The sequence below is a fragment of the Ancylobacter sp. 3268 genome, from assembly GCF_031456575.1.
In the GTDB taxonomy this organism is placed as follows: Bacteria; Pseudomonadota; Alphaproteobacteria; order Rhizobiales; family Xanthobacteraceae; genus Ancylobacter.
Window position 1 is genome coordinate 228,260 of sequence record NZ_JAVDUX010000002.1, and the last position, 57,671, is coordinate 285,930.

41 protein-coding genes (1 of these 41 cut by a window edge) are annotated in these 57,671 nt (G+C 68.5%); 20 read left to right on the top strand and 21 right to left on the bottom strand.

Annotated elements, in window-relative coordinates; genetic code table 11:
* Together J2X65_RS03295 and J2X65_RS03300 are read left to right on the top strand one after the other, a co-directional pair.
* Positions 1 to 720, top strand: partial view of an MFS transporter gene (locus J2X65_RS03295; protein ID WP_310197951.1) — the 3' portion only. The gene continues 450 nt to the left of window position 1, outside the view; only the last 720 of its 1,170 coding nucleotides appear in the window; its start codon lies off the left edge, out of view; the stop codon is at positions 718 to 720.
* A gap of 45 nt (positions 721 to 765) precedes the next feature.
* Positions 766 to 2,226, top strand: a complete 1,461-nt coding sequence (locus J2X65_RS03300; RefSeq protein WP_310197954.1) for an amidase — start codon at positions 766 to 768, stop codon at positions 2,224 to 2,226.
* Here J2X65_RS03300 and J2X65_RS03305 read toward each other — a convergent pair.
* The gene (locus J2X65_RS03305; RefSeq protein WP_310197957.1) at positions 2,205 to 3,872 is read right to left on the bottom strand and encodes an amidohydrolase; all 1,668 of its coding nucleotides are present in this window, start codon (positions 3,870 to 3,872) and stop codon (positions 2,205 to 2,207) included. The genes J2X65_RS03300 and J2X65_RS03305 overlap by 22 nt on opposite strands.
* Positions 3,873 to 4,027: 155 nt before the next feature.
* Here J2X65_RS03305 and J2X65_RS03310 point away from each other — a divergent pair, with 155 nt between their 5' ends.
* Genes J2X65_RS03310 through J2X65_RS03325 form a run of 4 tightly spaced genes read left to right on the top strand, consistent with a single transcriptional unit; the run spans position 4,028 to position 7,946 of the window.
* Positions 4,028 to 5,134, top strand: coding sequence for an ABC transporter ATP-binding protein (locus tag J2X65_RS03310; RefSeq protein ID WP_310197960.1), 1,107 nt, complete (start codon positions 4,028 to 4,030; stop codon positions 5,132 to 5,134).
* A 2-nt stretch (positions 5,135 to 5,136) separates the two neighbouring features.
* The gene (locus tag J2X65_RS03315) at positions 5,137 to 6,060 is read left to right on the top strand and encodes an ABC transporter permease (protein ID WP_310197962.1); all 924 of its coding nucleotides are present in this window, start codon (positions 5,137 to 5,139) and stop codon (positions 6,058 to 6,060) included.
* Positions 6,053 to 6,871 (top strand): ABC transporter permease, encoded by an 819-nt coding sequence (locus tag J2X65_RS03320; RefSeq protein WP_310197965.1) that lies wholly within the window; start codon positions 6,053 to 6,055, stop codon positions 6,869 to 6,871. The genes J2X65_RS03315 and J2X65_RS03320 overlap by 8 nt, the downstream gene beginning before the upstream one ends.
* A 40-nt stretch (positions 6,872 to 6,911) precedes the next feature.
* Positions 6,912 to 7,946 (top strand): extracellular solute-binding protein, encoded by a 1,035-nt coding sequence (locus tag J2X65_RS03325; RefSeq protein ID WP_310197969.1) that lies wholly within the window; start codon positions 6,912 to 6,914, stop codon positions 7,944 to 7,946.
* Positions 7,947 to 7,997: 51 nt separating this feature from the next.
* Here the strand turns inward: J2X65_RS03325 and J2X65_RS03330 are convergent, their stop codons facing one another.
* The 13 genes from J2X65_RS03330 to J2X65_RS03390 form a co-directional block, all read right to left on the bottom strand.
* Positions 7,998 to 8,582 (bottom strand): tetratricopeptide repeat protein, encoded by a 585-nt coding sequence (locus J2X65_RS03330; RefSeq protein WP_310197972.1) that lies wholly within the window; start codon positions 8,580 to 8,582, stop codon positions 7,998 to 8,000.
* On the bottom strand, positions 8,579 to 9,355 hold the full coding sequence (locus J2X65_RS03335; RefSeq protein WP_310197975.1) for an ABC transporter ATP-binding protein: 777 nt from the start codon (positions 9,353 to 9,355) through the stop codon (positions 8,579 to 8,581). The genes J2X65_RS03330 and J2X65_RS03335 overlap by 4 nt, the downstream gene beginning before the upstream one ends.
* Positions 9,352 to 10,431: an ABC transporter substrate-binding protein gene (locus J2X65_RS03340; RefSeq protein ID WP_310197979.1), complete on the bottom strand. Its 1,080-nt coding sequence runs from the start codon at positions 10,429 to 10,431 to the stop codon at positions 9,352 to 9,354. Before J2X65_RS03340 ends, J2X65_RS03335 begins: the two co-directional genes overlap by 4 nt.
* 17 nt (positions 10,432 to 10,448) lie before the next feature.
* Positions 10,449 to 11,534, bottom strand: coding sequence for an ABC transporter substrate-binding protein (locus J2X65_RS03345; RefSeq protein WP_310197982.1), 1,086 nt, complete (start codon positions 11,532 to 11,534; stop codon positions 10,449 to 10,451).
* 169 nt (positions 11,535 to 11,703) lie between these two features.
* Entirely contained in the window at positions 11,704 to 12,549 is an 846-nt protein-coding gene (locus tag J2X65_RS03350) for an ABC transporter permease (protein ID WP_310197985.1), read from the bottom strand.
* A 78-nt stretch (positions 12,550 to 12,627) separates the two neighbouring features.
* Positions 12,628 to 13,770, bottom strand: a complete 1,143-nt coding sequence (locus tag J2X65_RS03355; protein ID WP_310197988.1) for an ABC transporter substrate-binding protein — start codon at positions 13,768 to 13,770, stop codon at positions 12,628 to 12,630.
* Positions 13,771 to 13,953: 183 nt separating this feature from the next.
* Positions 13,954 to 14,403 carry an Lrp/AsnC family transcriptional regulator gene (locus J2X65_RS03360; protein ID WP_213364098.1) on the bottom strand — a complete coding sequence of 150 codons (450 nt, stop codon included), beginning with the start codon at positions 14,401 to 14,403 and terminating at the stop codon, positions 13,954 to 13,956.
* A 46-nt stretch (positions 14,404 to 14,449) separates the two neighbouring features.
* Positions 14,450 to 15,307 carry a nitroreductase family protein gene (locus J2X65_RS03365; RefSeq protein ID WP_310197998.1) on the bottom strand — a complete coding sequence of 286 codons (858 nt, stop codon included), beginning with the start codon at positions 15,305 to 15,307 and terminating at the stop codon, positions 14,450 to 14,452.
* 23 nt (positions 15,308 to 15,330) lie between these two features.
* Positions 15,331 to 16,758, bottom strand: coding sequence for an FAD/NAD(P)-binding protein (locus tag J2X65_RS03370; protein WP_310198001.1), 1,428 nt, complete (start codon positions 16,756 to 16,758; stop codon positions 15,331 to 15,333).
* An 8-nt stretch (positions 16,759 to 16,766) separates the two neighbouring features.
* Entirely contained in the window at positions 16,767 to 18,113 is a 1,347-nt protein-coding gene (locus J2X65_RS03375) for an LLM class flavin-dependent oxidoreductase (RefSeq protein WP_310198003.1), read from the bottom strand.
* Positions 18,114 to 18,216: 103 nt separating this feature from the next.
* On the bottom strand, positions 18,217 to 19,308 hold the full coding sequence (locus J2X65_RS03380) for a cytochrome c peroxidase (RefSeq protein ID WP_310198006.1): 1,092 nt from the start codon (positions 19,306 to 19,308) through the stop codon (positions 18,217 to 18,219).
* Positions 19,305 to 19,880, bottom strand: a complete 576-nt coding sequence (locus tag J2X65_RS03385; RefSeq protein ID WP_310198008.1) for an SCO family protein — start codon at positions 19,878 to 19,880, stop codon at positions 19,305 to 19,307. The genes J2X65_RS03380 and J2X65_RS03385 overlap by 4 nt, the downstream gene beginning before the upstream one ends.
* Complete coding sequence (locus J2X65_RS03390; RefSeq protein WP_310198011.1) at positions 19,871 to 20,758, bottom strand: transporter substrate-binding domain-containing protein; 888 nt, start codon at positions 20,756 to 20,758, stop codon at positions 19,871 to 19,873. Before J2X65_RS03390 ends, J2X65_RS03385 begins: the two co-directional genes overlap by 10 nt.
* A gap of 149 nt (positions 20,759 to 20,907) precedes the next feature.
* Here J2X65_RS03390 and J2X65_RS03395 point away from each other — a divergent pair, with 149 nt between their 5' ends.
* From J2X65_RS03395 to ligD, 3 genes are all read left to right on the top strand, one after another.
* The gene (locus J2X65_RS03395) at positions 20,908 to 22,545 is read left to right on the top strand and encodes a rhodanese-like domain-containing protein (RefSeq protein ID WP_310198014.1); all 1,638 of its coding nucleotides are present in this window, start codon (positions 20,908 to 20,910) and stop codon (positions 22,543 to 22,545) included.
* A 94-nt stretch (positions 22,546 to 22,639) separates the two neighbouring features.
* Positions 22,640 to 23,524, top strand: coding sequence for a Ku protein (locus J2X65_RS03400; protein ID WP_310198016.1), 885 nt, complete (start codon positions 22,640 to 22,642; stop codon positions 23,522 to 23,524).
* Positions 23,525 to 23,531: 7 nt separating this feature from the next.
* On the top strand, positions 23,532 to 26,159 hold the full coding sequence (ligD, locus tag J2X65_RS03405; RefSeq protein ID WP_310198018.1) for a DNA ligase D: 2,628 nt from the start codon (positions 23,532 to 23,534) through the stop codon (positions 26,157 to 26,159).
* Between the two features lie 72 nt (positions 26,160 to 26,231).
* Here the strand turns inward: ligD and J2X65_RS03410 are convergent, their stop codons facing one another.
* Together J2X65_RS03410 and J2X65_RS03415 are read right to left on the bottom strand one after the other, a co-directional pair.
* The gene (locus tag J2X65_RS03410) at positions 26,232 to 27,044 is read right to left on the bottom strand and encodes a Ku protein (RefSeq protein ID WP_310198021.1); all 813 of its coding nucleotides are present in this window, start codon (positions 27,042 to 27,044) and stop codon (positions 26,232 to 26,234) included.
* A 10-nt stretch (positions 27,045 to 27,054) separates the two neighbouring features.
* Positions 27,055 to 27,297 (bottom strand): hypothetical protein, encoded by a 243-nt coding sequence (locus tag J2X65_RS03415; protein WP_310198023.1) that lies wholly within the window; start codon positions 27,295 to 27,297, stop codon positions 27,055 to 27,057.
* A gap of 372 nt (positions 27,298 to 27,669) precedes the next feature.
* On the opposite strand from J2X65_RS03415, the gene J2X65_RS03420 reads away from it, so the two are divergent.
* Positions 27,670 to 28,005: a hypothetical protein gene (locus J2X65_RS03420; protein WP_310198025.1), complete on the top strand. Its 336-nt coding sequence runs from the start codon at positions 27,670 to 27,672 to the stop codon at positions 28,003 to 28,005.
* A 110-nt stretch (positions 28,006 to 28,115) separates the two neighbouring features.
* On the opposite strand, the gene J2X65_RS03425 is transcribed toward J2X65_RS03420, so the two are convergent.
* Complete coding sequence (locus J2X65_RS03425; RefSeq protein ID WP_310198028.1) at positions 28,116 to 28,886, bottom strand: glycosyltransferase family A protein; 771 nt, start codon at positions 28,884 to 28,886, stop codon at positions 28,116 to 28,118.
* 56 nt (positions 28,887 to 28,942) lie between these two features.
* Positions 28,943 to 34,180 (bottom strand): glycosyltransferase family A protein, encoded by a 5,238-nt coding sequence (locus J2X65_RS03430; RefSeq protein ID WP_310198030.1) that lies wholly within the window; start codon positions 34,178 to 34,180, stop codon positions 28,943 to 28,945.
* A 353-nt stretch (positions 34,181 to 34,533) separates the two neighbouring features.
* Between J2X65_RS03430 and J2X65_RS03435 the strand changes: the two genes are divergently transcribed.
* The 4 genes from J2X65_RS03435 to J2X65_RS03450 all read left to right on the top strand — a co-directional run bounded on the left by J2X65_RS03435 (position 34,534) and on the right by J2X65_RS03450 (position 46,042).
* Entirely contained in the window at positions 34,534 to 35,550 is a 1,017-nt protein-coding gene (locus J2X65_RS03435) for a hypothetical protein (RefSeq protein ID WP_310198032.1), read from the top strand.
* A gap of 324 nt (positions 35,551 to 35,874) precedes the next feature.
* The gene (locus J2X65_RS03440; RefSeq protein WP_310198033.1) at positions 35,875 to 43,251 is read left to right on the top strand and encodes an SDR family NAD(P)-dependent oxidoreductase; all 7,377 of its coding nucleotides are present in this window, start codon (positions 35,875 to 35,877) and stop codon (positions 43,249 to 43,251) included.
* Entirely contained in the window at positions 43,248 to 44,633 is a 1,386-nt protein-coding gene (locus tag J2X65_RS03445; protein WP_310198035.1) for an aminotransferase class I/II-fold pyridoxal phosphate-dependent enzyme, read from the top strand. Before J2X65_RS03440 ends, J2X65_RS03445 begins: the two co-directional genes overlap by 4 nt.
* 11 nt (positions 44,634 to 44,644) lie before the next feature.
* On the top strand, positions 44,645 to 46,042 hold the full coding sequence (locus tag J2X65_RS03450) for a capsular biosynthesis protein (RefSeq protein WP_310198037.1): 1,398 nt from the start codon (positions 44,645 to 44,647) through the stop codon (positions 46,040 to 46,042).
* Here the strand turns inward: J2X65_RS03450 and J2X65_RS03455 are convergent.
* Together J2X65_RS03455 and J2X65_RS03460 are read right to left on the bottom strand one after the other, a co-directional pair.
* Positions 46,002 to 46,655 (bottom strand): ABC transporter ATP-binding protein, encoded by a 654-nt coding sequence (locus tag J2X65_RS03455; protein ID WP_310198039.1) that lies wholly within the window; start codon positions 46,653 to 46,655, stop codon positions 46,002 to 46,004. The genes J2X65_RS03450 and J2X65_RS03455 overlap by 41 nt on opposite strands.
* Positions 46,656 to 46,667: 12 nt before the next feature.
* Complete coding sequence (locus tag J2X65_RS03460) at positions 46,668 to 47,927, bottom strand: hypothetical protein (protein WP_310198041.1); 1,260 nt, start codon at positions 47,925 to 47,927, stop codon at positions 46,668 to 46,670.
* A 282-nt stretch (positions 47,928 to 48,209) separates the two neighbouring features.
* On the opposite strand from J2X65_RS03460, the gene J2X65_RS03465 reads away from it, so the two are divergent.
* Both J2X65_RS03465 and J2X65_RS03470 read left to right on the top strand, forming a co-directional pair.
* Complete coding sequence (locus tag J2X65_RS03465) at positions 48,210 to 49,181, top strand: hypothetical protein (protein WP_310198043.1); 972 nt, start codon at positions 48,210 to 48,212, stop codon at positions 49,179 to 49,181.
* Positions 49,181 to 51,274, top strand: a complete 2,094-nt coding sequence (locus J2X65_RS03470) for a glycosyltransferase (protein WP_310198044.1) — start codon at positions 49,181 to 49,183, stop codon at positions 51,272 to 51,274. Before J2X65_RS03465 ends, J2X65_RS03470 begins: the two co-directional genes overlap by 1 nt.
* A gap of 12 nt (positions 51,275 to 51,286) precedes the next feature.
* Here the strand turns inward: J2X65_RS03470 and J2X65_RS03475 are convergent, their stop codons facing one another.
* On the bottom strand, positions 51,287 to 52,219 hold the full coding sequence (locus tag J2X65_RS03475) for an SDR family NAD(P)-dependent oxidoreductase (RefSeq protein ID WP_310198046.1): 933 nt from the start codon (positions 52,217 to 52,219) through the stop codon (positions 51,287 to 51,289).
* Between the two features lie 111 nt (positions 52,220 to 52,330).
* Here J2X65_RS03475 and J2X65_RS03480 point away from each other — a divergent pair, with 111 nt between their 5' ends.
* The 4 genes from J2X65_RS03480 (at position 52,331) to J2X65_RS03495 (ending at position 57,535) form a co-directional block, all read left to right on the top strand.
* Positions 52,331 to 53,302, top strand: coding sequence for a hypothetical protein (locus tag J2X65_RS03480; RefSeq protein WP_310198047.1), 972 nt, complete (start codon positions 52,331 to 52,333; stop codon positions 53,300 to 53,302).
* 11 nt (positions 53,303 to 53,313) lie between these two features.
* Entirely contained in the window at positions 53,314 to 54,678 is a 1,365-nt protein-coding gene (locus J2X65_RS03485) for a glycosyltransferase (protein WP_310198049.1), read from the top strand.
* Positions 54,679 to 54,889: 211 nt separating this feature from the next.
* A complete protein-coding gene (locus J2X65_RS03490) occupies positions 54,890 to 55,993 on the top strand; it encodes a polysaccharide biosynthesis/export family protein (RefSeq protein ID WP_310198051.1) in 1,104 nt (367 codons plus the stop codon).
* A gap of 177 nt (positions 55,994 to 56,170) precedes the next feature.
* Positions 56,171 to 57,535: a hypothetical protein gene (locus tag J2X65_RS03495; RefSeq protein WP_310198052.1), complete on the top strand. Its 1,365-nt coding sequence runs from the start codon at positions 56,171 to 56,173 to the stop codon at positions 57,533 to 57,535.
* Positions 57,536 to 57,671 lie beyond the last annotated feature (136 nt).

The window sequence follows — 57,671 nt, forward strand, 5'->3', positions numbered from 1 at the left end:
CCGCTGATCCTGTCGATTGCCGGCTCCGAAGGATTCCTGCCTTACGGAATCGGCGCCGGCCTCGCCGCATGCGCGGCGGCGTTTGTGATATCGCCCAGCATTGTGGCTCCCGTGATCGAGCAGCCGCATCACAGCAATCCGTTCCGCTACATCCGTCTCGCGCCGGTCGCCATGGCCGCGACGGCGCTGAACGCGGCGGTCGAAACCGCCGGCCTGACCTTCCTGACGCTCTATGCGATGTCGGTGGGCTGGCAGGAGGCGCAGGCGACTCAGCTCATGACCTGCATGATGTTCGGCGCCATCGTGCTGCAGCTGCCGATCGGCTGGCTGGGCGACAAGATGGACCGCCAGTCGCTCATCATCGGGCTCGCCGTGCTCTCCGCCATCGGCGCGGCGGCGTGGCCGTGGGCGCTTGAGGCCCAATGGGCGATCTATCCGCTACTGTTCGTCTGGGGCGGCCTGTTCGTCGGCATCTACACGATGATGCTGACCATCGTCGGCAGCCGCTTCTCCGGCAGCGATATCGTCGGCATCTATGCCGGCATGGGACTGTTCTGGGGCGTGGGCGCCCTGCTCGGACCGACCATGGCCGGCGTCGCCATGCAGGCGACGACGCATGGATTGGTGGCCTTCGTGGCGCTGGCCTGCGCCCTGTTCGCCATCGCCGCGCTGATGTTCCGCTCGCCGCCGGAAGCGACGACGCTGCGCACCGAGCCGTGAAGTTTCGCCGTCCCAAGACGGAACGCCGGATACTGGAGTTCGATCGTGAGTTTGAGTGATCTGTTCGAGAGCTGCGACGCCGTCGCGCTGGCCGATCTGGTACATCGGCGGGAGGTGACCCCCACCGAACTTCTCGACGAGGCGCTGCGACGGGTCGACGCTCTCAATCCGCGGCTCAACGCCGTCGTGATGCAGCGGGAAGACGTCGCGCGCCGCCTCATCGCCGAGGGGTTGCCCGATGGCCCGCTCAAGGGCGTGCCCTTCCTGCTGAAGGATCTGGGTGCCGAGGCGATCGACTTTCCGTCCAACAACGGTTCGCGACTGTTCGCCAATACGCATTATGGCCAGGATTCGGCGATCTATGTGCGGTTGAAGATGGCCGGCCTAGTCACCTTCGGACGGACCACCTCGCCGGAAGGCGGCGTCGGGCCGACCACCGAGGCGGCGGTCTATGGCGGGCCGACGCGCAACCCTTGGAATCCGGACCACACGCCGGGCGGCTCCTCCGGCGGGGCGGCGGCGGCCGTCGCCTCCGGCATGGTGCCCGTGGCGCACGGCTCGGACGGCGGCGGCTCGGTCCGCATTCCGGCTTCAAGCTGCGGCCTGTTCGGCTTCAAGGCCACCCGCGCCCGCCTGCCGGACGGCCCCTATGTCGGCGAAGGCTGGGCCGGTATGGCGATCGACGGCTTCCTGACCCGCTCGGTGCGCGACACCGCCGTACTGCTCGATGCCACCCACGGCTCCGATCTCGGCGCGCCCTATGCGGCGCCACCGCTGGAAGCTTCGTTCGGCGCCGCGCTGGGCCGGCAGGACAAGCCACTGCGCATCGCCTTCATCCCGACCAATCTCACCGGCGAGGCGATCCATCCCGACTGCCGTGCCGCCGTCGAGAAGGCGGCGCGGCTGCTGGAAGACTTCGGCCACCAAGTTGAGGAAGCTCGCCTCGATGCCGATACGTCCGGCATGATGGTCGCCTGGACAAAGGTGATCGCCTGCGGCACGGCACTTTCGGTCGAGAGCGCGGTGCGCCGGCGCGGCCGCCCGCTTGCCGAGGACGAGATCGAGAACGTCGCCCGCACCGCCATCGCCTATGCCCGCACGGTGAGCGGCGCCGACTACCTCGAGGCGGTCAACAAGGTGCATGCCTATGGTCGCGAATTGGCCGGCTTCTTCCAGCGTTACGATCTGCTGCTGACGGCAACCCTGGCCGAACCGCCGGCAAGGCTTGGGCGCTTCAACCACCTCGGCAAGAACTATGTCGACTACCGGATGGCCCCGGGAATGGTGTTCGCCTATTCGCCGTTCACCGCCGCCTTCAATGCCTCTGGCCAGCCGGCGGCCTCGCTGCCGCTGCATTGGACCGAGGACGGGCTGCCGGTCGGGGTTCATCTCGCCGCCGGCTTCGGCCGTGACGAATTGCTGCTCGGTGTCTGCGCCCGCATCGAGGAGGCGGCGCCGTGGTTCCAGCGCCGCCCGCCGATCAGCTACGCCGCGCTGCGCTCATAGGTGATCTGGCCGCCACAAAGCGTGGCGGCCACCTTCATCGCGTCGATCTCGTCGGGCGCGGTCGCCTCGATATCGCCGTCGAGTATGACGATGTCGGCCACCGCACCCGGCCGGAGCACGCCCTTGCTCGCTTCGGCAAACTCGGCAAACGCGCCGTCGCGGGTAAAGCCGGCAATCGAATCGACGAGGCTCTGCCGCTCGTCCGGCGCGCCTTCAAATACCGGGCCGCGCGTTACGGCGGTGCGGATGCCCAGCAGCGGATCGAGCGGCGCCACAGGCCAGTCGCTGGCGAACACCAGGCGGGCGCCAGTGGTGCGGATGGTCTGCCAGGGATAGGCCAGCATCATCCGCTCGCGCCCGATCATGGAGAGGATCGGCTCCGGCGGATAATACCCCCCCGGCGCGTGGGTCGGCTGCATCGAGGCGATGACACCGAGCTCGGCGAAACGGCCAAGGTCACGCGGGGCCAGCACCTCGATATGTTCGATGCGATGGCGGCTGTCGCGCGCGCCATTGGCGCGCCGTGCCGCCTCATAGCCGTTGAGCGTGCGGTTTACCGCCAGATCGCCGATGGCATGGACGGTGATCTGGAAGCCAAGACGGTCGATTTCGGCACAGATGGCGTCGAACTCGTCCTGCTCGAAATAAGAGGCGCCGCGCACGCCCGGCGAGCCGATATAGTCCTCGAACATGTGAGCGGTGGTGGATTCGACCACGCCATCCATGAAGATCTTCACGAAATCGGCCTTCAGCCGGTCGGAGCGCCAGCGCGACCGCATCTCCACCGCCTTTTCAAGCTCGGAAAGCGCCATGCCCGGCGTAAAACGAAACGGCACCCGCCCGCGCACGATCAATTCGCCTGCCGCCTCGATCTCTCCCAACAATTCCAGCTGGTAGAAATTACCGTCCATGTTGTGGAAGCTGGTAATGCCGAGCGAGGCGCAATAAGCGAGCCCCTGCTTGATGATCCCCTTGTCGACAGCGCGGTCGGCGGCGGTTGGCGGGGTCTTCGGCTCGTGACCGGCAAGGCCGAGCATTTCGCGACCGCCGGTCGGCGTCAGCGCCGAGATCGGCGCCATGGCCTCGAATTCCCGCAACTCGCCGGCGGCAAGCCCGTCGGCACCCATGACGATCTCGTTGCCTGGCGGCAAATCCCTCCCGTGGAGAATGCCGGCAGCCTCGAGCGCCTTGGTGTTCGCCCACATGGTGTGATGGTCGCTGGCGAACAAGGCGAGCGGCCGGTCCGGCAATACGCGGTCGAGCAGTTGGCGGGTGATCGGCTGATCGTCGCCGAACATGAAATAGGCCGCCTGCTCGGCGATCAGCACATTGGACGCATCGGAACGGGCCCGTTCGCGAATCGCCGTCGCAATCTGCTCGAAGCCGGCGAAGCCGGCGAGCGACAGGCTGGCGAGCTGGGCTCCGCCGGTGAAAAGATGAATATGGCTGTCGATGAATCCGGGCAGCACGCTGGCGCCACCGGCATCGATCCGCCGGACCGGGGAGCCGGCAATCTCCGTCACCTCGGCGCGCGAGCCGACGGCGAGAATGCAGCCGCCTCTCAGGGCGATCGCCTCGGCGAAAGGCCGTGTAGGGTCCATGGTGAGGATGCGGGCGTTCTCGATGATAATGTCGGCGCTCGGCAAGGGTTGCTCCTCAAATCGACTGGCCAAAAATATGATCACATTCTTAGCCGGCCTGCTTGCCCGCCGCCAAGCCGTCCCATAGGCTGGTTTCAACAACAACGGCCCAGGGCATCGCCCGAGGCCTCCAGAGAACGGCAATAACCAACGGGTGAATGATGCCGGAGCCTGCCACGGCACAGGACAAGCGCGTCGCAATCGAAGCCAAGGGAATCGTCAAGCAATTTGGGGAAGGCCCCGGCGCGTTGCGCGCGCTCGACAATGTGTCGCTCGCCATACGCGAGAACGAGTTCTTCACCCTGCTCGGCCCTTCCGGCTGCGGCAAGACCACTCTCCTCCGGCTGATCGCCGGCTTCGAGTACCCCTCCGAAGGCGCCATCCTGCTCGATGGACAGGATATTGCCGGCCTGCCCCCCTTCAAGCGGCCGATCAACACCGTCTTCCAGAGCTACGCCCTGTTCCCTCACCTCACCGTGTGGGAGAACGTGGCCTTTGGCCTGCAGATGCTCGGCCGGCCGAAGGGCGAGATCGCAGCCCGCGTGGCCGAGATGCTGAAGCTCGTGCACATGGAAGAACTTGCCCGGCGCCGCACCGACCAGATATCCGGCGGCCAGGCCCAGCGCGTCGCACTTGCCCGGGCGCTGGCGCCGGCGCCCAAGGTTTTGCTGCTCGACGAACCGCTCTCGGCGCTCGACTACAAGCTGCGCAAAGAGATGCAGATCGAATTGAAGCGGCTGCAGCACGAGACCGGCATCACCTTTGTCTTCGTCACCCACGACCAGGAAGAAGCGCTCACCATGTCCGACCGCATCGCGGTCATGTCGAAGGGCAAGGTGAGGCAGATCGGCTCGCCCTGGGACATCTACGACAAACCGGCCGAACGCTTCGTCGCCGACTTCATCGGCGAAACCAATTTCCTCACTGCAGCCGTCACCGGCATCTCCAACGGTGTCGCCAATGTGCGGCTGAAGTCGGGTACCGACATCCTTGCCACCATCGCCGAAGGCTTCCAGCCGAAGGGTGATGCCACCATCGTGGTGCGGCCGGAGCATGCGCGGGCCGTGGCGCAGGGCGGCCAGCTCTCCGGCATGGTGGAGAACATCGTCTATTTCGGCACCGACACGCATATCCATGTGCGTCTCGGCGAGGACGACCTGTTTACCGTGCGACAACAGAACAGCCGCGCCCAGTCCTGTGGCTTTGCGATCGGCGACCGGGTCGGCATCGAGATCGCGGCGGATGCCGCGCAAGTGCTGCGGGATTGACGATGGCAACCGCGGCAGAGATCGCCCAGCGCGCCGAGCACGAAAGCATCCGCCGCCGCTGGCTGTTGTCGGCGCCGGCGCTGATCATCGTCTTCCTCGCCGCCATCGGCCCGCTTTTCGTCATGCTTGCCTATTCATTCATGGCGAAGGGCGATTATGGCGATGTGAAGTTCGGGCAATACTCGCTCGACGGCTGGTTCTCCGTGCTGTTCCAGCGCGACATGTTCGACGACACCGTCACCTTGGCCGACGCGCACCTGTCGATCCTGTGGCGCTCGGTGAAACTGTCGATCATCACCACGCTTGCGACCTTGGCGCTGGGCTTCCCCACCGCCTATTTCATCGCCACGCGGCCGCGCCGTTCCCGGGAAATCTGGGTATTCCTCATCACCATCCCGTTCTGGACCAACCTGCTCATCCGCACCTTCGCCATGCAGCAGGTGATCCGCAACGAGGGTATCCTCAACACCATATTGCGGGGGCTCGGCGTCATCGATCAGCCGCTGCAGATCATGTACACCGACTGGGCGATCCTGTTCGGCATGGTCTATGTCTATCTGCCGCTCATGGTGTTGCCGCTCTATGCCAGCATGGAGAAGCTCGATTTCCGGCTGATCGAGGCCGGCTACGACCTCTACGCCAGCCGCTGGGCGGTACTGCGACGGATCATCATTCCGCTGGTCAAGCCCGGCATCGTCGCCGGTTCGATCCTCGTCTTCGTGCCCTCGCTCGGCGCCTATGTGATTCCACGGGTGCTGGGTGGCGGCAAGAACCTGATGCTCGGCAACCTCATCGAGTTGCAGTTCGGCGCCGGCCGCAACTGGCCGCTCGGCGCCGCCATTTCCATCACCCTGATGGTGCTGGTGATGGTCGCCATGCTTTTTTATGTGCGCAACGCGTCGCGCACGGGGGCGGGACATGGCTGAATTCCGCTTGACCAAAGCCCGCTTTGACATCCGCGCCCAGCCCGGCTTCGCCTTCCTCGCCCTGTTCACCTTCGCACTGCTCTATCTGCCGATCATCACTCTGGTGGCCTATGCCTTCAACGATTCGGAGTCGCTGACCGCCTGGGGCGGCCTCTCCTTGCGCTGGTTCGCCGATGCCGCCGCCAATACGGCGGTGCAGGATGCGGCCTGGCGTTCGCTCGTCATTGCGCTGAGCGCGGCCATCTTCGCCACGACCGCCGCGACCATGGCGGCGATCGCCACCACGCGCACCGCCGCCTATCGCGGGCTCGGGGTCAAATATGCTTTCATCAACCTGCCCTTGATGGTGCCAGAGATCGTCACCGCGGTCGCGCTCCTCATCGTGTTCGCGCGCGTCAAGGTATGGACCGGCTATTCCGGGCTCGGCTATCTGATCCTCGCCCACACCGCGTTCTGCATCCCCTTCGCCTACCTGCCGATCCGCGCCCGGCTCGAAGGCATGGACAGCGCTCTCGAACGGGCCGCCGCCGACCTCTACGCGACGCCATGGAACGTGTTCCGCCGGGTGACGCTGCCGCTGCTGCGCCCCGGCATCATCGCCGGCTTCATGCTGGCCTTCGTCATTTCGCTCGACGACGTCGTCATCACCGAATTCGTCAAGTCGGGCGGCCAGGACACCCTGCCGACCTATATGCTCGGGCAGCTCCGCCGCGCCGTGACGCCCGAGGTCAACGCCATCGCCACCGCCTTCCTCGCCTTGTCGGTGCTGCTGGTGACAGCCTTCTTCTTCATCAACCGCAAGAAGACCTGACAAAACCAGGTCTCACGACAACCTGACGGAGACGGGAACCATGAACTGGAAGATGACGGCGGCAGGCGCGATGGTCGCGATCCTTGGCTTTGCCGGCAGTGCCGCAGCCGAAGGTGCACTCAACATCTACAACTGGGGCGATTACACCAGCCCCGAGATGATCAAGAAGTTCGAAGACAAGTACAAGGTCAAGGTTACCGTCACGGACTACGATTCCAACGACACCGCGCTCGCCAAGATCCGCGCCGGCGGTCATGGCTTCGACATCGTCGTGCCCTCGGCCAATTACGTGCCGATCTGGATCAAGGAAGGCCTGCTGCTCGAGGCGCGGCCGGACCAGATGTCGAACTTCAAGAATGTCGACGAGCGCTGGGTGAATGTGCCGTGGGATCCGGGCCGGCACTACACGGTTCCGTGGCAGTGGGGCCTCAGCGGCATCGGCGTCAACAAGAAGGTCTATGGCGGGGACGTCAATACCTCGGCGATCTTCCTCGATCCGCCGAAGGAACTGATCGGCAAGATCAATGTCGAGCCGGAGATGAGCGACGTCCTGTTCGCCACCATCAAGTATCTCGGCGGCGACTGGTGCACGACCGACAAGGAAATCCTGAAGAAGGCCCGCGACACCCTGGTGGCCGCCAAGCCGAAATGGCTTGCCATGGACTACAGCGTAACCGAAAAGCTGCCCTCGGGCGATTATGCCGGCGTGTACTACTGGAACGGCGCCATCCTGCGCTCGCGCCTGAAGAACCCGGATATCGTTTTCGGCTATCCGAAGGAAGGCTATCCGCTGTTTATGGACAGCGTCGCGATCCTGAAGGACGCCAAGAATGTCGAGAACGCCAAGCTGTTCATGAACTTCATCATGGAGCCGGAGAACGCCGCGCTGATTTCGTCCTTCGCCAAATATGCGAATGGAATCAAGGGGTCCGATCAGTTCCTGCCGGCCGACATGAAGGACGCGCCCGAACTCGTCATCCCCGAGCAGTTCAAGAAGGCCGGCGAGTTCCTTGCCACCTGCGCGCCGGAGGTCAACGAGCTCTATACCCGCATCTGGACCGACGTGAACAAGTAATGTGATGCCAGGAGGCCGGGCGATGCCCGGCCTCTTCTTTCCGGCGCGGCGCTATTCCTTGCCGCCAGCCTCCGCATAGGCCTTTTGCAACTTGTCGAGCTCCGGGCAGCCGGTCCGGCAGAAGATCTTCAAGGTGACGAGATTCTCCTTCGCCTTGTCGAGCCTGCCAGTGGCGATGAATAATTCGCCTTGATATTCAATGGCCTGGCGATGTGTGGGGTCGAAATAGATCGCCTCGCGGTACCAGCGGTCGGCTTCGTCATAGCGCTTCAGCTGCCGCAGGCTGTAGCCGAGCAGGTTGAACACGTCGGCATGGCGCACCCGCGTCGCGAGGTCGCCCAGCTCGGCGGCCGCTTTTTCGTAGTCGCCGGAATAGATTAGCGCGCGGATCGGGGCGAGGTCCGGCAGGGCGTCGGAGGGCGGGGTATCGACCGCGCCCGCCGCCGTGGCGGCACCCATCATCAACGCCAAGACGCCCGCACGGGCAAACCCCACCCAGCCCCGCCAGCGGGTATGGTGAGGTGTACGATGAGGCCGGATGCCGGGCCAAGGCGTCCGGTCCGTGCGGAACGCTCTCCGCGCGGCATCGGCAGGCATGACCGCGCCGCCCATACTGCCGCCCATGCCGCCGCTCATGCCGCCGCCACATGCACGGCGACCTCGCCCATCTCCCGCAGGATGTCCCGCTTGATCGCAGCGAAGACGGCGCTGCCGCGGTCGCGCCGATGCGGCAGGTCGACGGTGATCTCCTTGACGATGCGGCCGGGATTGGCGGTCATCACCAGCACCCGGTCGCTGAGATAGATCGCCTCGTCGACATCGTGGGTCACCAGGATCATGGTGGTCTTCTCGATGCGCCAGATGCTGAGCAGTTCCTCCTGCAACCGCAGCCGGGTGAGCGCGTCCAGCGCCCCGAGCGGCTCGTCGAGCAGAAGGATTTCCGGCCGGCCGACAAGGCCGCGGGCGATGGCGGCGCGCTGCGCCATGCCGCCGGACAGCTGGTAGGGGTAGACCTTCTCGAAACCGCGCAGCCCCACCAGCGCGATGTGCTCGGCGATGGTGCGCTTCTTCTCCTCGGCGCCGAGACCGGCATTCTCCAGGCTGAGGCCGATATTCTGCTCCAGCGTCAGCCAGGGCAGCAGGCGATGGTCCTGGAAGACGATGCCGCGATCGAGGCTGGTGCCACGGATCGGTTCGCCATGCAGGCGGATGGTGCCGGCATAGTCGTCGTCGAGCCCGACCACCAGGCGCAGTATGGTGGACTTGCCGCAGCCGCTCGGGCCGACGATGGACACGAACTCGCCATTGGCGACGTCGATATTGATGCGATCGAGAATCTTCAACGGGCGGCCGTCGACGTCGTAATGCTTCTCGACGTCGCGGATTTCGAGGTTGCCGCGTGCGGTCATGAGGTGAGAGACTCCAGCGCTTCGTCGAGATAGGAGGCGTCGGCCCAGTCGCGGCTGTCGAAATCACGGCTGATGTAGCCGTGCTCGACCAGGAAGCGCTTCTGAAGGTCGATGCCGGCGAGCTTGCGCGGCGTCAGCGCCGGCAGGAAATCGGTGCCGGCGATGGCGGCGGCGGTGTCGGCGACACGCGGGTGATAGGTGACGCGGTGCAGGATCGCCGCCCCGGCCTCGCGATTGCCGTCGAGCCAGCGGGCCGCCCGCGCGGTGGCACGCAGGAAGGCGACGACGATGTCACGGTTCGCCCTGGCGAAATCGGTGTTCACGGTGAGCGCATAGGGACTGTTGGAGACCTGCAACGCCCAGTCGGGATGGCGGGAGAAATCCTCCACCTGCTTGAACCCGCCGGTCCGCTCCAGCCCGAGCGCGCGGCCGTGGCTTGCGAAGATGGCATCGACCTCGCCGGCCTGCAGCGCCCGCGCTTCGGGCGTGAAGACGAGATCGCCGCGCCGCTTCGCCCATAATTCGGACGGACGCGAGGCCTCGCCGAAGCCGCGGTCGTCATTGGCGATATCGACGATCTCCACATCGGCGCGTGACAGGCCGGCGAGCGCCAGCGCTTTCAGGATCCCCTGCTCGGAGGTCGCCCGCCACCAGTCGATCTTGGCGGGGTTGGCGCTGCGCGACAGCCCGAAGCGCCGGCCCTTCAGCGCCGCGACCCTGCGGGCGGCATCGTCCGCCCGCACCACGATGGTGCCGCCGTGCTGCGTTTCGGTGAGGCCGATCAGCGTGGTGTCGACATTGTCGGCCTTGGCCCAGATCGAGGGGATATTGCCGCCGTCGCGGAACAGATGCGCGAAGCGATGGCTGAAATGCGGGAGATAGCCCTGTTCCACCGGGAGCGAGCGCAGATAGGACAAGGACGCGCCGATCCGGCGCAGCTCTTCCTCGATCCATCCGAACTCCTGCGCCACATTGGACGCCACGAAGGTCGGACAGATGGTGTACCAGGCTTCGCGGGCGCCGACCTTGACGGGGGCGGGTGCGGAAGCCGAAGGGCGTTCGAGAATGTCGACCATGATTTCCGTCCCCCGCATCAGCCGCGCCGCAGCGACGTGACGGCCTCTTCCAGATAGGAAGAATCCGCCCATTCGTTCACGTCGACATCCCCCGCGATGTAGCCATGCGCCCGCAGGAAATCCGTCTCCAGCCGCAGGCCGGCAAGGTTCTGCGCCGACAGGTTCGGCACCAGATCGAAGTCGCGCAGCGCGCGGGCGATGGCGTCGCGGTCGGCATAGATGGTGGTGCGGTAGAAGATGTCGGCCGCCGCCTCCGGATGGGCGTTGATCCAGCGGCCGGCCCGGATGGAGGCGCGCAGCCAGGCCACCACGATATCGCGATTGGCCTTCGCGAACTCAGTGCTTACCGTGAGGGTACGCGGGGCGTTGGCGATGCGCAGCGTCCAGTCCGGGTAGCGATCGAGATCCTCGATGACCCGGAAGCGACCGGTCTGGGTGAGACGGATATCGACGCCGATGGAATAATCGTAGATGGCGTCGATGGTGCCGGCGTCCAGCGCCCTCGCCTCCAGGGTCAGTTCGTCCTGCCTGGTGGCGCGGCGCTGCGCCCAGATGCCGGCCGGGGTATCGGCGGGCGCCTCGGTGTGGGCGTCGGCATCCTCGATGTCGACGATCTCGACGTCCCTGCGGTCAAGCCCGTGGAGCGCAAGGACGGCGAGGATGCCATGCTCGCCGGTGGCGCGGCGATGGTCGATCTTCTCGTTGCGCTGGCTCTTGTAGAGGCCGAAGCGGCGGCCCTTGAGGTCGGCGACGCGGTGGATGTCGGAATCGGTGCGCACCAGCACCTTGCCGGCCGGCTGCGCCTGGGTGAGGCCGAGCAGCACGGTGGGGCGAAGATCGGCCTTCGACCAGATCGCCGGGCTGTTGCCGCCATCGCGCAGCAGTCGGCCGGAATCGTGGTTGTAGTGCGCCGGCCAGGCGACGTCCGAGAGCGCCGAGCGCAGATAGGTCGGCTTCGCGCCGACCCGGCCGAGTTCGTCATGGATCCAGCCGAGCTCCAGCGCCACGTTGGACGCCACCAGCACCGGGCAGATGGTGTAGATGAGCTCGCGCAGCACCGGGGTGGCGTTGGCCTCTATCGAACGGTCGACGGCGATGGTCATGGCGTTGTGTCCTGTGAAAGTTGGGGTGCCTCCCTCTCCCCGTCGGGGAGAGGGGTGGGGTGAGGGGTCTTCGAGGCTTCCCCATCGCGCGTCCCCCCTCACCGACCCGCTTCGCGGGCCACCTCTCCCCAATGGGGAGAGGGCAAGTCAAAGAGACCGTGGGGATTTCTCAGCCGTCGAAGCCCTGCTTCCAGCGCAGCACGAAGCGTTGCAGCAGCAGCATGAGGCGGTCGATCACGAAACCGACGAGACCGATGATCACCATGCAGACGATGAGCTGATCGGTCATCAAGAGGTTCTGGGCGCGGAAGATCAGGTAGCCGAGGCCCTCCTGCCCGCTGAGGCCTTCTGCGGTGACCACCAGCGCCCAGGCGACGCCGGCGGCATAGCGCAGACTGACCATGATGCTGGGCACCGCGCTCGGGATCACCACCCGGCGGATCAGCTGGCTGCGCGTCAGCGTGAGCACCTTGGCGAGCTCGATATGGCTCTTCTCGACATTGCGGATGCCCTGCAGCGTGTTGAGGAACACCGGGAAGAACACCGACTTGGCGATGACGAGGATCTGCGCCGGGGCACCGAGGCCGAGCCACAGCACGATGAGCGGCAGCCAGGCGACGCCGGGGATGTGGCGGATGCTGTCGAAGGTGGGGCCGAAGAAGCGCTCGACATTGGCGGACAGCCCCGCCGCCACGCCGAGCACCACCGCGGCGATGGAGCCGTAGACGAAGGCCTGGCTGACAATGTTGATCGAGCGCAGGAAGTCCTGATGCAGCGACTGGCGCGTCACCATGGCGACGAAGGCTTCCACCGTCGCCAGTGGCGAGGGCAGGAACACCGCCGGCACCCAGGACAGCCAGGAGGCCAGCGACCAGGCGATCAAAAGCCCGATCGGCAGGATGACGCCGATGGAGCGGCGGCCGGCGGGACGGCGCGCCGTGCGGGCCGGAGACGGGGCCTGCGCACCCGCATAGGGGTGGCGGACGCCGAAAGTGGAGGTGGTTGCGTCGGTCATGATGATGCCGGCTCGCCTTTGGCGGCCGCCACGCCGCGGACGGAGGAACCGCCCCGGCGTGGCGTGGTCCGCGCCGCGTCAGTAGATGGAATATTCGCCGCCCTTGAAGAACTTGCCGTCGACGAAGGTGGCGATGTCCTGCTGGCTCAGCTTGCGGTCGGTGAAGACGTCGTCGCCATGGGCGATGTACCAGTCCTGGAACTCGCCGATCGCCTTGCGGACATTGTCGGCCGAGGTGTCGCCCTTGATGAACTCGTAGCCCGAGGGATCGACGATCTGGAACTTGGCGATATCGAGCGGCACGCGGGTGCCCTTGGAGATGATCGCCGCCGCCTCGTCGACATTGTCCTGGATCCACGCCGTGGCGCGGCGATAGGAAATCAGGAACGCCTTCACCGCCTCGGGATACTGCTCGGCGAAATCGCGCATGGCGAAGAACGAGACGCGGCCGGCGCCGTTCTCATAGACGCCCCTCTCCACCGTGCGGCCGACGATCTTGACCTTGCCGGAGAGATAGAGCGCGGCGCCGGAATTGTTGCCGATATGGGTGGCGAGGCCATCCACGGCGCCGGAGAGCAGCGCGGCGTTGCGGGCGCCGTTGTTCTCGACGCCCTCGTAGCGGATCTTGCCGGCCTTCAGGCGGGTGTCGAGCGGCAGGCCGGCGGCCTCGAAGGATTCGAACACCGAGGTGTAGGAGCAGCCGATGCGGTTGGAGCCGTAAACCTTGCCCTCCATGTCGGCGATGGAGTTCACCTCGTTATTGTCGGCACGGGCGAGCAGCGGCGTGCGGTACTTGTTCGACGCCTCCGACACCCAGACCACCACGGCATCGAGGCCGTTGGCCCGGTGCGCGGTGGCCGGGTACAGCATGCGCTGGGCGATGGCGATCGAGCCGCGGTTGAGGCCGGCGGATTCGGCACCCGACAGCTCGGCGGCGCCGGAGGCGATGAGATTGACCTCCTTGACGCCGATCTTGTCGAACTCCTCCTTGAAGATGCCCTTCTCCTGCGCCACCACCGACCAGGGATTGAGCTGGAGGTTGATGAAGGTCAGCGGCTCGGCGGCGTTCGCCAGCGGCGCGGAGACCGCGAGCGCGACCGCGACCAGCGCCGCCTTGCCGAGGCAGGCCCGGAGGAATTTGCCGCGCGAATTTTGGGGCGCAACCTTGCTCGAAACCTTGCCGAAGCCGCGACCGGCGGCCGAACCCAACCCGTTTTCCACGTCCGTCTCCGTATTTGAACGTCGTCTGAAAGAAGATCACGTGACGTTAAGCAGAACGGTCAGGAACGGGAACAGATCTTCATCCAATGATTCCGGCAGATAGAGAAATTTATACTCAATAATCGGCCCGATAGGGATTCACCATCCGCCCGCATGACGTAGAGTTGCGGCATTGGCGGGACATCAGAACGGCAGGACGGTTCGCGACGACAGCACCTCCATCGAGAAGCGCGACGTGACGTTCTTGGGCGAGGCGCCCTCGATCAGGCGATTGTAGAAATCGTCATAGGCCTGCATGTCGGGCACGACGACGCGCAGCAGGTAGTCGATGTCCCCCGCCATGCGATAGGAGTCCATCACCTCCGGCATCGATTGCACGAGGCGACGGAAATTGGCCGCCCATTCGCGGGTGTGGTTGATCGCCTCCACCGCCACGAAGGCGGTGAGGCCGAGCCCGACCTTGCGCGAATCCACCAGCGCCACCCGGCCCTTGATGATGCCTTCCGCCTCCATCTTGCGGATGCGGTTCCAGCACGGCGTCTGCGACAGGTTCACCAGCCGGGCGATCTCGGCGATGGGCTTCGAGGCATCGGCCTGCAGGATGCGCAATATATTGTGGTCGATCTTATCCATTTCCCCCTCCTTCCCGCCGCCCCCGGCGAGCAGGGGCGGCTTGCGATCACTTGAACGGGAAACCCAGCGCCTCGAGTTGGCGGCGCAGCACGTGCCGCCCCTTCAGCGAGGCGACGGAATGCAGCCGCTGCAGCGCCAGCCGAGTCCAGGGCGTGGCGTCGAGCCCCTGCGCGGCGCGGAACGCCAGGGCGTGCCGGTCGGCGCGGGCCAGCACCTCCTCCTCGCCGACGGTCGAATAGACGTCGCGGTGCAGGACGCCCGGCTGCGGGATGCGCGGCTTGACGTCGGTCACCACCGCGGGGTCCGGCCGGCCGATGGCGAGACCGACCACGGCATAGGCGCGCGGCGGCAGCTTGAGCGCATGCGCCACGGCGGCGGCATCGTTGCGCAGCGCGCCGATATAGACCGCGCCGAGCCCGAGCGACTGCGCCGCCACCAGCGTGTTCTGCGCCGCGAAGGCGGCGTCGAGCGAGGCGATGAGGAAGCTCTCGGTGTAGTCGAGCCCGTCGCTGGCGAGGCCTTCGCGCTCGGCGAGGCGCTGCACGCGGGAGAGATCGGCGACGAAGACGAAGAACAGCCCGGCGGTCTCGATATGCTTCTGGTTGCCGGCGATGGCGGCGAGCCGTGCCCGCAGCGCCGGATCCTCGACGGAAATGAGGCTAAAGGCCTGCACATTGGAGGAACTCGGCGCCGACTGCGCCGCCGCCACCAGCACCTCCCGCGTGCCCTCGGCGAGCGGCTCGGGCGAGAAGGCGCGCACCGAACGGTGGTTCAGCAGCACGGAAAGCGTCTCGCTCCACGGCAGCACGTCGGCGGCGGCCGGCTCGCGATAGCGCTTGTGCAGCGCCTTGGGCGCCACGGCCTCGGCATCGCGGAAATGCTCGGCAGGGGTGATCTCGTTCATGGTCTTGTCTCCGAATGGAATTGTCAGGCCACCCGCCGGGCCGACTCCGCCTCGGCCCGGCGGGCGAGAACGGCGGCCAGCCGCGTGGCCTGGTTGATCTGCTCCTTGAGCGAGCTTGCCTCGAACAGCTCGCCGCGCAAGGGATGCCCGACCGCGAACAGCGTGTCGGAGATGCGTCCCTCGCTGTCGACGAGCGCCAGCGTCGCCGGATCGGCCCGCACGCCGACACCCACGGGGTGCGGCACGGCGGCGCCCCGGCGCAGCAGGTTGCGCACCAGCGGGTCGTCGATGCGGGTCCAGTCGAATTCGAAGCCGAGGCTGCTCACCACCCGATCGGCGTCGAGGTGGAGCGGCGCGCCGCCGCCCTTGGGACACAAGACGACGCGTAGGCCGGCACGCAGGCCGGCGTCGCCCGGCACGATCCCGGTGACGGTGCCGGCCAGATGGCGCAGCCGGCCCTCGGCCTGGGCCCGGGCGAAGAAGGCGTAGGAGGATGGCGCCCCCCGGTGCATGGCGAGGTTCCAATAGGGCAGCAGGCGATGCGCCAGCCGGACCCGCTCGCGATCGGCGAGCCCGGCCCAGATCGCCGCCGCATGCTGGCGGAACAGCGGCGGGAGGCTCTGCCAATCCCGCTCCGCCGCCGCCACCGCCCGACGCTCGCGCCGGATCCAGCGCAGCACCGAGCGCGCATTGCGCGGCAGCTCGGCTGCCTGCGGCGTGCCGGGCCATGGCGCGACCTCCCGGCGTGGCGCCACCAGCAGCCCCCGGCGGGAGACAATGGTGTAGCGGCCGCGAAAGCCGCGCTTCTCCAGGCTCACCACGGCATCGAGCATCGACAGGCCGGAGCCGAGCAGCAGGACATGCGACGCCTGCTCCGCGCCGGCGAAGGCGCCGGGGGCGAAGATGTCGCCGACATAGGCGGGATGGCCGAGAAGCCCGGCGGCGAGCGCCGGCTCGCGGCGATGAAGCCCCGTAGCCAGCACCACCCGCCTGGCGGTAAGCGTGGCGCCGGAAGCTAGGGTCAGCGTGGGACCGTCGACATCGACCACGCGGTCGCGGCGATGGGTGAAGCGCACCCGTCCGCCGGCCCGTCGCACCGCTTCCGCCAGTTCGCGCTCGAGATAGGCGCCGTAGAGCGCACGCGGCGGCGAGCTCTGGGCGATGTCGCCGGCCGGCGGCGACCAGCGCCCGGCCTCCGCCTCGGCGCTCAGCCAGTCGAGGAAATGCCGTTCCGGCTGGTTCTCCAGCAGGGCGAAGCCGCCGGCAAGACCGTTGACGACGTGATCGGGCTCGCTTGTGGCATAGGCGATGCCGCGGCCGAGCCGCGCCGCCGGCTCGACCACCGTCAGGTCGAGCGGCCCGGCGCTGGAGGCGATGAGGTGCAGCGCGGTGACCGCGCCGGCGAAGCCGCCGCCGACGATGGCGATGCTGTGGGGAGCCGGAAGCGTCATGGCGGCGTTCAGGCGCTGGCGCGCAGAGCGTCGCCGGCGAAGCGGCTGTCGGGGCGCGGCAGGCCGTAATGGTCTCGCAGGGTGCGGCCGCTATATTCGGTGCGGAACAGCCCGCGCCGGCGCAGCAGCGGCACCACTTCGTCGGCGAACACGTCGAACCCGCCGGTCAGCCAGGGCGGCATGATGTTGAAACCGTCCGCCGCGCCATTTTCGAACCACAGCTGGATCTCGTCGGCGATGCGCTCCGGCGTGCCGGCGAGGACGAAGTGGCCGCGCCCGCCGGCAAGGCGGTTGATCAGCTGGCGGATGGTCGGGTTCTCGCGGTCGAGAATGCCGACGATCAGCTGGAAGCGGCTCGCGGCCCCTAGGGTGCCGTCGATATCGAGCAGGTGGCGGGGGAACGGGCCGTCGAGATCATAGCCCGACAGGTCGATGCCGGTCATGCGCCGAAGCTGGTGCAGCGAATATTCCGGCTGGATCAGCGCGTTGAACTCGTCCTCCAGCGCCTTCGCCTCCGCCTCGGTCGAGCCGATGAACGGGCTGAGACCGGGCAGCACCTTGATGTGCTCCGGCCGGCGGCCGAGCGCGGAGGCCCGCGCCTTGATGTCGGCATAGAAGGCCTGCGCGCTGCCCAGCGTCTGGTGCGCGGTGAAGATCGCCTCGGCATAGTGGGCGGCGAAGGAGCGGCCATCCTCTGAGGAGCCGGCCTGCACATAGACCGGCCGCCCCTGCGGCGGGCGTGGCGCGTTGAGCGCGCCCTTCACCCGGAAATGCTTCCCGGCATGCTCGATGGGGTGGATGCGGGCGGTGTCGGCGAACAATCCGCTCGCCTGATCGGCGATCACGGCCTCATCTTCCCAGCTGTCCCACAGCTTGGTGACAACCTCGACGAATTCCCGGCTCCGCTCATAGCGCTCGGCATGCACCGGATGCTCCACGAGGCCGAAATTCTGCGAGGCGGCGGCCTGCGAGGTGGTGACGATGTTCCAGCCGGCACGTCCGCCGCTCAGATGATCCAGCGAGGCGAACAGGCGGGCGAGGTTATAGGGCTCGTTATAGGTGGTGGAGGCGGTGGCGATCAGCCCGATATGGCTGGTCACCGCGCCGATGGCGGCGAGCCAGGTGATCGGCTCGACCCGGTAGCGGGCGGCGTAGCGGATATTGTCGGCGAGCACCGGGCCATCGGCGAAGAACAGCGAATCGATGGTGGCGGCTTCAGCCCGCTTGGCGAGGTCCTGATAGTAGGTGATGTCGTTGAGCCGGCTGATATCCGTGCCCCCGTAGCGCCAGGCGGCCTCGTGATGGCCGCCGGGATAGACGAAGAGGTTGAGCGACAATTGGCGGCGCTGGCTCATGGCACTTCACCCTGTGGAACGGTTTGCAGCCCCAGAGGGCGCGTGTCGGCATAGCTCTCCATCGAACGCGGCCATTGTCAATATATTCTATCATTTTTATCTACTATAGCGTCTGCAGAAAGGCGACGAGGGCGGCGCGCTCGGCCGCATCGAGGTCGCGCGGACGCAGCAGCGCGTCACGGCGGGCCGCCCCGGCATGGAGCGGGCTTCGGGCTTCCGCCTCGTTGCGCACCCAAACATCGCCGCCGCCACGGGCATAGAGGTTCACCACGGCTTCGAGGCTGGGGAACAGGCCGTTATGCATATAGGGCGCGGTGCGGCCAACATGGCGCAGGCTCGGGGTGCGGAAGCGGCCGGCATCCTGCATCTCGCCGGTGAGACGGAAGCGGCCAAGATCCTCGCGCGGCTCGCCGAAGGCCGACAGGCCGAGATTATGGGCGCCGCCATCGGCGAGCATGGGGCCGGAATGGCAATTGGCGCATCCGGCCTTGGTGCGGAACAGATGCAGGCCGCGGATTTCCTGGTCGTCCAGGCTGGCATAGTCGCCGCCGAGGAAAGCCTCGAAGCGGGTCGGCGCATCGAGGCCGCCGAGATAGGCGGCGAGCGCGGCGCCGAGACGGCCGGCGTCGATCCCATCCTCGCCGAAGGCGGCGGCGACGAGCGGGCGGTACTCCGTCAGCCCGGCCACCCGGACCGCGACGGCGGCGGCATCGGCATTGGCCATCTCGTCGCGATGCGCCAGCGGGCGCAGCGACTGGGCGGCGAGCGAGCGCTCCATCCCTTCCCAGCCGAAGCCCGCATGACGGGCGACGCCGAGCAGCGAGGGGGCATCGCGCGGCGCGGCGGTGGCGGCCGCCGGCCGCAACGGGCGCGGATCGGCGAAGCCATGGGCAGGATCGTGGCAGCTCGCGCAGCTCATCGCCCCGGAGGCGGAGAGCCGCGGATCGCCGAACAGCGCCGCGCCGAGCCGGGCAAGTGCCGGATCGGGCGGCGGCAGCGGCGCGGGTACGCCGAAAGCGACGAAATCGGCGCCCGGCTCCAGCTCCGGGGCCGGCCAGTGCGCCGGGGGGCGGGCATAGAGTGCGCGCAGCGACGCGGCATCGGGTGCATCCGCGCTGCGGCTGCCCGCTGCGGCGGCGCCGGAGAGGCCGAGCAGCAGCGCCGCCGCCAGTGCCCGGCAGACCCGCCGCCTCACGAGGTGCCGAGCAACCGCCGCAGCCGCGCCAGCTGCGCCTCGAGCGGGGCGCGATAGTCGATGGCGTCGGCGATCCGGCCCTGCGCATCGACCAGGAACAGCACGGCGGTGTGTTCCATGGAGTAGTTGCCGTCCGGCTGCGGCACCCGGCGATAGGTCGCCTTGAAGGATGCCGCGGCCGCCGTCGTCTCCGCCTCGCTGCCATAAAGGCCGGTGATGCGCGGATCGAAGGCGCCGAGATAGGCGGCGAGCTGGTCCGGCGTGTCGCGGGCCGGATCGACGGTGACGAACAGCACCTTCAGCCGGTCCGCCTCCGGCCCGAGCTCCGCCAGCACCTGCGACAGCTCGTAGAGCGCCGTGGGGCAAACCTCCGGACAGGAGGTGAAGCCGAAGAACAGCACATAGGGCCGGCCGCGCAACGCGCTCTCGTCGAGGTACTTGCCGTCATGGGTGGCCAGGGTGAAGCGCGAGGGCGTCTCCTGCGCCGCGCCGGGAGAGGCGAACGCCGACAGGGCCAGGCACAGGGCCAGGAACCCGGCCACGAGCGGGGGCAGGCCCTTGATCAGTGACAATCCGGCGCGTCCTGCTCCAGATAGACCTCCAGCGCGACATTCGTCGCCCATTCGCCGATCTTCCGGTCCCAGAACGGGGAATCGGCCAGCGCGGCCAGCGTCGAGCGCAGCGCCTCGGCCTGCGGCGTGCCGCTGGCCGGCAGCGCCACGACCAACGGTGTAGAATCGCGCGCTGGCAGGGTGGCAGAAAATTTCTTCCATTCGGCTTCTCCAAACAGCCGACGCAGCACCACCTCGTCATGGATGGCGGCGTCGCATGCGCCGGTGCGCACTTGCATCAGGGCGAGTGCCGGCACCGGCTGGACGATCTCCCGCCCGCCCGCGGCGCGCACCAGGCGGCGGGCGCGTTCATTGGAGGCGACCACGCACACCTTGCGGCCGGCGAGCCCCTCCCAGGAATGAATGTCGGTATCGGTACGCATCGCCACCGACAGGCCGGACCGGTAGCCGCTCGGCAGCAGCTCGATGCCCGAGGGCGGCGCCCCGTCCTGCGGCGCCACTGCGAGGTCGACACGGCCGGCGGCGAGCGCTTCCGCCGCCCGGTCGCCGATGTCGACCAGCTCGACCTTGCGGCCGAGGCGACGGCCGATCTCGGCGGCGAGCTCCAGATCGAAGCCGTCCTGGGTATAGAGCCGCGCCGCCGGCACGTCGGCCGTGGGCGGCACATGGGCGACGCCGATCCGCAGCGGCGGCGCCGCGGCCGACGCGCTCGCCGCCAGCAGCATGAGCGCCGCAGCCCAGCCCGCCAGAGCCAAACCCGCCAGAGCCAAACCCGCGAGGCGCACGCGCTGCAGACATTTTCCGACGCTCGCCTTCACCCGCTCCTCCGCTGCGTTGGTGTCGCCGCCAGCCTGCCCCGGCGCCGGGAGAAAAATCATCTCTCTGCCCGCATCCATTCGGCGGGCTGATCCAAATCCGTGCGCAAGGACCGAAAACGCCTCCGCTTTTCCGCTCCTAGGCTGATCACTGCCTTTCCCGCCCTGCGCGAGGGAGGCGACCGCCACCTCCATCAGCCCGGAGATCCGCCATGACCGTCCATGCCACCACCGCCGCCTTCGCCGCTGCGGGCGACGCCCCCGTGCCGACGATTTCCGCCGAGGAGCTGCGCGCCGCGGTGCTCGGCCCGGAGGAGGTCGCGGTAGTGGACGTGCGCGAAGGCGGGCGCTTCGAGGCCGGGCATGTCTCGGTGGCGGTGCCGCTGCCGCTGAGCGAGATCGAGCTGAAGATTGAAGCGCTGCTGCCGCGCCGGTCGATCCGACTGGTCGTCACCGACGACGACGGCGGCGAGATCGGCGCACGCGCCGCCCGCCGGCTGGCGCAGATCGGCTATTCCGATGTCCGTCTGCTGGCCGGCGGGCTCGCCGGCTGGCAGGCCGCCGGATTCGAGCTGATCACCGGGCAGTATTCGCTCAGCAAGGCGCTCGGCGAGTTCGTCGAACGCCGCTACCACACGCCGCGGATCTCCGCGACCGAGCTGGCTCGGCGGATCGAGGATGGCGGTGTGGTAGTGCTCGACACGCGGCCGATCGAGGAGTTTCACCACATCAGCATTCCCGGCGGCGTGGCGGCCCCCGGCGTCGAACTGCTCTACCGCATCTTCGACGCCGTTCCCTCGCCCGATACCCCGGTGGTGATCAATTGCGCCGGCCGCACGCGGGCGATCATCGGGGCGCAGGCGCTGCTGAATGCCGGCTTCCCCAATCCGGTGGTCTCGCTGGAGAACGGCACCGCCGCCTGGCTCCTCGCCGGGCTGGAACCGGCAAGCGGCGCCGACGCCAGGCTGCCGCCGCCCGGCCCCGAGGGGCTCGAACGGGCGAAGGCGGCGGCCGCGCGGGTGGCGGAGCGCTTCGGCGTGCGGCGCATCGATGCAGACGGACTGGCGGCGCTACGCGCCGAGGCCGGCAGCCATACGCTGTATCTGTTCGACATCCGCACGCCGGAGGAACACGCCGCCGGCCATCTCCCCGGCACGATTTCCGCCCCCGGCGGGCAGCTGGTGCAGACCACCGACAGCTTCGTCGGCACCCGCGACGGCCGGATCGTGCTCGTCGACGACGCGGACGGGGTGCGGGCGACGCTGACCGCCTCCTGGCTGATCCAGCTCGGTTTCGAGCACGTCTTCGTCCACGCCGCACCGGCGGCGGCACTGACGGAGGCCGGCGTCGCGGCGCCCCGCATCGCCGGCGGCGAGCCGGTGGTGGCCGGGGTGTCGCCGCAGCAGGCCGACGCGCTGATCCAGGACGGCGCGGTGGTGCTCGACGTCGAGCCGGCCCCGCCCTATTTCCGTCCCCGCCGCTATGTGCCGGGTTCCTTCGTCGCCCGTCGCTCGACGCTGGCCAGCGGCCTCGCCCAGCTGCCCGGCGCCGGGGCGATCATCCTCACCTCGGCCGATGGGCGGCTCGCCGCTCTTGCCGCCTCCGAACTGGAGAAGCGGACGGCGCGCCGCGTGGTGGCGCTCGAAGGCGGCACCGATGCCTGGGTCGCCGCCGGCCTGCGGCACGAGACCGGCCTCGACCAGCCGGCGCTGCGGGCGGAGGAGGCGCTGGCTCCGGCGCCGACGCTGGAGGAACGGCGTGTCTCGCTCGACGCCTATGTGCGCTGGGGCGACGTCATCACCGAGCAGTTGGAGCGCGACGGGCTTGTGCGCTTCCGCGCCTTCGGCTGAATCCTCCCGCCGGGCGGCGAATCCGCACACTCTCCCGGAACACCGGCGCGATCCTCACGTTGAGGATCGCGAGGACCGTGCAGGAGAGCCGCCTATGGCGCCCCGTGCTGTGTGGAAAGGCTATCTGCGGATCGGCGAACTGAGCTTTCCGGTCGCGCTCTACACCGCGGTGTCGACCGCCGAGCGGGTGAGCTTCCACGGCTTCAACCGCAAGACCGGCAACCGCCTACGCCGCATCTTCGTCGACCGCGACACCGGCAAGGAGGTCGCGCGCGACGACCAGGTGAAGGGCTACGAAGTCGCGCCCGACAGCTATGTGGTGTTCGAGCCGGAGGAGATCGCCGCCACGGTGCCCGAGGGCGACAAGGCGCTGGCGGTGAACGCCTTCATCGCCTGCGCCGAGATCGACGATCTCTATTTCGAGCGCCCCTATTATCTCGCCCCCGCCGGGCCGGAGGCGGCCGAGGGCTATGGCCTGCTGCGTGAGACGCTGAAGCGCCGCAACGTCGCGGCGCTGGCCAGTGCGGTGCTGTTCCGGCGGGTCCGCACCGTGCTGATCCGCGCCCATGAGGACGGGCTGACCGCGACGCTGCTGAATTTCGACTACGAGGTGCGCGCCGCCGCCGAGGCCTTCGCCGACATCGCGCCGATCCGCATCGACAAGGAGATGCTGGACCTCGCCCGGCACATCATCGCCACCAAGCAGGGGCGGTTCGACCCCGCAAGCTTCGACGACCGCTACGAGGCGGCGGTGGTGGAGTTGGTGCAGGCCAAGGCGGCCGGACGCACGGTGAAGCCGCCCAAGGCGAAGAAGCCGGAGAAGGTGGTGAGCCTCATGGAGGCGCTGCGCCGCAGCGCCGGCATGGAGGCCTCCGAGCCGGCGGGCAAACCGGCCAAGTCGGGCAAACGTGCGGCGCCGCGCGCATCCGCGGCCCGCGCCAAGGCGGGCGGCGCGGCACCGCGCAAGAAGGCGAGCTAGGCGCGCCATGGCCCTCGACACCTATCGCCGCAAACGCAATTTCGACGCCACCCCCGAACCGCGCGGCCGCGCCGCCCGCCGGATCGGCCACAGCTATCTCATCCAGAAGCACGCCGCCCGCCGGCTGCATTACGACCTCCGGCTCGAGCTCGACGGCGTGCTGAAGAGCTGGGCGGTGACGCGCGGACCGAGCCTCGTTCCAGGCGAAAAGCGCCTCGCGGTGGAGGTGGAGGACCACCCGCTCGACTATGGCAGCTTCGAGGGCACGATTCCCAAGGGCGAATATGGCGGTGGCACCGTGCTGCTATGGGACACCGGCAGCTGGGAGCCGATCGGCGACCCGCATAAGGGGCTGAAGAAGGGCCATCTCGAATTCCGCATCGACGGCGAGAAGCTGCACGGCCGCTGGCATCTGGTGCGCATGCCGCGCAAGGCCGGCGAGAGCCGGGACAATTGGCTGCTGATCAAAAGCGAGGACGAAGCCGCCCGCGACGCCGGGGCACCGGACATTCTCGAGGAACGCCCGGAATCGGTGAAGACCGGACGCGACCTCGACGCCATCGCCCGCGAGGCGCCGGGCTGGTCGTCGAGGACGGGACGGCTGAAGCCCGATCCGCCCGCCGACCCCGCCCTCGCCTCGGCAAAGGCCCAGGCCAGGAAGACGGGCGGCAAGATGGCGGGGGGCAAAACGGCGGGGGCCAAAACGGCGGCGAGCGGGGCGGGGCGGAAAAGCGCCGCCGCCGTGCCCTTGCCGGACTTCGTGGCGCCGGCGCTGGCGACGCTGGCGGCCAAGGCGCCGGTCGGCGCCGGCTGGGTGCACGAGATCAAGTTCGACGGCTACCGGCTCGAGGCGCGGCTCGATCATGGCGAGGTCCGGCTGCTGACCCGCAGCGGGCTCGACTGGACCGGTCGTTTCGGGGCTGAGCTGGTGGCGGCACTGGCGCGATTGCCGGCCGAGACGGCGCTGATCGACGGCGAGGTGGTGGTGGAGACCGGCTCGGGCGCCTCCAGCTTTTCGGCGCTGCAGCAGGACCTCTCGGAGGGGCGCAGCGACCGGATGCGCTTCTACGCCTTCGATCTCCTGCATCTCGACGGGCGCGACCTCACCGCCGACCCGCTGATCGCGCGCAAAGCCGCCTTGCAGGAGCTCCTCGCCAGGGCCGGCGGCGACGGATCGCTGCCGCTGCGCTTCAGCGAGCATTTCGAGGAAGACGGCGCCACCATGCTGCGCCATGCCTGCCGGCTGAGCCTCGAAGGGCTGGTCTCCAAGCGCCGCGACGGCCGCTACCGTTCCGGCCGCAGCAAGGACTGGCTGAAATCGAAATGCGCCGCGCGGCAGGAATTCGTCATCGGCGGCTATGTGCGCTCCTCCGTCTCCGCCCGTGCCATCGGCTCGCTGGTGCTCGGCGTGTTCGAGAACGGCCGGCTGCGCCATGTCGGGCGGGTCGGCACCGGCTATTCCGCCCGCATGGCGGAAGAGCTGTTCCGCCTCCTGCAGCCGCTGATCCGCGATGGCAGCCCCTTCGCCGATCGGCTGACGGCCGAGGAGAAGCGGGGCGCGGTGTTCGTCGAGCCATCGCTGGTGGCGGAGGTGGAATTCCGCGGCTGGACCGGCGAGCAGCATCTGCGCCATGCTTCCTATCGCGGGCTGCGCGACGACAAGCCGGCCGCCGAGGTGGTGCGGGAAGAGGCCGACCCGGGAAGCAAAGCTGGGGGAGGCAAGCCTGACGGAGGCAAGCCGATGGCCGACAGGTCGATGCCGGCGTCCAAGGTGACGCTCACCCACCCCGACCGGCTGTACTGGCCGGAAGACGGCGTCACCAAGCAGGGGCTGGCGGATTACTACGCGCAGATCTGGCGCTTCATCGCCCCCTTCGTGGTGGCGCGGCCGCTGGCATTGCTGCGCTGCCCGGACGGCATTGCCAAGGCCTGCTTCTTCCAGAAGCACGCCTGGCGCGGCATCAACAAGGCGATCCGGCAGGTCTCCGACCCCAAGGACAAAGGCGGCGATTCATTGCTCAGCATCCGCGACCTCGACGGTCTGATCGCGCTGGTGCAGGCCGGCACGCTGGAGATCCATCCCTGGGGCGCGCCGCTCGGCGGGCTGGAGAAGCCGGACATGCTGATCTTCGACCTCGATCCCGGCGACGGGGTGGGGTGGCCGCAGATGGTGGCCGCGGCGCGGGCGGTGCGGGACAGGCTGCAAGCCGACGGGCTGACGGCGCTGGTGAAGACCTCGGGCGGCAAGGGGCTGCATGTGGTGGTGCCGCTGGCGCCCAAGGCGGGCTGGCCGGCCGCCAAGGCCTATGCCAAGGCGCTCGCCGATGCGATGGCGGCGGAGCAGCCGGACGATTTCATTTCGGTGGCGACCAAGGCCAGGCGCAACGGGCGCATCTTCATCGACTATCTGCGCAATGCGCGCGGGGCCACCGCCGTGGCGCCCTACTCCTCCCGCGCCCGGCCGGGAGCGGCGGTCTCCCTGCCGGTCGGGTGGGAGGAACTCGACCAGCTGACCGGCGCCGCACAGTTCACCATCGCGAACGCACCCACGCGGCTCGCCGAGCGCACGGCCGATCCGTGGGAGGATTTTCGCGCCGCGGCGGTGCCGTTGCCGGCAGGTAAGCGCAAGTCCTGACGCCACCAGATCCTGACGCCACCAGATCCTGACGCCACCAGATCCTGACGCCACCTGACGGCAATCGGCGGATCAACTGCGCCGCGTCGCCTTTTCGGCGGCCAGGCTGCGCTTCAGCGCCTCGGTAATGCTGACGACATTGCCTCTCGTCGCCTCCGGCGCCGGTTCGGAAGCCTTCTTCGCCGCGGCCGGGTGCTTGCGCTTGCGGGCATTGATCAGCTTGCGCAGATTTTCCTGCACCGGGTCCCGCAGCATTGCGGGGTCCCAGGCGCGGCTGCGCGCCGCCACCAGCTCGCCGATCAGCTTGAGCGCCGCAGCGTCCGGCTTGCCGGAGGGTGCCGTACCGAAATAATCGGCGGCCGGACGCACCTCGTCGCCATAATGCAGCGTCCACAGCACGATGCCGCGCTCGCGCGGCTCCAGCAGCACCGCCCGCTCCCGCCGATACAGCACCAGCCGGGCAATGCCGTTCATCTTCGACGCCAGCATCGCCTCGCGGATCACCGAGAAGGCCTCGGCGCCGACCTTGTCGGCCGGAGTGAGGAAATGCGGCTTGTCGTACCAGATCGACGCGACCGAATCCGCCGGCACGAACATGTCGATGTCGATGGTGCGGGTGCTCTCCAGCGCCACCGCGTCGAGTTCGTCCTCCTCCATCAGCACAATGCGGCCGGGCTCGAGCTCGTAGCCCTTGACCTCGTCCTCCTCGCGCACCGCCCGGCCGGTCTCGGCGTCGACGTTGCGGGCCTCGACGCGGTTGCCGCTGGCACGGTTGAGGGTGTGGAAGCGGATCTTTTCGCCCTCGCTCTTCGCCGGCGCCATGGTGACGGCGCAGGTGACCAGCGACAGCTTGAGATAACCTTTCCAGAAATTGCGCCGAGCCATCGCGCCTGCCTCAATTGATCCAGGCGACGACGAGACCGCCGAACACGGTCGCCGCAGCCAGCCAGAAGAGCACGCGGGCGGCCAGCGGCAGCGGCGTGTCGGCGGCATGAGGAGCACGGTGCGCGCCCGGCGCCGCGCCGGCCCGATCGGAGCGTGGAGCGGGCGGCACGCCGTTGCCGCCGCGGCCGCGCCGGAGATCGTCCCGCACGCGGTCGGCATGAAACTGCGAGATGGTCGACATGGGATTGGTCATGGGATCGGCCTCCTTCGATCCATACCCCGCTAACGGCCCAGCGCCGATCACGTTCCACGGCGCCGCCGATGGCAGGTTGGCGAGATCGACCGCCCCGCCGGACCGGCCGATGCCTGCCACCCTGAAATATGGGATGCCCGCCTGCTTCCGGAACCGCCGCTTTTGCGAGCAACGCACGGCGCGCAATCCGGGCTCGCATTTCCCGCTGATGCGGACCGAGGAAAGCGGCGGCTCCATGAAGGGGCGGCCATGATCCGGTCCTCGATTTATGAAGGGCAGATATAGGTCCATGCCGTTTCGGCCGACTAATGACCCAGCGGTACCTCCTCTATATCCCCATCAACGGATCAGGATCAGGACGGGATACCGCTCATGAATATCGAAAGCTCGACGATCGATCGGATCGAACTCAGCCCGCCGCGCCATGTGAAGGCGCGCGCCGCCACGGTGGATCTCGGCGCGCGCTTCGTGGCCTGCCTGGCGATTGGGCTGCTGCTGTCCGGCGCCGCCTCGATCTCACAGGCGGTCTGCTCCTACAACCGGATGGTCGTCTCGGCGGCGGCCGCCACGGAGACGGCGCCCGATGCGCCGGTGGTGATGGCGGCCGGCCCGGCACAGCCGGCGCTCCAGGCGGCGGGGGACCTGTCCGAATCGCTGCCTTGCGACGATGCCGGCCATGTCGCCCCGGCCCGGATGGCCGCGCTCTGACGCTGCCGCTTTCGTCGGTTTACCGCCGAGCGGATGCCTGATCCACGGCGGGATGGTCCGGCACGAGCAAAGCCGCGCCAGCGTCAGCCTGGAGCCGCGCCAGCGTCGGTCTAGAGCCGCGCCAGCGTCATGCCGAGCTTGCCGTCGGCATATTTCTCCAGCGCGGCGATGGCGCCGTCATTGGCGCCGCCATCATTGAAATCGCGGAACAGCGACGCGCCCTCATTGGTGTCCGGCAGACTCGCCAGCCGGTAATCGGGATGCACCACATAGACCGGCACGCCATTGACCGCGCTGTGCCATTTGAACCAGAGATCATCCGCTGTCGGCGCCGCCTTCATCGCGGTGATCATGTCGAGCACCGCGGGATGGAAGAAGGACGGGTGGTAGAGCACGCCGTCCTTGCCGGTCGGCAGCAGGAACACGCTCGGATTGTCGGTGATGGTCTGGCTGGTCCAGTAGCGATAGGGCAAGAAGCCGCCATCGCCCTTCACCATGCGGTGGCCGCGAAACGCCACGATGCAGCGGTGACGGCGATAATAATGCACCAGCGTCGACAACCAGTGCGCCGGATAGATGGTGTCGTCGTCGGCAGTAGCGATCAGCGCTTCCTGCGCCAGCGGATCGGCGAGGATGGGCAGCAATTTGCGGTATGGCCCGGAATTGGGCACGCGGAACCATCTCAGCCGCCGGTCCGCCGCCAGCTCGCGGCAGGCCGGCGGGATGTCCTCGATGCCCTCGTCCAGCAGATAGGGATCGCGCGAGGTGAAGACCCGGATCTCGAAATCCGGGTAATCCTGTAGCAGCAGGCTCGCCAGCGTCAGATGCAGCTTGTCCTGGCGGGCCCGGATCGAGGTGAGCCCAATGATGACCTTTTCCATGTTCTCACTCCGAGCCGAGGCATGCTGAACGGGAGGGCGATGCCGAACGCCGCCGTTCACGACAGCAGGTTTTCCGCCCGCAGCGGCCAGGGGATCGGCACGCCGTCCGGCGTTGGGTCGACGCGGCGGCCGGCGAGCACCGGCACCCGGACGCGCCGGGCGAAGGCATCGCGGAACAGGCCGAGATAGCCCGGCAATGTGCGGTTGACCGCATTGGACAGGCTGGCGGGCGTGGCGAAGCAGAAGGTGAGCGGGCACTCGACATGCGCATGCGCATGGGCGCCATAGGCCGCCTCCAGCCGTTCGCGGAACTCGACGTCGCCGCGCGAGCGCACCGGCGCGAAGCCGCCGATCACGCCGAACACCTCGCGGCGGAACATCGAGGTCATGGTGCCGTCGCCGAGCAGTTCCAGCGTGTGCTCGAACTGCAGGCGGGCCAGCCGGTCGATGCGCAGATGCGCGTTGGTGCACAGTCTGAGGATCGGCGAGCGCGCCAGCGTGCCGACCTGCACTTCCAGCCGCTGCGGATGCGCGTAGTCGTCGCCATCGTGAATGGCGACGAAATCGCCGGTGGCGATCTCCAGCGCGCGGTTGCGGGCGACATAGGGGCCGGAATTGCGCGGCAGCCGCAGGAACACGATGCGCGGATCGCGGGTCGCCAGTTGCTCGATCGCCGCCGCCGGCACCTGGTCGCTGGCGTCGTCGACGAGGATGATCTCGAGGTTCCGGTAGGTCTGGCGCGTCAGCGAATCGAGTGCCGAGGCGAGCAGCGCCGGATCGGGATTGTAGACGCTGACGATGACGCTGATCCGGCCGTGGTCGCGGGTCGCCGCCGGCAGCGGCGGCCGGGCGGAAAAGCCCTCGAACAGTTCGCCGATGGTCTCGCCGGCGAAGGGCAGCGGCGTCACGCCGTGATCCAGCCCCCAGCGCGCGCAGGCCCGCTCCAGCGGCTTCATGTTGCGATGATAGCTGGCGGCGACGATGCCGTTGGCATCGTTGGTCGATTCCAGGCTCTCAATGCCGGCGCCGTCGAAATGGCGGATGGCGACCCGGTCGTCCAGCAGCACGGCAAGCGCCAGCATCTGCTCCGCCGGCGCGCCGGTCGGGTAGCGTACCGCCCCGGGGGGGATACCCAGCCGGGTGATCTCATAGGTATAGGTGCGCAGCTGCGCCAGCAGCTGGCCGGTATCGCGGCGCTCGGCGAAATGCAGGTTGAGCAGGCGGGTGAAGCGCGCGGCGTCGCCGGCGAGCAGCGCCGCGATCAGCCTGTCGGGCAGCGGCGCCGTGAAGCGCACCGTCGCCTCCTCGTCGTCGCGATGCGCGAGCACGGGCTGATCGGCATCGGCGCCGGCCAGCGCCGCGCCGATGACCGCTCCCACCTCGGCATCGCCGAGGAGTTCCCGATGGGTCGAACGCTCGATCATGCCGACCAGCAGCGCCATGGTGCGCGCCGAGGCGTAGCGCCCGCAGGCGGAAACCAGCCGGGCGACCGACCGGTCGTGCGGTTGCAGCAGGATCTCCGCCGCGCTCGCCATTAGCACCGCGGCGAGATCGGCCGGCGGCAATGCCATCGCCGCCGCCTCGAACAGCGGCAGCACCAGATCGGGCGAGCGCGCCGCCAGCGTCGCGACATGCAGCCCGAGCGCCCGGCCGGCCACCTCCTGCAGCCCGACCACCTTGCAGCAATCGAGCAAGCCGAGAATCGCCTCGTCGTCGAGGCGCAGCAGTTCCGATGGCCGTACGAGGCAGTCGCGCAGGTAATTTTCCACCGCGGCCACATGGCCGCGACGGGCACAGCCCTGCAAACGGGCGAAGATATCGGCCGTCGGCGCCATGCCCGTGCCCGCTTCGGCACCAAGCCCGAGCGCGTTGATGAGGGCGACGTCGGCCGCAGGACCGGGCGGCTGGAACATGCCGACGGATTCGGCCGCGCCCGCCCAGTTCTCCAGCACATGGGCGGCAAAGCCCATCTCCCGCGCGGTCACCGACTGCGCGAAGTGCCGCAGCAGCGGCTTGGCGGCGGCATCATTGACCAGCGCCAGCGCCGGATCGCCCTCCCCGACCAGACGGAAGGGATGCGTGGTGGCCATCACGATGCCGGCCGCGTCATCCGCAGCGAAGCGGCGCGCCGTCTCGATCAGGTCCGACAGCCGGTAGCAGCCGCGCGCGCGCAGGCCGAGGAAGCCGCTCAGCACCGCCGAATTGGCGGAGAGCGTGAACTCCCCGAGCGCGGGATTGTAGCGTAGCGCGCTGGTCACCACCGAGCGCTCGCCGGCCATGAGGAACTCGCGCCGGCAGCGCCGGACATAATCGGCCGGATAGTCGAAGGCGCGGCTCATGAAGATGACCGGCGTCGTCTCCGGCAGGCCGGCGTCGAGCAACTCGGCCCAGGCAGTGTCGTCCGGCGCGGCGATGACCCGGGCACCGGGCGGCAGCGCCAGCTCGGCATCCGGGCCGAAATCGTGGACGACGACGCAGCTCGGATCGGCATAGGCCGTCGCCACCGTGGTCTCGGCGCCGAGGAGGAATTCCGGCCCGCTCCAGGACGCCACCAATGCCGGGGCCGCTTCCACCAACGCCTCGGCAGCGGCGGCCGCGTCGGCGCAGACCCGCACCGCCCCATCGGGCTCGCGCGGCAGGTTGCCCGTCGTCACCACGTCCGCGACCCCGCCGGCAAACCGCAGGACGGCGCCGATGCCCGGCCCCCTGGCGGCAAGCAGGCGCGGCCAATAGCCGAGCGCCGGCACCGGCAGCTTGCGCGGCTCGCGCAGCACCACGAAGCAGCGGCATCCCTTCGCCGACCGCTCGATGAAACCGGCGAGTGCGGCGGCATCCTGCGCCGGTGCCTCGGCGGCCGGGATCACCCGGCAGCCGAGCCCGGCCAGGGCCACGAGATGCGCACGCTCCTCCGCACCGAGATCATCACCCGGCACCACGATGGCGATGTCGCCATAGGCCGGACCGCCTTCTTCGCCGGGCGGCAATTGTTCGAGCGTCATCCACAGCGCCACGGCGTCGAAGGCCGAGGCGGCGGCAAGCGGCGTCGCGGGCGCGGAGGCGGCCAGCAGCGGAGCATAGGCGGCCGGCAGATCGCCGCGGCCGGCGAGATCGGTCTCGTCGGCCTTCGCCTCCACCGCCCGCAGCCGCCAGGCCTCCAGCAGCGCGGTGACGAAGGAACGCGAGGCGCCCTCGCTCCACTCGGCGACGAAGGCCTCGTAATCGTACCACCGGGTACGCAGCGCGAAATCCAGCGCCAGGAAACGGTGCAGGGCGGCGCGGCCGCCGCCGCGGGCGATCGAGCGGGCGACGAGATAGGCTTCGGTGATGCGACCGGCGGCGACGAGGCTGTCGATCTCACCGACCCGGCCGACGGTGACGCGGATGCTGGCGAGGTCCACCACCTGCGGCCGGTCGGGCACCAGCGCGCCGCCGCCGACCACGCGCGCCTCCACCAGCGCCAGCGAGGCCTTGCGCAAATTGAGGCTCGACAGATCGAAGCGGAAGCCGACCGGCAGCTCGAACTTGAACTGCGCCTCGCGCGGCTGCACCGGCTGGCTGGCAAAGCTGCGCAGCACCGGCGTGCCGTCGATCAGCAGTTCGATCTCCAGCGGATCGGAGGGATTGGCGAGGTCCACCGCCCAGCCCTCGACGATGGCCGGCGGGGTGAACCGCCAGACGCCGGCGAAGTCCGGGCGGGCGGTGTCGCCTTCGGCCGCCGCGCCGCCGCGGGCGAGGTCGCTCAGGCGCTGGCGCACACGCGGGCTCAGCAGCGGCAGTGCTTCGCCCGGCACCCGGCCGGGCGACCCCTGTGCCGGCGCCGGCGTCTCGGCGACGCCGGGAGCGCCGGCGAGCGGCACCGCATGGGTGCCGATGCGCAGATGGGTCAGCCGGGAGAGTGCCTTGGCGGCATCGAGCTTGCCGAGGCGGGCGCGAGCGATGAAGGGGCTGTCGTCGACCGTGAGTTCAAGGCTGTGACGCGGCGTCTGGTCCTCGAGCAGTTCCACCTTCACCCGCGGCGGGATCGGCGCGCCGGACGTCAGCACCAGCACGGCATCGCCACTGGCGCCGGGCTCGATGCGGGCGGCAAGGCTGTCGCGGACCGGATGCCGGCCGTCGAGCGCCAGCGTCAGCCCGCGCACCAGATTGGCGACCTCGATCCGCGAGGTGAGCCAGGAATCGGCGGTGGCGGTGGACGGCAGGCTGAATTCGAACCGCCCGCGCGGCTCGCCGCCGGGACGGGTGGCGACGGACTGTACCTCTGCCCCATCAATGACCAGGCTGAGTTCCACCGGCAGATCCGGTGCCGAGGTTTCCACCGCCCAGCCGGAGAGCCTGCCCTCGGCGGCCGGCTGCACCTCGCCCAGCAGGCTCGGCGCCTCGGCCTTGGCGAGCTTGAGCTTCTTGCTGCCGAGCGCCACCCGCTCGCCTGCCAGCACATAGACGGCGAACCGGTGCTCGGCATCGTCGAAGATGCCGGCCGGCAGCGCGTTGAAGCGGAAGCCGACATTGCGCCGCGCATCAAGCTGCACCGGCTGGTCGGCCTCCTGCCGATCGACCAGTATGCCGTCGATCTCCAGCTCGACGACGAGCGGACGCCCCATATCGGTCACCCAGCCGACGACGCCGGCGGCGCCGAACTCGGCGACCTCGCCATAGCAGGGACGGCCCTTGACCATGAAGCGGGCCTTGTCGGTGCGCAGCCAGCCATCATGGATCAGGCGGCCCGACTTGCTTTCCTTGAGCGTCAGGCGATGGGTCTCGCCGTCCCAGAACTCGAGCGGCAGGCCGGTGTGGAAGCCCACGCGCAGCGCGGTGCCGACCTGCCCCTCCACATCCTTGCGCACGACGTCGCAGGCGACATCCTTTGCCGGTTTATGGTCGACGAACATCTGCAGGACCAGCGACTGGGCGAGATCCTCGGAATCATAGGCCCAGCCGGTGACGCGCTCGGCGGTGAAGGTGGTGATTCGCGCCCGCAGGCGCCCGTCGCGCTCGCCGACATTCAGGGCGAACTGGCCGCGCGGCACGAGGGAGCCGTCAATGGCCGCCGTTATCTCGACATCGTGCTGTCCGGGAGGAATGGACGGCGGCGGGACGAAGACAAAGCCGTGATTGCCGTGGCCGCCGAATCCCTTGGCAAGATCGGGACGGTGGACGTTGGCGGGGATTTCGAATTCATAGCCAGCGATCGAAATACGAACGATCAGCGTTGTTTCCGGTGAATCAGTATCGAGCAGCCAGCCCCAGATTTCACCTGTGGGCCGGACGCCGTTGACATCACCCTTAATCAGCATGAACAACTCCTCACAAGCCGCTGCCAGCTATAGCAACAGCCGGCGGCAGAACCAAGCAGCGGGAGCGCCTGTCCCGGCGGAGGCACGCGCGCCGCGCCGGGCGCCCGCCCCGAGCCTCGGCACCCTGCCGATCTCCACGGCACATGCGCGATGCCGGGGCCGAGCCCGGCCCGGCTTGCAGGACGCCGCGCCGGTCTCTAAACATCGGCGTCATCCCACAGATGACCCCTGGTGATTTACGAACGTGATTTCCCGTTCCCGTTGCGTCGTGTCTCGGCAAGGCGAGCGGGGGATTTCCAACCCGCCGACCACACAGACAGCGACTTGAGCTTTCCCCGTTTCTGGTGCGTGCCATGAGAACAATTCTGCACGTGGGAACCCACAAGACCGGGACCACCTCGATCCAGCAGTTCGGCAACCGCAGGGCGCAGCAATTGCGCGAGGTGGGGCTGTGGTACCCCGGCTACGACCTGATCGGCCTGAAGCGGCACCCCGGCCATCACGATTTTTCCCATGCGGTGGCCGGCACGCTGTCGACCCTGAGCTTCGAACAGGCCAACGAGTTCATCGCCGCCATCGCTCAGGGCGCCGGCGACGCCAGCCATGTCCTGCTCAGCGCCGAGCCGATCTATCGCCACCTCATTCCCGCCAAGACCAAGAACAGCGCGGAATACTGGGCCGCCCGCGACGCCTACATCGCCCGGCTGGCGGAGGTGACCGCGCCGTTGCAGCCGGAGATCCTGATCGTGCTGCGGCGGCAGGACGATTTTTCCCGGTCGCTGTATCAGGAGAACGTCAAGGCCCGGCATATGAAGCAGGACTTCCGTAGCTTCCTGAAGACCCGCCTGCCGAATTTCCAGTATCTCGAACAGATCAATCTGTTCAAAAAGTACTTTAAAATTGTCGATGTTGCTATTTTCGAGGATCTGGCGGAAAATGGGGAATTGATACGTGATTTTTTCCGCCACATTGGTATCGAAATAGGCAAGATTGACAAGATAGCGGAATTCAACGAAAGCCTCCCTATTGAGCTTGTGGAATTCAAGAGGCAGCTGAACATGACCGGGCTGTCGAAGCAGCAACTGGCTTCGATTTCGCGCGTCTTGTTGGATATTGGGCAACGCACCGACGAGTTTCCGAGGCGTCCGGATCTCGACTGGATTCCCGCCTCGGAGATGACGGCATTCATGGATCGTTTTGCAGAGGCGAATGCGCAGATTTTCGCCATGATGAAGAATCCGCCCCGGCGCGACACGCTCTTCCCTCCCGGACGGGCGCGCACGGAGGTTTTCGGGGAACTCTCCATGGAGCGTTTCAAAGCTATCAACGCACTGGTATTGCAGCGAGTACTGGCGGGGAGCGCGGCTTAAGCCTCCCGGTATTTGAGCACCAAAGATAGAACCAAAGGTATTTGCAGGCTTGTGAGGGACGAACACGGGCCGGACGAACGGCACGGATCTTGATTGTCGGCTCGGCGGACAGGCCCGCAGCTTTGGGCCGCGGGAGACTGGTGCGCCGCCGTCGATGTTATATGTTCTCAACGGGGCGTGGGTATGCGGGTTGAAATTGCAGGGGCGAGCTGCTTGGTGGCGGGGAGGGAGTCGGAAACGTTCTGCCGCAGCGAAACGTCCGTTGTTCGGTACTAGAGAGTGAGCGGCTGGATGGCTCGTGGCGTCAATCGATCTCGGCCCGAAGTGGCGGTCCTCGGATATGCCTGCAGGCTTCCGGGTGCGCAGTCGCCGGAAGAGTTCTGGAATGTCCTGGCCAGGGGCGAGTGCACCGTTGCCGACAAGCCGGTCGGGCGCTGGGACGTCGATCGCTTCTTGCATCCCGGTCCCGCGCCGGGCTACAGCTATACTTTCGCCGGCGGCTATCTCGACGACCCCCTCGGCTTCGATGCCGGCGTGTTCGGCGTCTCCCCGCGCGAGGCGGCGCAGATCGACCCGCAGCAGCGCCTGCTGCTCGAAGTGGTGTGGGAAGCGCTGGAGAGCGCCGGCATGGTGCCCTCGCGCCTGAGCGGCAAGGGCATCGGCGTCTATGTCGGCGCCTCGAATGTCGATTACCAGACGCACACATCCGTCGACCTCGCGGCGATCCAGAGCCATTTCATCGCCGGCAACTCGCTGTCGATCATCGCCAACCGGGTGTCCTACGCCTTCGACTGGTCCGGCCCGAGCATGACCATCGATGCGGCATGCGCCTCGTCCTTCGTGGCGCTGCACCAGGCGCTGCGGGCGCTGCGCGACGACGAGATCGATCTCGCCGTGGTGGCGGGCGCCAACCTGCTGCTCTCGCCGGCGCCGTTCATCGGCTTTTCCGCCGCACGCATGCTCTCCCCGACCGGCCGCTGCCGGCCGTTCTCCGCCAAGGGCGACGGCTATGTCCGCTCCGAGGGCTTCGCCGCCATCGTGCTGCGCCGCCTCACCGACGCGCGGGCCAATGGCGAGGCGGTGCGCTCGGTCATCGTCGCCTCGGGCATCAATTCCGACGGCCGCACTGTCGGCATCTCGCTGCCGTCGGCGGCCGGCCAGCGCCAGCTGCTGGATTCGGTCTATGACTCGCTCGACCATCCGGTCGACCGCCTCGCCTTCGTCGAGGCGCACGGAACCGGCACCCCGGTGGGCGATCCCATCGAGGCCGGCGCGATCGGCGCCAGCATCGCCAGGAGGCGGTCGGCGCCGCTGCCGATCGGCTCGGCGAAATCGAATTTCGGCCATCTGGAGCCCGTCTCCGGCCTGGTCGGCCTGCTGAAGGCGTCGATGGCGCTGCAGCATCGCTGGCTGCCCAAGACGGTATTCCTCGACGAGCTCAATCCCAATATCGACTTCGCCGCGCTCAACCTGGCCCCGACCAGCGAACCGCTGGCGCTCGCGCCCGGCGACGAGCCGCTGCTGGCCGGCGTGTGCAATTTCGGCTTCGGCGGCACCAACGCCCATATCGTGCTGCGCGGCCCCACCCCCGGCGAGGCGGCCGGCGCCGCCCCGGCCCGGACGGCCGGAACCGGCGCGCCCGCCGCGACGGCGGCGCAGCTGCTGATGATCTCGGCACAGAGCCCCGACGCGCTGTCCGCGCTGGCGCATCGCTATGCCGAGGCGGTGGAGCGCGCGGCAACGCCGCTGCCGCTGCTGGCCAATGCGGCGGCGCATCGCCGCGAAGCCATGGAGCACCGGCTGGCGATCCCGCTCGGCACCACCGCCGAGGTGGCGCGCGCCCTGCGGGAAGCCGGCGACGGCGCGTCCCTCTCGCTCGGCGCCAAGGGCGGCACGGTGAAGAGCGGCGCGGGGAAAGGCAGCGATCCGCGCGCCGATGGCAAGATCGCCTTCGTGTTCTCCGGCAATGGCTGCCAATGGGCGGGCATGGGTCGCCGCGCCTATGCGCTGAATCCGGCCTTCCGCGCGCAGATCGACCGCATCGACACCCTGTTTGCGCCGCTTGCCGGCTGGTCGATCGCCGAGCGGCTCGACGACGCTGACCTCGCGGCGCGGCTGAAGGAGACCTCGACGGCACAGCCGCTGCTGTTCGCCATCCAGTCGGCGATGGTGGCGGCACTGGGCGCCACCGGCGTCGCCCCGCATATGGTGCTCGGCCACAGCGTCGGCGAAGTGGCGGCGGCCTGGGCCGCCGGCGCGCTCGGCCTCGAGGAGGCGGTGCGGCTGATCCATCTGCGCAGCCTGCACCAGGAGCGCATCAAGGGACAGGGCCGCATGGCGGTCGCCGCGACCGGCGCCGCCGACGTGCAGGCCTTCCTCGACCGCCACGGGCTGGACCGGGTCGCCATCGCGGCGGTGAACGGGCCGGCCTCGGTGACGCTCAGCGGACCGGCCGAGGACATCAAGACCGCGCAGCAGCGGATGCGGCAGGAGCGCATCCCGGTCATCCTGATGGATCTCGACTACCCGTTCCACTCGGCGCTGCTCGATCCGCTCGAAGCCGAGATGATCGAGGATATCGGCGAGCTGCATGCGCGCAAAGGCGACCTGCCGTTCCTGTCGACCGTCACCGGCGACGTGATGGACGGCACCGCCTGCGATGCCGCCTATTGGTGGCGCAACGTCCGCCAGCCGGTGCTGTTCTCCGCCGCGGTGGAGCGTGCCGCCGAGCTCGGCGCCGCGATCTTCCTCGAAGTGTCGCCGCGCCCGATCCTCACCGGCGCCATCTCCGAGACGCTGAAGGCGCTGGACCGGCCGGGCGAGGCAATCGCCGGCCTCGCCGACGACGACGGCAAGAGCGGGGGCGATGCCGACCCGATCTGGGAGATCACCGCGCGTCTCGTCACCCGCGGCGCGGATGTCGACCAGACGACGATCTTCGGCACGGAGGCCGCCAACACCGTCGACCTGCCGCTCTATCCCTGGCAGCGGGCGCGGCACGCCCTGCCGCAGACCTCCGAGCGGCTGAAGTTCTTCGGCGCCAACTTCACCCTGGGCCAGCGCCGGCATCCGCTGATCGGCTCGCGCGTGACCGAAGGCGCCAATGAGTGGCGCCAGGCGCTCGACACCAAGATGCTGCCCTATCTCGCCGACCACGTGGTCGACGGCACGCCGCTGATGGCCGCGGCCTGCTATCTGGAGATGATCCTCGCCGTCGGCCGCGACATCCATGGCGCCGTGCCGCTGGCGGTGCGCGACCTCGATATCGAACGGCCGATGAGCCTCCCGCCGGAGGGAATGCGCGAGATCTCGATGCGCTACACGCCGGAGACAGGCGTGGTGGAGATCTGGAGCCGCCGCCGCCTCAGCTCCGACGACTGGGTGCGCCACGCGCATGGCCAGGTGCTGGCCTTCACCGGCACGCCGGGACTGCCGCCGGAAGGCCCCGGCCCCGACCGCAAGCCGGTGTCCGGCCCGGACGAGGTCTATGCCGCCACCCGCGCCGCGCGGCTGGACTATGGCCCGAGCTTCCAGCGCGTCATCCGCCTCGACCGCGATGCCGATGCCCAGATCGTCGAGATGAACGAGGCGCAGACGCCGCTCGGCGCCTTCGCGGCCGAACATGTGCTCGACCCGACCGGATTCGACGCCAGCCTGCACGGCCTGCTGCTGTCCCGCGCGGCCACCGCCGAAGGCGAGGTGCGCTGCGACCTGCCGGTGCGGCTGCGCGCCGTCACGGTGCTGAAGCCGCACAGCCCGATCCGCAAGGCGATCGTGCGGCGCACCGTGGAGACCAGCACCTCCACCACCGTCGACATCGCGCTCTACGCCCCCGATGGCGACATCGTCGCCCTGTTGGAGGGCGTGTATCTGCGCGCCGTGGTGCTGTCGCGCCGCAGTGCCGACCAGCGCGTGCTGCGGCTCGACGAGGTGATGAGCCTCGCCCATGCCGCGCCGCCGGTGCTCGACCTCGCCCATGCCGCGCCCGCCATCGACGCCGCGGCATCGGAAGCTGCGGCACCGGATGCCTGGCTGCTGCTGCAGGCCTTCACCCTGTCCCTGGCGCGGCGCTGGCTGGAGCGCGAAGGCACCGCGCCGCACGGGGTGGCGGAACTGACCGCCTCGCCGGTCGCCCAGCGCGTCGCCGCCCTGGTGGCGCAGTTCGAGGCCCGCGACGGCCGGCTCGATCTGCCGGAACCGGAAGTCATCCTCGCCGCCATGGTCGAGGGCATGCCCGCCGCCCAGGCCGAGATCATCCTCGCCTCGCACGCGCTGGCGCATCTCGACACCGCCTGCCGCACCGGCGAGGCCGCGGCGCTCACCGCGTCGCAGAAGGAGCAGGTGAAGGCCGAGCTCGCCATCTTCACCGCCGGTCGCGAGCGGCTCGCCGCGACGCTGGCCGCCGCGGTGAAGGCCAGCGCGCCGGCGCCGCTGCCGGTGCTGTGGGCACCGCCCTGGGACCTCGGCCTCTGGCGCCTGCTGGTGCCCTATCTGCGCGACGACGCCATCCTGCTGTCGCTGGCGACCGACAAGCGCGAGACCTTCGACGCCTTCCTCGCCCATCACGGCCGCGGCCTGACGCTTGGCCATGTCGACCTGGCGGAACCGCCGGCCGGCGCCGGCCGCTTCGACCTGCTGATCGGCGGCGACGCCGGCGCCACCCGCTCGGCCGCCCGGCGGGTGAAGCCCGGCGGGCTGGTGGCCCAGCTGGCGCCGAAGCCGGATCCGGTGGCGGAGCTGCTGCTGTCGCTCGCCGGCCTGTCGGACGAGAGCGGGACGGGCGAACGCGGTGCGCCGTTCCATATCGGCCTGCTGCGCGACCAGTTCCGCTTCGAGGATGCGCTGCCGGAATGGAGCGACGGCTTCACCCGCCTCGCGGTCGGCCGCATCGCGCCCAAGGAGACCGAGCCGGTCGCCCCGGTGTCGATCATCGTCCATGGCGCCGCCGGCGCCGCGGCGCAGGCGATCCTCCACGAACTGGCCGACCTCGCCGAGGTGAGCGTGGCCGGCGAGCGGCTCGACGATGCCGACATCGAGAACGCCACCGATCTCCTGCATTTCATCGACACCAACCTTGGCGCCGCCCAGGCGAGCGAGACGCTGAAGCAGCGGCTGCTCGGCCTGGTGGCCAGCCTCGGCACGGTGGCGGCCCGGACGGAGCACCTGCGCTACTGGCTGGCGCTGGCGGTCACCGCCGGCGACGGCACGCACCCGGCCGGCGAGCCGCTGGCGACGGCGCATGCGCTGCGCGCTTTCGCCCGCGTCGCCCGCAACGAATTCCCGATGATCGACATCCGCGTCGTCGAATTCGATGCGCAGGTGGCACCGGCGACGGTGGCGCTCGATCTCGCCGCCACGCTGCTGCAGAACTCGCCGGAAAGCGAACTGCGCATCGCCGGCACCGGCGTGTTCGTGCCGCGGGCCCGCCGCGGCGCCCGCCAGCGCATCCAGCCGGTGTCGGACACCGCGCGGGCGGTGCTGCGGCCGAAGAACGCGCTGTCGACGCAGGACAACGCCTGGAGCCTCGAGGCGCGGCCGGCCCCGGCCGGCGACGCGGTCGAGATCGAGGTGGCCTATACCGGCCTCAATTTCCGCGACGTGATGGTGGCCTTCGGCATCCTCGACGAGGACCTGCTGTCGGGCGGGCTGACGCGCGCGGCCTTCGGCTTCGAATGCTCGGGCACGGTGACCCGCGTCGGCCCGGACTGCCGCGACTTCGCGCCCGGCGACCGGGTGATGGCCTTCACCTCAGGCGCCTTCGCCTCGCATGTCGTCGCCGCGCCGGCGCATGTGCAGAAGGTGCCGGACGGCCTGTCGCTGGAGGAGGCCGCCACCATACCGGTCGCCTTCGCCACCGCCTGGTATGCGCTGGAGGAGGCCGGTCGCCTGCGGGCCGGCGACCGCGTGCTGATCCACGGCGCCGTCGGCGCGGTGGGCATGGCGGCGATCCAGATCGCCCGCCGGCGCGGCGCCACCGTCTATGCCACCGCCGGCACGCCGGCGCGCCGGGCGCTCGCCTGCGCGCTCGGGGCCGAGCAGGCCTTCGATTCCCGCTCGCTCGACTTCGTCGACGCGCTGCTCCAGATCGGCGGCGTCGACGTGGTGCTGAACTCGCTGTCGGGCGAGGCGATGCGCGAGGGCGTGCGCGTGCTGCGCCCGTTCGGCCGCTTCCTCGAACTCGGCAAGCGCGACTACCTCAACAACACCACGCTGCAGCTGCGGCCTTTCGTGCACAATCTGAGCTATTTCGGCATCGATCTCGACGAGTTGCTGAAGCACGACACCGCCAGCGTCGGCCGCATCATGGGCGCGCTCGGCGAGCATCTGGCGGACGGCTCGCTGCGGCCGCTGCCCTATCGGCGGTTCCGTGCCGACGACGTGGCGGACGCGCTGCACCTGATGCGCAGCGCCGAGCATCTCGGCAAGCTGATCGTGCGGCCGGCGCACATGGGCGCGGTGGATCCCGGCGTCTTCCGCGCCGCGTCCGACGGCGTGCATCTGGTGGTCGGCGGCACGGCGGGCTTCGGCCTCGCCACCGCCTTCTGGCTCGCCGATCGCGGCGCGATGCATGTCGCGGTCGCCTCGCGGCGCGGGGTCATCGATCCGGCCTTCGCCGACAGGGTCGCCGGCTATGCCGCGCGCGGCGTCACCTTCACGGCGTTTCCGCTCGATGTGACCGATGCCTCGGCGGTGACGGCGCTGGTCGGCGACCTCAAGGCGCGCTTCGGCCCGCTGCACGGGGTGATCCATACCGCTCTCGTGCTCGAGGACGGCATGATGTCGAGCCTCACCCCGGCCAGCCTCGACACGGTGCTGAAGCCCAAGGTCGACGGCGTGCTGGCGCTCGACAAGGCGACCCGCGCGGCGCCGCTGGACTATTTCGTCGTCTTTTCCTCGGCGACGACGCTTATCGGCAGCCCCGGCCAGGGCGCCTATGTCGCCGCCAACGCCTTCCTCGAAGGGGTGGCGCGCCGGCGCCGGCAGGAAGGCCTGCCGGCCATCGCCATCGGCTGGGGCGCGATCTCCGATACTGGCGTGATCGCCCGCGACGCCGAGCTGGCCGAGCGGCTGCGGCGCACCACCGGCGTCAACGGCATCACCTCCGCCGACGGCCTCGCCCAGCTCGGCCGGCTGCTCGCCGACCAGGACAAGCTCGGCGCGGTGCATTTCTTCGCCGATATCGGCCATTCCATGGTGGCGGAAAAGCTCGCCATCCTCACCTCGCCGACCTTTGCCGGGCTGCTGGGCGGGGAAAGCCGCGACTTCGAGGAGGGCGAGACCGATTTCGCCAGCCGGCTCGCCGGCAAGTCGGAGGCGGAAGCCAAGCAGATCCTCGGCGAGGCCATCGGCCGGGAGATCGCCAAGATCCTGCGGCTGGCGCCGGAGGCGGTCGACGCCAAGCGGCCGCTCGGCGAAATGGGCATGGATTCGCTGATGGCGCTGGAGCTGCGCCTCGCGCTGGAGCAGAGCTGCGGCATCGAGATGCCGATCATCTCCATCAGCGACCGGACGGTCGAGGACATCGTCGCGCAGGCGCTGCCGCTGCTGCAGGGCGACGGGCAGGATGCCGCCGAGACGCCCTCGGAGGCCGATGCCATCGCCGCGGCCAAGCTGGAATCCTACAGCCTAGCGCCGAGCGAGACGGAGAGCACCGCGGCGGCCATCGCCCAGCTGGACTATAGCGGAGAACGTCTGACATGACGGGGCGGGACACGCCGGACCGGCTGTCGCAGGGACAGGTCGGGGCCCTCATCGCGCAGATGCGCTCGGTCAAGGCGGCGGACACCCCCGGTGCCCCGCCTGCGCTGCCCAAGGCCAGGAGCTTCACCCAGCTCGCCGCCTATCAGGCCATGGCGCAGCAGAAGGCGGTAAGCGCGACGCTGGGGCTGACCAGCCCCTATTACCGCCAGCACGAGACCAAGGCCGGCCGGTTCACCCAGCTCGGCGACCGAAAGGTCCTCAATTTCACCTCCTACGATTATATCGGCCTGAACGGCCATCCGGAGATCTCCCGCGCCGCCGCGGAAGCCATCGAGAGCTTCGGCACCTCGGTGTCGGGCAGCCGCATCACCTCCGGCGAGCGGCCGGTGCATGCGGCGCTGGAGCGCTCCCTCGCCGCGCTCTACGAGGCCGAGGATGCGGTGGTGTTCGTGAGCGGGCACGCCACCGCAGTCTCGGCCATCGCCGCGCTGCTGGGGCCGAACGACCTGCTGCTGCACGATGCCTGGATCCACAATTGCATCGTGGTGGGCGGGAAACTGTCCGGCGCGGCGCGGCGCAGCTTCGCCCATAACGACCTGGGCGAGCTCGAAGCCATGCTCGCCGCCGAGCGCGGGCGCTTCGACAATGTGATGATCGTCACCGAGGGCCTGTTCTCCATGGACGGCGACGGCCCCGACCTGGCGGCGCTGGTCGCGCTGAAGGAGCGCTACGGCTGCTGGCTGATGGTGGACGACGCCCACGGCCTCGGCGTGCTCGGCGCCACCGGACGCGGCATCGCCGAGCATTGCGGCGTCGATCCCAAGCGCATCGACATCTGGATGGGTACGCTGTCGAAATCGCTGGCGAGCTGCGGCGGCTATGTCGCCGGGTCCGGGCCGCTGGTCGACCTGCTGAAATTCGGTGCGCCGGGGCTGGTCTACAGCGTCGGCATGCCGGCGGCCACCGCCGCCGCCGCCAATGCCGCCCTCGCGGTGATGCTGCGCGAGCCGGAAAGGCTGCGCCGGCTCAAGGATAACGGCCACGCCATGATCGCCCGCCTCGCCGCCGCGGGCCTCGACCACGGGCTAGCCTGGGGCTACGGCATCGTGCCGGTGATCATCGGCGATGCGCTGCAGACCATCCTGCTGGCGGAGCGCCTGCTGGAGCGCGGCGTCTACGCCTTCCCGGTGCTGCCGCCCGGCGTGCCCAACCACTCGGCCCGGCTGCGCTTCTTCGTCTCCAGCGAGCACACCGCCGAGGACATCGAATACGCCGTCACCGCGCTGGTGGAAGAAAAGCGTGCGCTTGCCGAAGCCGGCCTGTCGATTGCAAATCTTTCGCAATTGCTGGCCCAGCGAAATGGTGCGACGCGCACGCGCTAGGAAAGTCCCGCATGTCCGGTCCGGTGAGGACGCTCCTTTTCCTGCAGGGGCCACCGTCGCATTTCTGGCGTGAGCTGGCAGCCTCATTCGAGGCCGCCGGCCATCGCGTCATCAAGGTCAATTTCTCCACCGCCGAGCGGCTGTATTGGGGGCGCCACGACGCGATCTCCTATCGCGGCCGCCTGCAGGACTGGGGCGACTGGCTCGCCGAGCGGATCCGCTGCGAGGGCGTGACCGACGTGGTGTATTACGGCGACCAGCAGCCCTATCACCGCATCGCGGCGCATGTCGCCCCGGAACTCGGCGCCACGCCCTATGTCATCGAGTTCGGCTATTTGCGGCCGGCCTGGATCACGCTGGAACGCGGCGGCATGGGCGGCTGGTCGCATTTTCCCAACGATCCCGCCGGCATCCGCGCCATCGCCGCGCAGGTGGACAACGTGCCGGAAGAACGCGTCTTCCCCTATTCCTTCGCGCAGGAAGCCTTCAACGAGGTGTTCTACCACCTCGTCAACTACTTCTATTTCTACTTCTTCCCGCACTATCAGGCCGACCGCTTCTACAATCCGGTGCTGGAATATGTGAGCGCGCCGCTGCGCTGGTTCCGGCAATGGCGGCGCAGCCGCAAACACGCCGCCGCGCTGGCCGCCTCGATGGCCCGGCCCTTCGTGCTGATCCCGCTGCAGCTGCAGAACGACTACCAGATCCGCTACAACTCGCCCTATTCCGACCAGCGGCAGATGCTGCGGGAGGTGTTCGCCTCCTTCGCCCGGCATGCCCCGCCCGAACTCGGCATCGTGGTGAAGCAGCACCCGCTGGATGTCGGCCTGATCGACTGGTGCCCCGAGGTGATGAAGCTGGCGCGCGAGGCCGGCATCGCCGACCGGGTGACCGCGATCGATGGCGGCGTGCTGTCGGAGATGCTGGAGCGCGCCGAATCGGTCGTGGTGATCAATTCGACGGTGGGCCTGCACGCGCTGCGCGTCGGCCGCCCGACCAAGGTGATGGGCGTGGCGCTCTACGACATCGAGGGACTGACCTCGGATGCGCCGCTCGACCGGTTCTGGAGCGATCCCGGCCGGGTGGACATGGACTTGCTCGACGCCCTGGTGCGCGGCCTCGCCGGCACCATCCAGCTGCCCGGCTCGTTCTACAATCCGGAAGGCAGCGCCCATGCCCGCGCGATCATCGTCGAGCGGATATTGGCCGGCACGGTCAACGGCGCGGGCGCCTTCGTCGATCCGCCGCCGCGCCTCGGCGCCACCCATGCCGCCAATGCGCGCCGGCGCGAGAGGCTGAGGCAGAACAGCCCGGAGCGCAGCCGGCTTGAAGGCGGCCGGCGCGCCGACAGGCGGGTCGCCGCAGGCGCTACAGCATCATCTGACGATAGCGCTCGATCGCCTCGTTGAGGTCGTCGAAGATCAGCAGCTTGCCGTTCGCCAGGATCATCCCGGTGTCGCAATATTCCTTGATGGTCGACACCGAGTGCGACACCATGATCAGGCCCGAGCGCGCCCGGCGCTCGGCGAAGGCGGCCGCGCAACGCTGCTGGAAGCGGGCGTCGCCGACGGCGGTGGTCTCATCCACCAGATAGACGTCGAACTCGACCGCCATGGAGACGGCGAAGGCCAGCCGCGAGCTCATGCCGGACGAATAGGTGCCCACCGGCGCGTCGATATCCGGCCCGAGCTCGGCGAAATCATAGACGAAATCGAGGGTCTGCTTGAGATTTGCGCCATAGACCCGCGCCAGGAAGATCGCGTTCTCCCGGCCGGTCATCTTCGGATGGAAGCTGCCGGAGAAGCCGAGCGGCCAGGAAATCCGGGTGTTGCGCCAGATGCGGCCCTTGTTGGGCTCTTCCGCGCCGGCGACCAGGCGCAGAAAAGTCGACTTGCCGGCGCCGTTCTGGCCGAGCAGCCCGTAGCTGCGGCTGGGATTGAAGGCGACGGACACATCTTCCAGCACCATCTTCTTGCGGAAATTGACCGTGTAGTACTTGGTTACGTGATCAACAATGATCATGGTCAACCATCCTCATTTGCTGCCACTCAATTGCTGCCTGAAGCGGATGAAGGCCGTGCCGCCGCCCCACAGACAGATCAGCGCCAGAATGCCGAGCAGGATATTACGCGTGCGCTTCGGCCCCGAGGGCTCGTCCGCCAGGCTCGGCTGAACGAAGGTGTTCAGATAGAGCTGCTGACGCTCGCTGTTGATGCGCGCGCGCTCGAAATTCGACGCGGCGAGCGTGTACATGCGTTCCGCCAGCGTCCGGTTGAGCTCAATCTCCTCGAAACGGGTGATGACGCTGGAGATGGTATTCTTCCCCCCTTGCCCGGCCGGCGAAGTGAGCTGCCGCTCCAGAATGTCGATCTGCTCCTGGGTGGCCTCCTCGCGCCATTTCAGCAGCTGAAGCTGCGGCGCATTGGCGTTCAAGGTGCGGGAGCCGGTCGAGATTTCCTGACGAAGCTTGAGTTGCTCGGCCTTGAGGGTGGCGATCAGGCCCTGAATGCCCTCGGCAGCGGTGGTGGGGTCCAGCATGCCGACATCGTTGCGCCAGTCCTTCAGCGCCGAACGCGCCTCGCGCAGCCGCTCCTCCGCCCGCGCGACCTCATGCTCGCTCGACGAGATCAGGTCGCGCCGGGCGCGTTCGCCCAGCTGGTTGACCAGCTGCTCGCTGAGATCGACCACGGCACGGGTGATGGTGACCGCGTCCTCGGGCGAGAACGCGTTGACCCGCACGGTGATGATGCCCGACGGCATTTCGACCGCGGTCGTCACCTGGCGGCGCCAATAGCTGACCGTCTCTTCGATCGGCGCCCCGGCCGGGAGCCGGCTGAACCAGTCCACATCCGACTTGTTGAACAGGCTGGAGAGCTGGATCTTCTGCTCGAGCGCCTCGACGATGGCCCGGCTCTTCAGATATTCGACGACGATGGTCGCATCCTGGAACTGGGTGACGGAAGGCAGGCCGGTGAGCGCCGTCACCGTATCGAGCGAGGTGGTATCGCCCGCCCGGACGGCGAAGCGCGCCTCCGAGTAATACTGACTCGAGGCGATGAAGAGATAATAGATGGTCAGCAGAATAGACGGCGCGACGACGCAGAGCAGAAAGCTCGTGCGCGTCACAACCTGCAGCGGCGCCGCAAGCCAGGGCATGCGACGCACGAACAGCGCGGCCTTGCGCTGCCCGGCCGCCATGTTGCGCACGCGCGACTGACGGGCGGCGCGCCGCAGATCGTCCGACAACCTAGAGCTGAAAGCCAGGAGTTCGTTGCGACGAGTCGTGTCAGTCATTGGATGCGAGGCTGACTCGACACTCATGTGAATTCAGGGCTTTCTGCCAGAGGGGGGTAAAAAACGACCCACATAGATCTAAACAATATTGTCGAATACATCATAATATGTGACGAGCCGATGTGCCATTTGACGAAAGGCGCGGCGGCGGAAGAACAGCTACCGATGCACTTTACTCCAAATTGGGCGCCAGATAAAAGCTGAACGCAAGGGGCCGTCGTCAAGGCGGGTTCCGCCGTTGATCGACAGGAGCATGGCGAGCAGGTGGGGAGCGGGTTCCGTATGCTGTCTGGCCAGTCCGCCGTTAAGGGGCCGCCCGTTGGTCAGGGCATAAAATCCCAACTCGTCACCGGCAATCTCGAGGCGTTTTCCGCCTTCGGCGTCGGTGGCTGGGTGATCGCCAAAAATCCGTCCATGGGCCCGCTGTCGGTGCATGTCGTCACCCCCCGGAGCTTCGACATCGGCACGCCGACGCTGCCGCGCCCCGATGTGGTGATGGGTGGCTATGATACGCTGCATTGCGGCTTCAGTTTCCCGCTGACGAACTGGCTCGGTCTCGGCATTCAGCCGGACGATACTGACGAAACCGTGACGCTGCTGGTGATGCAGGGCGGGACGCCCTGCTATCGGGCCAACTTCAAGATGGCCCCGGCCAGCCTGCTGGTGCCGCAGTTCCGCTTCAACGTGGAAACCTTCGCCCGAACCCATATCTCCGGGTGGATCGCCTCCTCCGATCCCAGCCCGCTGGCGGCGGTGCTGGTCAATGAGCGCGGCGAGGAGCACCGCTTCGCCCCGGCGATGGAGCGGGCCGATCTCGATGCCGGGGCGCGCGCCTTTTGGGAGGCGCTGCCGCTCACGTTCCTGCTGCGCCAGAGCCGGCTGCAGCTGCTCGCCGAGCAGAGGGGCAGGCGCGTCCCCATCACCGAACTGCGCCCGTCCAACATCGTCACCTTTCTCGAGGAGCTGGACGCCGAGCAATTGCGGGTCGGGCCTCGCCCCGACTTCCTCCGGGGCTGGGCGGTCAATCTGCTGAACCCGGCGCGCCGGCCGAAAGTGGTGCTGAGCTCGGGCGCCGCCGAGATCTGGTCCGCCCACGCGACGCTCTACCGCCGCGACCTCACGGCCCAGACCGGCATGGACGGCTTCTGCGCCTTCTCCGCGCCGCTCGGCATGATTCCCGCCGAGGCGCCCTGGAAGCTCTCCGTCCGGGAGGGGGACGAGGTCCACGTGCTCGCCAGCTCCGAGGAGGCCTGATGTCCGCTTCGATCGCCATCGCCACCGCGGATTTCGCCGGGCCGGTCCGCAATGGCGGGGTCGGCACGGCGCTGCGCGGCCTGGCCGAAACCCTGGTCGATGCCGGCCACAAGGTGACGGTGATCTACGCCAACCCGAATTACGAGGTCGGCGACGGCGCCATGTGGCGCGACGCGCTCGGGCGCGAGGGCATCGGGTTCCAGGAGCTGGATCCCTCGGTGCTGGAGAATGTCGCCGTGCCGGCCATGGCGGGGGGCGGCTCGGACCCGCTGCGCTCCTATGCGGTGTACCGCCATCTCCGCGAGACCCGTTACGACATCGTCCATGTCGCCGACTATCTGGGCATCGGCTATTACCCGGCGCTGGCCAAGCGGGCCGGCCTCATCGATTGCGGGCCGATCGTGGCGCAGCTGCACGGGCCGACCGCCTGGTCGATGCGCTGGAGCAACGCGCCGGTGGTCAGCCCCAACGTGCTGTTCCGCGAGGCGATGGAGCGCGGCTCGGTGCAGCACGCCGACGCCATCCTGTCGCCCAGCGAATACATGCTCTCCTTCCTGCGCGCGGATGGCTGGGCGATGCCCCCGACCGTGCGGGTGATCCAGAACGTGCTGCCCAGGGCGCACAGTCAGGCCGGCCACAATGCGCGCGCCGCGCAGGCCCCCGGCACCCCCGGAGCGGTGCCGACCCTCGCCTTTTTCGGGCGCCTCGAGCACCGCAAGGGGCTCAACCTCTTCATCGATGCGCTGCAGATGCTGCAGCAGCGGGCCAGCCGGCCGTTCAAGGTGCTGCTGCTCGGCAAGATCAACGACCCCGCCTATTCGGCCGATATGTTCGGGCTGCGCATGTCGAAGCTCGACATCGAATGGGAGCTGCTGGACGGCCTCAACGCCAACGAGGCGCTGGACCTGCTGCAATCCACCGGTGCGCTCGCGGTGATGCCCTCGCTGAGCGACAACATTCCCTGCACCATCCAGGAATGCCTGGCGCGCGGCATCCCCTTCCTGTCGACGCAGGTGGGCGGCGGAGCCGAGCTGGTCGATCCGCGGGACCGCGCCAACTGCTTCGTGCCGCCGACCGCCTGGGACGTCGGCGCCGCGCTCGTCCGGTTTGTCGAGGCGGGGGGCGGCGTGCAGCGCGGGCACATCGCCGCCACCGAGGCCGCGCGCCAGCATGCCGATTTCACCCGCGAGCTGCTGGAACAGGAGGCCGACCGGCGCCGCACCGTGGTGGCGGCAACGCCGGTCGTATCGGACATCTCGGTGTGCATCACCCACCGCGATAATCCCGCCGGCCTCGCCCGCGCCATTGACGGCTTCGCCCGCCAGACGCTGAAACCGCTGGAAGTGGTGGTGGGCGACGATCATTCGGCGACGCCGGAGGCGCAGGCCTTCCTCGCCGCCTTGCCCCAGCGTCGCGACCTGCCCTTTCCCGTGCGGGTGGCGCGCTCGGACGGCGCCCGCTTCCCGGCGGCGGCCCGCAATGCCGCGGCGCGGGCGGCCCACGGCAAGTGGGTCAAGTTCCACGACGACGACAACGTCTCCAAGCCGCAGGAACTGGAGGTGTTCGCCCGCGCATTGGCGGCGGGGGATTTCGACCTCGTCACCTGTGCGCTCGACTTCGTGGCGAGCGACGCCGACATGGCGGAGGAGCGCTCCTACCGGCGCTTCCTGTTCCTCGGCGAGGGCGGCGCCGCCTGCTTCATCTTCAACGTGATCGGCGACACCAACTTCATCGCCGACCGCGAGAAGTTCCTGGCCGCCGGCGGCTTCGTCGAGGACGGCTTCCTCTACCACGCCGAAGACTGGCGGGCGCTGGTGCAGGCCAAGCTGCACGGCCTGCGCATCGGCACGGTGCCGGAAGCGCTGGTCTGGTACAAGGCGGAGCCGTGGCGCAACCAGACCAACTGGCGAAAGGGCGACCTGTGGGGTGCCCGCACCCGCATCAGCGAGCTGGTGCGCCAGCATCACGGCAACGAGGTCGCCTCGCTGCTGCGCCTCACCCAGGGGCTGCTGTTCACCCCGACCGCGCGGCAGGCGCCGGTACCGGCAGAGACTCCGTCCCAGACGCCGGCAGCGTCGCCACGTCAGGGATAGACGCGAGGGCGATCAATCGCCGGGCCGGCCCGATCCGATCGCCCGGATCAGCTGTTGCTGCCGCGCCCGCAGCAGCGGCGCGATCAGACTGTGGAAAAGGTTGACGAAGGCGGTCGGCAGGCCCGGCGCGACGGCGAAGCGGCCAGCGAGCGCGCCGGCGATGATCCTGCGGGCCACCGCATCCGCCTCCCATTCCCCGCTTTCGCCAGCGAGGCGGCGCGCAACCTCCGGCTTGGTCCGCCGCTCGGCCTCGAGCTGCGGTGTGCGGGTATCCGGCGGATAGGCGACCGTCACGCCGATGCCGAGCGGCGCCAGCTCGACGCGCAGCACCTCGGCGAGGCCCCGCACCGCGAATTTCGACGGCGCATAGGCCGAATAGCCGTAAATGCCGAACAGCCCGGCCCCGGACGAGACGAACACCAGCCGGCCGGTACCGGCCGCCGCCATGTGGCGCGCCGCGGCATGGGAAAGATACAGTGAACCGAGATAATTGGTGGCGAGCTGCGCCTCATGGGCGGCGAGCGGCTGGTCGAGAAACAGGCCGGGCTCGGCGATGCCGGCGCTGTTGATCAGCCAGGCCGGCGCGCCATGGCGCCCCACCAGTGTGTCCACCACCTCGGCGCAGGCGCCGGCGTCGCGAACGTCGAGCGGGTGACAGACCACCTGCGCCGCGGGATGATCGCGCCGAATCGCCGCCGCCGCATCGGCGAGCCTCGCCGGATCCCGCGCGAGCAGTGCCACGCGATATCCCCTCGCCGCCAGCTGCGCGGCGCAGGCCAGGCCGATGCCGCTCGACCCGCCGGACACGATGGCAAGGGGAGAGACAATGGCATCGGCCAGGGTGTCGGCACCGCCATCGGCACGGGCTTTGCGAGAACCAGTTGCGCGTGCAGATTTGGCAGGTTCGCGGCCCGGCTGCATTCTCGGCCCTGCTGGAGCGGACATGCAGGCTGGATTACACCATCGCTGCGGTGCGAAGGAAGAGCTTTCCGATCGGGTGACGCTGCTGCTAAACACGCGGAGGGCGGAGTGCGTGATGGCCGAGAGGCACAGAGTATGGTCGAAGCAGAAGGGTCGCCGCGCCGGCGTGTGCTGGTGCTGGTGCGCGGGGCCAATCCCAGCTGCGACTATTATCTCCTGCCGCGACTGGCGCGGATGGATGTGAGCGTCGAGATGATCGACACCCGCACCTGCCGTCCCGGCGCTATCGCCCTCGATGGCGCCGTGGTGATCATCTGCCGCTATCTTCCCTGGCACTGGCTGCGGGCGCTGCAGGCTGCCCGCCTGGGCGGCCTCGCCGCCTTCGTCGATGACGACTATGCGGCGATGCTGCGCGACGGCAGGCTGCCGTTCGGCTATCGGGCGCTTGTCGCGCTGCAGGGACTGCTGCCGCTGTGGCTGTTGAAGTCCGGCGCCTTCCGGCTCTGGGTTTCCACCCCCACGCTCGCCCGCCGGCTGGCGTCCTGGCATCCGCTGGTGATCGAGCCGTCGCCGGGAGCGGGCGACCTTGCCGCCGCCCTGCCGCCGCCCTCCGACCTGTTGCGCTACCATGCCCAGCTCAGCCATCTGGACGACCACCCGCTCGCCGCCGAGATCGTCCGGCGCGTGCTGGCGAGACGGCCGCAGACGCGGGTCGAGGTCATCGGCCCGCCCGCCGCCGCAGCGTATTGGCGCTTCTCGGACCATGTGCGCTTCCTCGGCGAAATGGACTGGCCAGCCTATCGCACCCACACCACCGGCGCCGGCGGCATCCTGATCGCGCCGCTGCGCGACACCGCCGTCAACCGCTCGCGCGCGCCGACCAAGGCCATCGATGCCGCCCGCCTCGGTGCCGCGGGGGTTTTCGGCGCCGGCCCCGCCTCGGCGGCGCTGGCGGGCACCGTGCCGCTGCTTGCCGACGATCCGGCCGCCTGGGAGGCGGCGCTGCTGGCGCTGCTCGACGATCCCGCCGCACGTGCCGCCAATGCCGCCGCCCTGCGCGCCACCGTCGCCGATTGGGGCCGGCGCGCCGCGCCGCTGGCGCTGTAAGGGGCCGCGGCATGCTGGAAAACGCCTCGGGCCTCTCCATTGCGCTGATCGTGCATGCCTTCATGCCCGACCAGAATTACGGCACCGAAATCTACACGCTCGAACTCAGCCGGGCGTTGAAGCAGCTCGGCCATCGCCCCACCGTCATCGCCGCCCGCCGTCACGGCCCGGCGGAGATCCAGCGCGAGGAATGGGACGGCGTCACGGTCATCCGCGTTCCCGCGCTCAGGACCGATACCCGCGCCACCTTCGACGATCCCGCGCGGGTGGCGATCTATCGACAGCTGTTCGAGGAGCTGCAGCCGGACGTCGTCCATGTCTGCCACTTCCTATACCACACCACCGCGATGCATGCGGCTGCACACCAGCTCGGCATACCGCTCGTCGCCACCTTCACCGACTTCCACGGCTTCTGCCATACCGGGCTGCTGAGCACGCCCTCGGGCGCGCCCTGCGCCGGTCCGTCATATCTGCGCTTCGGCTGCCTCGCCTGCGGCGTGCACGAGAAGCAGCGCACCGCCCCCGCCGGCAGCTGGTGGAAGCTGCTCGGCCGGTGGCCGATGCCGCAATTGGCGGCGCTGTCCGCCCTCATCTACCGCCCGGTGATGCCGCGCGGCCTGCGCGAGGAAATCACGGCGGTACGGGCTCGCCCGGACATATTGAAGGAGGCGCTGAACAGCTACCGCGCCGCCATCGTGCCGACGACCTTCACCGCCGAGCGCTATCGCGACAACGCCATCACCGTGCCGATGACGGTGTCGCGCTTCGGCGTCGACATTGACCGCACGCCGAAGCCGCCGCCGCCGCCGGGGCCGCTGCGCATCGGCTATATCGGCCAGATCGCGCCGCATAAGGGGCTGCACGTGCTGATCGAGGCGGTGCGCGGGCTGACGCCGGCCGGCGGGCAGCCGGCGCCGGAGGTCGATGTCTGGGGATCGCTCGACCAGCACCCCGCCTATGCCGGCAGGATCGCGGCGATGGCGGCCGGCATGCGGGTGCGATTTGCCGGCTCGTTCGAGCCCGTAGACATGGCCGGCATCATGGCCGGCATCGATGTGCTGGTGATCCCGTCGATCTGGCACGAGAACAGCCCGCTGACCCTGCTGCAGGCGCTGGCGACCCACACGCCGGTGATCGTCTCCGACGTGCCGGGCATGCGCGACTTCGTCGAGCCGGGCGCCAACGGCGCCACCTTTCCGGCCGGCGACGCCGATGCTCTCCGGGAGAAGCTGCGCCCCTTCGTCGACGACCCGACGCTGGCGCCCCGCCTCAGCCGCCGCATCGATTATGCCCGCACCTCGCTGGACATGGCCCGCGACGTGCTCGCAATCTATCGCTCCTGCGGTATCCGGGCCGCACGATTGATGGTATCATAGGGTAGTCGATGCGGCTGTTGCGTGGCAGCCACAGATAACTTTTCAATAACCAAATTGTGTGCGCGTCGAGGTCTTCGCCTCGCCTCGGCTCCGCTGAGGGGCTATAAACCCCGCCGAATGTAAGGAAGGCAGTATGGTTGTCTGGAAGAAATTCCCACGCGTAGGCGTCATTTCTACGCTTCTCTCGGCGATCATTCTGAGCGGATGCGGCATGATTCCAAGTGCCGGCCCCAACCGCCAACAAATCAGCGATGCGGCAAAGTCGCAGAATCCCGAGATTGCCGATTTCCTGCTGGTCGATGTCAACAACGATGTCCTGAGTGCGCTTTCCCATTATGCGAAGCCCACCTTCGAGGGCAGCTTCGGCAACCGGAAGCGGCCGTCGAAATATGTCATCGGCGTGGGCGACTCGATCACCGTGACGATTTGGGAAGGCGCCGCCGGCGGCCTGTTCTCCCGGCCGGCCAGCGACGTGCTCGGCACCGGCTCCCAGTCCGCGGCGATCCCGGAGCAGCAGGTTTCCAAGGAAGGCGACATCACGGTCCCCTTCGCCGGCCGCATCGTCGTCGCCGGCAAGACGACCGACCAGGTCGAGCAGACCATCGTCTCCAAGCTGACCGGCAAGGCGATCGAGCCGCAGGTGCTCGTCGTGGTCTCCAAGAGCGTCAACAATGCCGCCACGGTGATCGGCGAGGTCAACGCCCCCGGGCGCGTGCCGCTGTCCCCGCGCGGGGAACGCATTCTCGACGTCATCGCCCTCGCCGGCGGCAACAAGACGCCGGCGCACGAGACCTTCGTGGTGCTGGACCGCAACGGCTCCTCGACCGCCGTGCCGCTGCAGACCGTCATCGGCCAGCGGGGCGAGAACATCTACATCCTGCCGGACGACACGATCAGCCTCATCAGCGATCCGCAGACCTTCACCGCCTTCGGCGCCGCGACGCGAAATGCGCAGATTCCGTTCGATGCCGCGGGCATCAGCCTGGCGGAAGCGCTGGCGAAGTCCGGCGGCCTGATCGACAACCGCGCCGATCCGCAGGGCGTTTATTTGATGCGCTTCGAGACCGAAAAGATAGCGCGCCTGCTCAACCCGGATTATGCTGGCCCGACATATAACGGCTATGTCCGCGTGATCTACAAGCTCGATCTGCGGCAGGCGAACGGTATTCTGCTGTCGAGGGATTTCCTGATCCGCAATAAGGACGCAATCTACATTTCCAATGCGCCGATCTCGGATTTGAACAAGGTCCTGTCGATTTTCAGTATTGTGGCTGCACCGGTATCTCAGGCCGCCTCGATTACGAATGGGTTCTGATTGGAGAAGCTGGACGAAGCCCGCGCACGTGAGGAGCGCAAGCGAAAGGCGATGAAGGCCAAGCGCCAGGCGGCAACGGCCAAGTCAGCCACGAAGACGGCTGCGCCCAGCACGCCGGTTTTCGTTACGGCACCGCCCCTGGCAAGTCCGGAACCTCCGCCGGCACAGGCCAAGCCGGTGGCGAAAACCGGTCAGGCGCCCGGCGCGAAGACGGCTGGCTCGAAAGCTCCTGCGGCGAAAGCCCCCGCGGCGAAAGCCCCGGCGAAGGCGCCGGAGACCAAGGCCCCCGCCTCCAAGGCTCCGGCTTCCAAGCCCCCCGCCCCCAAGGCTCCCGCCCCGGCGGCAAAGGCGCCCGCTCCCGAGACGCGGCTCAAATCGCGGCAGGAAGCCGAAGCCGAGATTTCCGCCCTGCTGGACGCTCGCGAGCAGCGGGCACGCCGAAGGCTGGGTATCAGCTTCCTTCTCGTCGTCATCATCCCGACGCTGGTCGCCGCCTTCTACCTGGCGTTCCTGGCGACGCCGCGCTACCTGGCGGAAGCCAAGTTCATCGTTCGCGGAACGCTGGAAATGCTCGGCGGGGAATCGACGCGCTTCTCGCGCGACCTGTCCTCGCTTTCCGCCATCAGCAACAATCAGGAAGGCCACATTCTCGTCGATCATGTCGCCAGCCATGCTGCGGTCGAGCGGCTGCTGGAGCGGATGGACCTCTATGCGATGTACCGCATTCCGCGCCAGACGCCGCAATCGGCGCCGGCGCAGGATCCCGCCTTCAATCGGCTGATGTCGACGTGGCGATCGATGGTCCATATGGGGATGGACTCGGTCACCGGCATCCTGACGCTGGATGTGCAGGCCTATTCGGCCGAGGATGCGATGGCGATCGCCCAGGGCCTGCTGGATGAATCCTCGAAGCTGGTGAACGAGCTGACCGCCAGGGCCCGGCAGGACAGATTGAAACGCGCCACCGAAGAGGTGGAACTCTCGCGCGCCGAGCTCGACAACCTGCTCAAGCAGTACGAGGTGTTCCGCAACCAGCAAGGCACGGTCGACGCCAATTACTCCGCGCTGGCGCTGGAAGGACTTGCCGGCCTGCTACGCGACCAGCGCATCAAGCTCAATGCCGAGCTGTCGACCGCCCGCGCCTCCATGGGCGAAGATGCCGCGCCGACGCGGACCCTGACGACCCGGCTCGACTCCCTGAATCGCGAAATCGCCGATCTCGAGGCGCAGATCGACGGCACCACCCGCCATTCCAGCATCGAGCGCGCGGCGGTGCCGCAATCCCTGGCGACGCAGGAAAAGCTGGAAACCAAGCGCGACCTCGTCCTTGCCCGCGTCTCGCGTGCGGAAGGCGCGCAGTCTACTGCGCTCTCCGACACCTTGCGCCAGCATGCCTTCCTGATGATCTTCGAGCCGCCGTTCCTGCCGCATGTGGCGACATTTCCGCGGGTCCGCCTCGATACGCTGATCACCTTCCTGGTGATGTTCGGCTTCTGGTGCATCGGCGCCACCTTCACCAGGAATCTGCACGTGCATAGCTGACGCGCCACGCCGGGCCTTGCCCGGCTGGGTGGGCTCACGCCGCATCACGATGCATCCACGGCCGAGGGACGGGCCCCGCCTTAGGTTGCGTGACGCCGGTACGGCCCGCCAGCGGATCGCGCGGCGTCCCGCGGCC

Bases quoted from the DNA above. Each gene is read 5' to 3' on its own strand.
- J2X65_RS03485 (WP_310198049.1), top strand. From the start codon at position 53,314: ATGCTGGAAAACGCCTCGGGCCTCTCCATTGCGCTGATCGTGCATGCC.
- J2X65_RS03395 (WP_310198014.1), top strand. From the start codon at position 20,908: ATGACCGTCCATGCCACCACCGCCGCCTTCGCCGCTGCGGGCGACGCC.
- J2X65_RS03435 (WP_310198032.1), top strand. From the start codon at position 34,534: ATGAGAACAATTCTGCACGTGGGAACCCACAAGACCGGGACCACCTCG.
- J2X65_RS03325 (WP_310197969.1), top strand. From the start codon at position 6,912: ATGAACTGGAAGATGACGGCGGCAGGCGCGATGGTCGCGATCCTTGGC.
- J2X65_RS03330 (WP_310197972.1), bottom strand. From the start codon at position 8,582: ATGAGCGGCGGCATGGGCGGCAGTATGGGCGGCGCGGTCATGCCTGCC.
- J2X65_RS03470 (WP_310198044.1), top strand. From the start codon at position 49,181: ATGTCCGCTTCGATCGCCATCGCCACCGCGGATTTCGCCGGGCCGGTC.
- J2X65_RS03490 (WP_310198051.1), top strand. From the start codon at position 54,890: ATGATTCCAAGTGCCGGCCCCAACCGCCAACAAATCAGCGATGCGGCA.
- J2X65_RS03335 (WP_310197975.1), bottom strand. From the start codon at position 9,355: ATGACCGCACGCGGCAACCTCGAAATCCGCGACGTCGAGAAGCATTAC.
- ligD (WP_310198018.1), top strand. From the start codon at position 23,532: ATGGCCCTCGACACCTATCGCCGCAAACGCAATTTCGACGCCACCCCC.
- J2X65_RS03340 (WP_310197979.1), bottom strand. From the start codon at position 10,431: ATGGTCGACATTCTCGAACGCCCTTCGGCTTCCGCACCCGCCCCCGTC.
- J2X65_RS03475 (WP_310198046.1), bottom strand. From the start codon at position 52,219: ATGTCCGCTCCAGCAGGGCCGAGAATGCAGCCGGGCCGCGAACCTGCC.
- J2X65_RS03370 (WP_310198001.1), bottom strand. From the start codon at position 16,758: ATGACGCTTCCGGCTCCCCACAGCATCGCCATCGTCGGCGGCGGCTTC.
- J2X65_RS03360 (WP_213364098.1), bottom strand. From the start codon at position 14,403: ATGGATAAGATCGACCACAATATATTGCGCATCCTGCAGGCCGATGCC.
- J2X65_RS03320 (WP_310197965.1), top strand. From the start codon at position 6,053: ATGGCTGAATTCCGCTTGACCAAAGCCCGCTTTGACATCCGCGCCCAG.
- J2X65_RS03365 (WP_310197998.1), bottom strand. From the start codon at position 15,307: ATGAACGAGATCACCCCTGCCGAGCATTTCCGCGATGCCGAGGCCGTG.
- J2X65_RS03310 (WP_310197960.1), top strand. From the start codon at position 4,028: ATGCCGGAGCCTGCCACGGCACAGGACAAGCGCGTCGCAATCGAAGCC.
- J2X65_RS03350 (WP_310197985.1), bottom strand. From the start codon at position 12,549: ATGACCGACGCAACCACCTCCACTTTCGGCGTCCGCCACCCCTATGCG.
- J2X65_RS03345 (WP_310197982.1), bottom strand. From the start codon at position 11,534: ATGACCATCGCCGTCGACCGTTCGATAGAGGCCAACGCCACCCCGGTG.
- J2X65_RS03480 (WP_310198047.1), top strand. From the start codon at position 52,331: ATGGTCGAAGCAGAAGGGTCGCCGCGCCGGCGTGTGCTGGTGCTGGTG.
- J2X65_RS03400 (WP_310198016.1), top strand. From the start codon at position 22,640: ATGGCGCCCCGTGCTGTGTGGAAAGGCTATCTGCGGATCGGCGAACTG.
- J2X65_RS03420 (WP_310198025.1), top strand. From the start codon at position 27,670: ATGAATATCGAAAGCTCGACGATCGATCGGATCGAACTCAGCCCGCCG.
- J2X65_RS03315 (WP_310197962.1), top strand. From the start codon at position 5,137: ATGGCAACCGCGGCAGAGATCGCCCAGCGCGCCGAGCACGAAAGCATC.
- J2X65_RS03450 (WP_310198037.1), top strand. From the start codon at position 44,645: ATGTCCGGTCCGGTGAGGACGCTCCTTTTCCTGCAGGGGCCACCGTCG.
- J2X65_RS03445 (WP_310198035.1), top strand. From the start codon at position 43,248: ATGACGGGGCGGGACACGCCGGACCGGCTGTCGCAGGGACAGGTCGGG.
- J2X65_RS03410 (WP_310198021.1), bottom strand. From the start codon at position 27,044: ATGGCTCGGCGCAATTTCTGGAAAGGTTATCTCAAGCTGTCGCTGGTC.
- J2X65_RS03375 (WP_310198003.1), bottom strand. From the start codon at position 18,113: ATGAGCCAGCGCCGCCAATTGTCGCTCAACCTCTTCGTCTATCCCGGC.
- J2X65_RS03430 (WP_310198030.1), bottom strand. From the start codon at position 34,180: ATGCTGATTAAGGGTGATGTCAACGGCGTCCGGCCCACAGGTGAAATC.
- J2X65_RS03390 (WP_310198011.1), bottom strand. From the start codon at position 20,758: ATGATTTTTCTCCCGGCGCCGGGGCAGGCTGGCGGCGACACCAACGCA.
- J2X65_RS03415 (WP_310198023.1), bottom strand. From the start codon at position 27,297: ATGACCAATCCCATGTCGACCATCTCGCAGTTTCATGCCGACCGCGTG.
- J2X65_RS03455 (WP_310198039.1), bottom strand. From the start codon at position 46,655: ATGATCATTGTTGATCACGTAACCAAGTACTACACGGTCAATTTCCGC.
- J2X65_RS03425 (WP_310198028.1), bottom strand. From the start codon at position 28,886: ATGGAAAAGGTCATCATTGGGCTCACCTCGATCCGGGCCCGCCAGGAC.
- J2X65_RS03460 (WP_310198041.1), bottom strand. From the start codon at position 47,927: ATGACTGACACGACTCGTCGCAACGAACTCCTGGCTTTCAGCTCTAGG.
- J2X65_RS03465 (WP_310198043.1), top strand. From the start codon at position 48,210: ATGCTGTCTGGCCAGTCCGCCGTTAAGGGGCCGCCCGTTGGTCAGGGC.